Origin of the sequence: Rhodococcus qingshengii JCM 15477, assembly GCF_023221595.1 — a bacterium.
In the GTDB taxonomy this organism is placed as follows: Bacteria; Actinomycetota; Actinomycetes; order Mycobacteriales; family Mycobacteriaceae; genus Rhodococcus_F; species Rhodococcus_F qingshengii.
The window spans coordinates 6,212,866-6,270,536 of the sequence record NZ_CP096563.1 but is presented as its reverse complement, the minus strand read 5'-3'; the positions used below and the strand labels follow the sequence as shown (position 1 = coordinate 6,270,536).

General features: G+C 62.9%; 52 protein-coding genes (2 of these 52 only partly in view). 25 read left to right on the top strand and 27 right to left on the bottom strand.

Annotation, left to right across the window (positions count from 1 at the left end; translation table 11 throughout):
- Positions 1-71 carry the final stretch of a PucR family transcriptional regulator gene (locus M0639_RS28965; protein ID WP_007735212.1) on the top strand. Its footprint begins 1,573 nt before the window's first position, so the window shows 71 of its 1,644 coding nt (coding positions 1,574-1,644); its start codon lies off the left edge, out of view; it ends in the stop codon at positions 69-71.
- A gap of 148 nt (positions 72-219) precedes the next feature.
- Positions 220-1,653 (top strand): uracil-xanthine permease family protein, encoded by a 1,434-nt coding sequence (locus M0639_RS28960; protein WP_064075502.1) that lies wholly within the window; start codon positions 220-222, stop codon positions 1,651-1,653.
- A gap of 87 nt (positions 1,654-1,740) precedes the next feature.
- On the opposite strand, the gene M0639_RS28955 is transcribed toward M0639_RS28960, so the two are convergent.
- The 4 genes from M0639_RS28955 to upp all read right to left on the bottom strand — a co-directional run bounded on the left by M0639_RS28955 (position 1,741) and on the right by upp (position 7,178).
- Positions 1,741-3,252, bottom strand: a complete 1,512-nt coding sequence (locus M0639_RS28955; protein WP_064073489.1) for a carboxyl transferase domain-containing protein — start codon at positions 3,250-3,252, stop codon at positions 1,741-1,743.
- On the bottom strand, positions 3,249-4,475 hold the full coding sequence (locus M0639_RS28950; protein ID WP_007735210.1) for a CaiB/BaiF CoA transferase family protein: 1,227 nt from the start codon (positions 4,473-4,475) through the stop codon (positions 3,249-3,251). The genes M0639_RS28955 and M0639_RS28950 overlap by 4 nt, the downstream gene beginning before the upstream one ends.
- A 289-nt stretch (positions 4,476-4,764) precedes the next feature.
- On the bottom strand, positions 4,765-6,462 hold the full coding sequence (locus M0639_RS28945; protein WP_039973473.1) for a PucR family transcriptional regulator: 1,698 nt from the start codon (positions 6,460-6,462) through the stop codon (positions 4,765-4,767).
- Between the two features lie 92 nt (positions 6,463-6,554).
- A complete protein-coding gene (gene upp / locus M0639_RS28940) occupies positions 6,555-7,178 on the bottom strand; it encodes a uracil phosphoribosyltransferase (RefSeq protein WP_064073490.1) in 624 nt (207 codons plus the stop codon).
- Between the two features lie 223 nt (positions 7,179-7,401).
- Here upp and bar point away from each other — a divergent pair, with 223 nt between their 5' ends.
- On the top strand, positions 7,402-8,511 hold the full coding sequence (gene bar / locus M0639_RS28935; protein WP_007735206.1) for a barbiturase: 1,110 nt from the start codon (positions 7,402-7,404) through the stop codon (positions 8,509-8,511).
- Here the strand turns inward: bar and M0639_RS28930 are convergent.
- Entirely contained in the window at positions 8,505-8,645 is a 141-nt protein-coding gene (locus M0639_RS28930; RefSeq protein WP_155277953.1) for a hypothetical protein, read from the bottom strand. The two genes, bar and M0639_RS28930, sit on opposite strands and share 7 nt — an antisense overlap.
- Here M0639_RS28930 and M0639_RS28925 point away from each other — a divergent pair.
- The 10 genes from M0639_RS28925 to M0639_RS28880 all read left to right on the top strand — a co-directional run bounded on the left by M0639_RS28925 (position 8,637) and on the right by M0639_RS28880 (position 23,109).
- Positions 8,637-10,115: an amidase gene (locus tag M0639_RS28925; RefSeq protein WP_064073491.1), complete on the top strand. Its 1,479-nt coding sequence runs from the start codon at positions 8,637-8,639 to the stop codon at positions 10,113-10,115. The two genes, M0639_RS28930 and M0639_RS28925, sit on opposite strands and share 9 nt — an antisense overlap.
- 40 nt (positions 10,116-10,155) lie before the next feature.
- Positions 10,156-11,379: an aminotransferase family protein gene (locus M0639_RS28920; protein ID WP_064073492.1), complete on the top strand. Its 1,224-nt coding sequence runs from the start codon at positions 10,156-10,158 to the stop codon at positions 11,377-11,379.
- A gap of 292 nt (positions 11,380-11,671) precedes the next feature.
- Entirely contained in the window at positions 11,672-13,111 is a 1,440-nt protein-coding gene (locus M0639_RS28915) for a uracil-xanthine permease family protein (RefSeq protein WP_003945984.1), read from the top strand.
- Between the two features lie 89 nt (positions 13,112-13,200).
- Positions 13,201-14,103, top strand: coding sequence for an FAD binding domain-containing protein (locus M0639_RS28910; protein ID WP_047271858.1), 903 nt, complete (start codon positions 13,201-13,203; stop codon positions 14,101-14,103).
- 2 nt (positions 14,104-14,105) lie between these two features.
- Positions 14,106-14,750 (top strand): (2Fe-2S)-binding protein, encoded by a 645-nt coding sequence (locus M0639_RS28905; protein WP_003946048.1) that lies wholly within the window; start codon positions 14,106-14,108, stop codon positions 14,748-14,750.
- Complete coding sequence (cutA, locus tag M0639_RS28900; RefSeq protein ID WP_064073493.1) at positions 14,747-17,269, top strand: aerobic carbon-monoxide dehydrogenase large subunit; 2,523 nt, start codon at positions 14,747-14,749, stop codon at positions 17,267-17,269. Before M0639_RS28905 ends, cutA begins: the two co-directional genes overlap by 4 nt.
- A complete protein-coding gene (locus M0639_RS28895) occupies positions 17,266-17,937 on the top strand; it encodes an SRPBCC family protein (protein WP_007735490.1) in 672 nt (223 codons plus the stop codon). Before cutA ends, M0639_RS28895 begins: the two co-directional genes overlap by 4 nt.
- Positions 17,938-18,218: 281 nt before the next feature.
- Positions 18,219-20,318 (top strand): hydantoinase/oxoprolinase family protein, encoded by a 2,100-nt coding sequence (locus M0639_RS28890; RefSeq protein WP_064073494.1) that lies wholly within the window; start codon positions 18,219-18,221, stop codon positions 20,316-20,318.
- Positions 20,318-22,261, top strand: a complete 1,944-nt coding sequence (locus M0639_RS28885; RefSeq protein WP_064073495.1) for a hydantoinase B/oxoprolinase family protein — start codon at positions 20,318-20,320, stop codon at positions 22,259-22,261. Before M0639_RS28890 ends, M0639_RS28885 begins: the two co-directional genes overlap by 1 nt.
- Positions 22,262-22,275: 14 nt before the next feature.
- Entirely contained in the window at positions 22,276-23,109 is an 834-nt protein-coding gene (locus tag M0639_RS28880; RefSeq protein ID WP_003945973.1) for an NmrA family NAD(P)-binding protein, read from the top strand.
- A gap of 6 nt (positions 23,110-23,115) precedes the next feature.
- On the opposite strand, the gene M0639_RS28875 is transcribed toward M0639_RS28880, so the two are convergent.
- The 5 genes from M0639_RS28875 to M0639_RS28855 are packed head-to-tail and all read right to left on the bottom strand — an operon-like array spanning position 23,116 to position 27,540.
- Positions 23,116-24,126, bottom strand: a complete 1,011-nt coding sequence (locus M0639_RS28875; protein WP_047271863.1) for a YdcF family protein — start codon at positions 24,124-24,126, stop codon at positions 23,116-23,118.
- A 22-nt stretch (positions 24,127-24,148) separates the two neighbouring features.
- Complete coding sequence (locus tag M0639_RS28870) at positions 24,149-24,958, bottom strand: ABC transporter ATP-binding protein (protein ID WP_054831935.1); 810 nt, start codon at positions 24,956-24,958, stop codon at positions 24,149-24,151.
- On the bottom strand, positions 24,958-25,740 hold the full coding sequence (locus M0639_RS28865; protein ID WP_231914972.1) for an ABC transporter permease: 783 nt from the start codon (positions 25,738-25,740) through the stop codon (positions 24,958-24,960). The genes M0639_RS28870 and M0639_RS28865 overlap by 1 nt, the downstream gene beginning before the upstream one ends.
- A gap of 2 nt (positions 25,741-25,742) precedes the next feature.
- Complete coding sequence (locus M0639_RS28860) at positions 25,743-26,525, bottom strand: ABC transporter permease (protein WP_197486136.1); 783 nt, start codon at positions 26,523-26,525, stop codon at positions 25,743-25,745.
- Positions 26,526-26,535: 10 nt separating this feature from the next.
- Positions 26,536-27,540 (bottom strand): ABC transporter substrate-binding protein, encoded by a 1,005-nt coding sequence (locus tag M0639_RS28855; RefSeq protein WP_064073497.1) that lies wholly within the window; start codon positions 27,538-27,540, stop codon positions 26,536-26,538.
- 195 nt (positions 27,541-27,735) lie between these two features.
- On the opposite strand from M0639_RS28855, the gene M0639_RS28850 reads away from it, so the two are divergent.
- From M0639_RS28850 to M0639_RS28840, 3 genes are read left to right on the top strand one after another with little or no spacing between them, the layout of a single operon-like run.
- The gene (locus M0639_RS28850; protein ID WP_007735498.1) at positions 27,736-28,512 is read left to right on the top strand and encodes an IclR family transcriptional regulator; all 777 of its coding nucleotides are present in this window, start codon (positions 27,736-27,738) and stop codon (positions 28,510-28,512) included.
- A gap of 2 nt (positions 28,513-28,514) precedes the next feature.
- Positions 28,515-29,327, top strand: coding sequence for an alpha/beta fold hydrolase (locus tag M0639_RS28845; protein ID WP_050656903.1), 813 nt, complete (start codon positions 28,515-28,517; stop codon positions 29,325-29,327).
- Between the two features lie 42 nt (positions 29,328-29,369).
- Entirely contained in the window at positions 29,370-29,756 is a 387-nt protein-coding gene (locus M0639_RS28840) for a RidA family protein (RefSeq protein ID WP_003946047.1), read from the top strand.
- Positions 29,757-29,769: 13 nt separating this feature from the next.
- Here M0639_RS28840 and M0639_RS28835 read toward each other — a convergent pair whose 3' ends face one another.
- The 9 genes from M0639_RS28835 to M0639_RS28795 form a co-directional block, all read right to left on the bottom strand.
- Complete coding sequence (locus tag M0639_RS28835; protein ID WP_082654901.1) at positions 29,770-31,020, bottom strand: reverse transcriptase family protein; 1,251 nt, start codon at positions 31,018-31,020, stop codon at positions 29,770-29,772.
- 240 nt (positions 31,021-31,260) lie between these two features.
- The gene (locus M0639_RS28830; RefSeq protein WP_003946000.1) at positions 31,261-32,202 is read right to left on the bottom strand and encodes an ABC transporter substrate-binding protein; all 942 of its coding nucleotides are present in this window, start codon (positions 32,200-32,202) and stop codon (positions 31,261-31,263) included.
- A gap of 41 nt (positions 32,203-32,243) precedes the next feature.
- Positions 32,244-32,963: a class II aldolase/adducin family protein gene (locus M0639_RS28825; protein ID WP_064073498.1), complete on the bottom strand. Its 720-nt coding sequence runs from the start codon at positions 32,961-32,963 to the stop codon at positions 32,244-32,246.
- Complete coding sequence (locus tag M0639_RS28820; RefSeq protein ID WP_007735501.1) at positions 32,960-34,114, bottom strand: LLM class flavin-dependent oxidoreductase; 1,155 nt, start codon at positions 34,112-34,114, stop codon at positions 32,960-32,962. The genes M0639_RS28825 and M0639_RS28820 overlap by 4 nt, the downstream gene beginning before the upstream one ends.
- Entirely contained in the window at positions 34,111-35,220 is a 1,110-nt protein-coding gene (locus M0639_RS28815) for an LLM class flavin-dependent oxidoreductase (protein WP_064073499.1), read from the bottom strand. The genes M0639_RS28820 and M0639_RS28815 overlap by 4 nt, the downstream gene beginning before the upstream one ends.
- The gene (locus M0639_RS28810; RefSeq protein WP_007735503.1) at positions 35,217-36,257 is read right to left on the bottom strand and encodes an ABC transporter substrate-binding protein; all 1,041 of its coding nucleotides are present in this window, start codon (positions 36,255-36,257) and stop codon (positions 35,217-35,219) included. Before M0639_RS28810 ends, M0639_RS28815 begins: the two co-directional genes overlap by 4 nt.
- A complete protein-coding gene (locus tag M0639_RS28805; RefSeq protein ID WP_007735504.1) occupies positions 36,241-37,083 on the bottom strand; it encodes an ABC transporter ATP-binding protein in 843 nt (280 codons plus the stop codon). The genes M0639_RS28810 and M0639_RS28805 overlap by 17 nt, the downstream gene beginning before the upstream one ends.
- Entirely contained in the window at positions 37,080-37,937 is an 858-nt protein-coding gene (locus tag M0639_RS28800) for an ABC transporter permease (protein ID WP_003946011.1), read from the bottom strand. Before M0639_RS28800 ends, M0639_RS28805 begins: the two co-directional genes overlap by 4 nt.
- Positions 37,938-37,941: 4 nt before the next feature.
- On the bottom strand, positions 37,942-38,994 hold the full coding sequence (locus tag M0639_RS28795) for an NrtA/SsuA/CpmA family ABC transporter substrate-binding protein (RefSeq protein ID WP_054187223.1): 1,053 nt from the start codon (positions 38,992-38,994) through the stop codon (positions 37,942-37,944).
- A gap of 247 nt (positions 38,995-39,241) precedes the next feature.
- Between M0639_RS28795 and M0639_RS28790 the strand changes: the two genes are divergently transcribed.
- From M0639_RS28790 to M0639_RS28775, 4 genes are all read left to right on the top strand, one after another.
- Complete coding sequence (locus M0639_RS28790) at positions 39,242-39,991, top strand: IclR family transcriptional regulator (RefSeq protein WP_030537941.1); 750 nt, start codon at positions 39,242-39,244, stop codon at positions 39,989-39,991.
- A gap of 118 nt (positions 39,992-40,109) precedes the next feature.
- Entirely contained in the window at positions 40,110-40,580 is a 471-nt protein-coding gene (locus M0639_RS28785; RefSeq protein WP_007735511.1) for an NfeD family protein, read from the top strand.
- Positions 40,577-41,392: a slipin family protein gene (locus M0639_RS28780; RefSeq protein WP_050656912.1), complete on the top strand. Its 816-nt coding sequence runs from the start codon at positions 40,577-40,579 to the stop codon at positions 41,390-41,392. Before M0639_RS28785 ends, M0639_RS28780 begins: the two co-directional genes overlap by 4 nt.
- Before the next feature lie 58 nt (positions 41,393-41,450).
- Positions 41,451-42,689 carry an HNH endonuclease signature motif containing protein gene (locus M0639_RS28775; protein ID WP_064073500.1) on the top strand — a complete coding sequence of 413 codons (1,239 nt, stop codon included), beginning with the start codon at positions 41,451-41,453 and terminating at the stop codon, positions 42,687-42,689.
- Positions 42,690-42,754: 65 nt separating this feature from the next.
- Here the strand turns inward: M0639_RS28775 and M0639_RS28770 are convergent, their stop codons facing one another.
- The gene (locus tag M0639_RS28770; protein WP_019746065.1) at positions 42,755-43,462 is read right to left on the bottom strand and encodes a pyridoxamine 5'-phosphate oxidase family protein; all 708 of its coding nucleotides are present in this window, start codon (positions 43,460-43,462) and stop codon (positions 42,755-42,757) included.
- Positions 43,463-43,559: 97 nt separating this feature from the next.
- Between M0639_RS28770 and pdxR the strand changes: the two genes are divergently transcribed.
- Together pdxR and M0639_RS28760 are read left to right on the top strand one after the other, a co-directional pair.
- Positions 43,560-44,945, top strand: a complete 1,386-nt coding sequence (gene pdxR / locus M0639_RS28765; RefSeq protein ID WP_042448051.1) for a MocR-like pyridoxine biosynthesis transcription factor PdxR — start codon at positions 43,560-43,562, stop codon at positions 44,943-44,945.
- 59 nt (positions 44,946-45,004) lie between these two features.
- Positions 45,005-47,122: an oxidoreductase gene (locus tag M0639_RS28760; protein ID WP_064073501.1), complete on the top strand. Its 2,118-nt coding sequence runs from the start codon at positions 45,005-45,007 to the stop codon at positions 47,120-47,122.
- A 7-nt stretch (positions 47,123-47,129) separates the two neighbouring features.
- On the opposite strand, the gene M0639_RS28755 is transcribed toward M0639_RS28760, so the two are convergent.
- From M0639_RS28755 to M0639_RS28730, 6 genes are all read right to left on the bottom strand, one after another.
- The gene (locus M0639_RS28755; protein ID WP_019746062.1) at positions 47,130-48,188 is read right to left on the bottom strand and encodes an isopenicillin N synthase family dioxygenase; all 1,059 of its coding nucleotides are present in this window, start codon (positions 48,186-48,188) and stop codon (positions 47,130-47,132) included.
- A gap of 143 nt (positions 48,189-48,331) precedes the next feature.
- Positions 48,332-49,435 carry an inositol-3-phosphate synthase gene (locus M0639_RS28750; RefSeq protein WP_003945979.1) on the bottom strand — a complete coding sequence of 368 codons (1,104 nt, stop codon included), beginning with the start codon at positions 49,433-49,435 and terminating at the stop codon, positions 48,332-48,334.
- On the bottom strand, positions 49,428-49,991 hold the full coding sequence (locus M0639_RS28745) for a PadR family transcriptional regulator (RefSeq protein WP_003946014.1): 564 nt from the start codon (positions 49,989-49,991) through the stop codon (positions 49,428-49,430). The genes M0639_RS28750 and M0639_RS28745 overlap by 8 nt, the downstream gene beginning before the upstream one ends.
- Positions 49,992-50,107: 116 nt before the next feature.
- The gene (locus M0639_RS28740) at positions 50,108-50,878 is read right to left on the bottom strand and encodes a DUF1707 SHOCT-like domain-containing protein (protein ID WP_054827438.1); all 771 of its coding nucleotides are present in this window, start codon (positions 50,876-50,878) and stop codon (positions 50,108-50,110) included.
- A gap of 9 nt (positions 50,879-50,887) precedes the next feature.
- Positions 50,888-51,709, bottom strand: a complete 822-nt coding sequence (locus M0639_RS28735) for a DUF1707 SHOCT-like domain-containing protein (RefSeq protein ID WP_050656990.1) — start codon at positions 51,707-51,709, stop codon at positions 50,888-50,890.
- Between the two features lie 9 nt (positions 51,710-51,718).
- Positions 51,719-52,558: a DUF1707 SHOCT-like domain-containing protein gene (locus M0639_RS28730; protein ID WP_007735521.1), complete on the bottom strand. Its 840-nt coding sequence runs from the start codon at positions 52,556-52,558 to the stop codon at positions 51,719-51,721.
- Between the two features lie 128 nt (positions 52,559-52,686).
- Between M0639_RS28730 and M0639_RS28725 the strand changes: the two genes are divergently transcribed.
- The 3 genes from M0639_RS28725 (at position 52,687) to M0639_RS28715 (ending at position 57,451) form a co-directional block, all read left to right on the top strand.
- On the top strand, positions 52,687-53,106 hold the full coding sequence (locus tag M0639_RS28725; protein WP_042448217.1) for a DUF5318 family protein: 420 nt from the start codon (positions 52,687-52,689) through the stop codon (positions 53,104-53,106).
- Positions 53,107-53,683: 577 nt separating this feature from the next.
- A complete protein-coding gene (locus M0639_RS28720) occupies positions 53,684-55,834 on the top strand; it encodes a transglycosylase domain-containing protein (protein ID WP_064073502.1) in 2,151 nt (716 codons plus the stop codon).
- A gap of 39 nt (positions 55,835-55,873) precedes the next feature.
- A complete protein-coding gene (locus M0639_RS28715; protein ID WP_064073503.1) occupies positions 55,874-57,451 on the top strand; it encodes a glycosyltransferase family 87 protein in 1,578 nt (525 codons plus the stop codon).
- Between the two features lie 2 nt (positions 57,452-57,453).
- Here M0639_RS28715 and M0639_RS28710 read toward each other — a convergent pair whose 3' ends face one another.
- Positions 57,454-57,671, bottom strand: the 3' portion of a protein-coding gene (locus M0639_RS28710) for a helix-turn-helix transcriptional regulator (RefSeq protein ID WP_019746055.1). The gene runs 82 nt beyond the window's last position; the window shows 218 of its 300 coding nt (coding positions 83-300); the start codon falls outside the window, past its right edge; the stop codon is at positions 57,454-57,456.

Genomic DNA, 57,671 nt, shown 5'->3' with positions numbered 1-57,671 from the left:
CGCAACCCGAGCTCCGGCTGGATCTGTCTCTAGCACTGAAGATAACCGCGATGCGCGGCATCAATCACTAATATTGCCAATCCGAGTCCGTGGGTTCTGGCAGATTGTCATCACGTCGATACCCCTGCTCTGTAATAGCGTTTCACTCCAGTCACGGTGTTTTGTGAGCTGGAGCACACTCAGCGTTCGGACACCTTCCTCTGCACGAAAGGTCCCATCATGCCGATTTGGACGTTGCACGGAGATGGAAAGAACATCAGACCGGGTGAAGTGGTCGCTCCCGGCGAGCGGCTCAGCTGGGGAAGAACCATCGGGCTGGGCAGCCAGCACGTGGTGTCGATGTTCGGCGCGACGTTCGTCTTCCCGATCATCATGGGGCTCAATCCTCAACTTGCCGTGATGATGTCGGGCTTTTGTACGCTCTTCTTCCTGCTGGTGGTCAAGGGACGCATTCCTAGCTACCTCGGTACGTCGGCGGCCTTTGTCGGCGGTATCGCCGCCATTCGTGCCCAAGGCGGAACGTCCGCAGAGGTGACCGGCGCGATCCTGGTGTCCGGACTGGTCCTGGCAGCCATCGGTATCGCGATCCACTTCCTCGGTGGCCGGGTCGTATTCAAGGTTCTTCCCCCGGTGGTGACCGGCGCAGTGGTGATGCTGATCGGATTCAACCTGGCACCCGTCGTCGCGGGGCTGTACTGGCCACAGGACCAGTGGGTGGCTCTGATCGTCATGGTGGCCCTGATCGTCATGAGTATCGCGCTACGAGGCTTCATGGCGCGCATCGCCATCTTCCTGGCGCTGATCTTCGGTTACGTCCTCTCCTGGATCCTCGACCGGGTCTCGGGGACGATCACCTCCTACGACGCAGGCACCGGTCAGATCACCGAGCACTTCCGCGTCAACTGGGATTCGGTGCAGTCGGCGTCGTGGTTCGGCCTTCCCCCGTTCTCGGACGAGGCCAACGGAATCGTCGGCATCCACGCTCCGTCGTTCAGCCTCACGTTCATCATCCTGGTCCTTCCGGGTGTCATCGCGTTGATCGCGGAGAACGCGGGCCACGTCAAGGCCGTGGCCGAGATGACCGGGGACGACCTCGACCCGTACATGGGACGTGCGCTCGCCGGTGACGGTTTCGCCACCGCTATCGCCAGCAGCGTCGGCGGTTCGCCCACCACGACGTACGCCGAGAACATTGGTGTCATGGCAGCGACCCGTGTGTACTCCACCGCCGCCTACGCGGTTGCCGGCATCGTCGCCATGATGCTCGGCTTCTCCCCCAAGTTCGGTGCCGTCATCTCGGCGACGCCCGGCGGTGTTCTCGGCGGAATCACCGTGGTGCTCTACGGCATGATCGGTCTGCTCGGCGCGAAGATCTGGAAGGAGAACGGCGTCGACTTCGGCAATCCGCTCAACCTCATGCCGATCGCGGCCGGCCTCATCATCGGTATCGGCGACACGGCTCTGAAGTTCAGTGACACGTTCTCGCTCAGCGGGATCGCGCTCGGCACCATCGTCGTGATCGGGATGTACCACCTGTGCCAGTTCATCGGTTCGAAGAACCCGGAACTGAATGCGAAGAATCCGGAACCGAACAAGCCGGATTCGAAGACTCCCGGCGGCGATCGGGAGGAACCCGCCAAGCAACTCACGTGACGCTTGGCTGAGTGTGCTCGATCGACGAAGGCCGGACATCCTCCGCGGAGGATGTCCGGCCTTTCCGGTGTTCTGGGTACTGATCGATCAGACGGAGGTACTGGCTTCGACCAGGCCGATACGGTCGATGCGTTCGGTGCGGGTGTTGAGCCGTTCAGTCGCATCGGTAGCACTGAGCACGCTCAGCTCGTAGTGCAGTACCGCTCCGACGCGAGTGCAGAAGGCGGCGGATTCGTCCGCGGCATCGGGAAATTCGGGGATGACCCGATCGACGATGCCGCCCGCGAGCAGATCGAAGGACCTGATCCCTTGACTGGCTGCCATGTCCGGCGCGTGCGTGACGTCGTGGAACATGATCGCGCTCGCACCTTCGGGAGGTAAGGGCGAGAGCCAACCGTGGCGGGCCGCCAGCACTCGATCGGCCGGAATCAGTGCCAGGGCGCCGCCGCCCGTGCCCTGCCCGAGCAGGAGGGAAATGGTGGGGACCTCGAGTGAAATCATGTCGGCTATGCACCGAGCGATCTCGCCCGCCAGTCCGCCTTCTTCGGCCTCCTTCGACAGTGCCGCGCCCGCTGTGTCGATGATCGTCACCAGCGGCAGGTCGAGTTCTGCGGCCAGCCGCATACCTCGCCGAGCCTCCCGCAGAGCGCCGGGGCCGAGTGGGGAGTGAGCAGTCTGTCCGCGCCGGTCCTGTCCGAGAAGGACGCAGGGCATGTCGCCGAAGCGAACGAGCGCGAGCATGATGCCGGGATCGTTCTCGCCTTGGCCGGTTCCGTTGAGCGGGAGCATGTCCGAGGCGGAATTGAGCAACACTTCCCGTATCCCCGGTCGGTCTTCGCGCCGGGATGCGACGACGGATTCCCACGCCGACGTATCGGGTGGGCAATCGTACGAGCACGGGTCACTGGGCAATAAGTACCCACGATGCGCCCCGGTGATGATGCGCAATGCGCGTTCGACGATTTCGGCGAGCTGGTCTGGCGGCCTCACTGCATCGATGAGTCCGTGCTCGTGAAGGTTCTCCGCTGTCTGGACACCGGCGGGGAAAGGTGAGTTGTACAAGGTCTCGAACACTCGAGGGCCGAGGAATCCGACGAGGGCCCCCGGTTCCGCGATCGTCACGTGACCGAGTGATCCCCAGGACGCGAATACGCCTCCGGTGGTGGGGTTTCGGAGATAGACGATGTAGGGCAGGTGCGCTTCTTTGTGCTTGATGAGCGCCGCGGTGATCTTGACCATCTGCAAAAACGCCGTCGTCCCCTCCTGCATACGCGTTCCCCCGGACGTGGGAAGCGCAAGAAGGGGCAGCTGCTCTTGGGTGGCTCGACGGATGGAGACGACGAGGCGTTCTCCCGCCGCCACGCCGATCGAACCACCGAGAAAACCGAACTCGCAGACGATGATTGCCACACGGCGGCCTCGGACGGAGGCGCTTCCGGTCAGGACGGACTCGTCGAGTCCGGTCTTCTCCTGGGCCCGCAGAAGTGCTTCGGCGTAATCGGAGTCGGTCGCGACGGGAATCGGAGGGGTATCCCACGACTCCCAGGTGCCGGCATCGATCACCAGGTCGAGCAAGTCGCGAGCCGTCAGGCGGTTCATCGGGTGAATCCTTGTAGCCATGACATGATTTCGTCAGTGTCTTCACCGAGAACCGGAGGTGCAGTGTGGCGGGTCTCCGTCACTTCGGTTCCGTCCGGATCGAAAAATCGTAGCGGTGGACCGGGCAGTGTGATGTTTCCGAGCGTGCTGTGGTCGACGTCGACGAGCAATCCCTGTGATCGGGTCTGCTCCCATTCGTACACTTCGGAGATCGTCCGAACCCGTCCTGCCGGTACTCCGATGCGGTCGAGTTCGGTCAGAAGCTCGTCACGCGAGTACGGCTTGAAGGTACGTTCGATCAATTCGACGACCTGGAAATGATTTTCGACGCGTTCGGCGTTTGTTGCCATACCCGGGGCGTCAGGGTCGAGGTCGAATCCTTCGCAGAATCTTCTCCACAGGCTTTCGCTGCCGACCGAGATCTGCACTGCGCCATCGCCGGTACGAAAGAGCCCGTACGGTGCGATGGAGGGATGGTGGTTGCCCTGCGCTGTGCCTACCTCACCGGCGACGGTCCACTTCGTTCCTTGAAACGCGTGAACACCGACCACGCTGGCCAAGAGCGACGTTCGGACAACGCGGCCTTTCCCCGTCTGTTCGCGTTCCTTCAAAGCCGCGACGACACCGAACGCCCCGTACATTCCGGCGAGAAGATCGGCGATCGGAACTCCGACTCGTTGAACGTCGTCCGGACTCGAGCCGGTCAGCGACATGAGTCCGGCTTCCCCCTGGGCGATCTGGTCGTAGCCGGCGCGACCGCCTTCCGGGCCGTCGTGGCCGAAACCGCTGATGGACAGAACGATCAGTCGAGGATTGAGTTCGGCCAACCGCTCGGTCGAGAATCCGAGTCGATCGAGAACTCCGGTGCGGAAGTTCTCCATGAGAACATCGGCGCGGCAGACGAGATCTTCGAGGGTCGCGCGCCCACTGTCGGATTTCAGATCGAGCGTGATCGACTTCTTGTTCCGGTTCGTGGACAGAAAATACGTCGATTCCCGTTGTGTGTTCGGTGGTTCCAACGTGGGCTCCACAAAAGGCGGCCCCCACCCACGGGTGTCGTCGCCGCCGTGAGGTGATTCGACCTTGATCACGTCGGCACCCAGATCGCCGAGCATCATTGCCGCGTGAGGACCCGCGAGTGCGCGCGTGAGGTCGACGACTATCACGTCGTGTAACGGACCACTACGAGCACTTGTGTTGTGAGGCTTCGAAGTCGAGTTCATGTCGCACCGCCGTGTTCTGGTGTAATTGGCTGAGCCAGTTGGTGGTTGAGGCCTCCGTAGTTCGGTCGACTCCGGTCCGCTGGACCGAGAAACCGGCCAGGGCCACTGAAGGAGGTATGTGCGGCCCGTCTTTCGAACCGTAAGCGGGCACCGGTGAACGGCACATGGGTAACCTTGCCGACGACGGGTGTCAGTGGTGGGTAAGAAGTGACGAACGCTCACCGGGCGGCGCGATTGCGGTTGTATCGAACCGTTATCGGGACGTTCTGTCAGCTCATATCGTGCGAAGTCATGACATTTCGTGCATCTTCATGACCTGCAGGGCGAGTGAGACGTTCAATCGAAGGACGGGGTCGTCGGTGAACGATCCGACGACGCTCTCCAGCTTTCCGATTCTGTAACGCAAAGTGTTGTAGTGCATGTGTAGCGCCCGGGAGGCCTCGGCGACATTGCAATTGCAGTCGAGCAGGGTCTGGAGTGTCAGACGCAGGTCAGCGGCTTCGGCGTTGTCCGCCGACAAGGACTTCAGAACGTCATCGGTGAACGAACGCAGTTCGCTCTTGTCCGTCTGGAGCGAGAGGAGTCGGTGTACACCGAGTTCGTCGAAGTGTGCGATCTGCCCCGGCCCGTTGATACGTCGGCCGACGACCACGGCTGTACAGGCTTGGTCGTAGGCCGCGGGTAGATCGGCCAGGGAGTAGATCACCCGGCTCACTCCCGTGCTGAAGGATCGGCGGCCGCTGGTGCGATCGCCGGCAACCTTGCGCACCAACCCTTCGATGTCCCGAACCGCACGGTCGGTGCTGGTCGGGAAAAGCGTGACCACCTCGTGTCGAAACCCGACGGACGGCGCTGTCCGCTCGTGTGTTCGTACCACTTGTTGCCAGCCGTCGCTGAGTCGATCTTGGTCCGTGCGAGTGGAATTCGCGTGCTGGGATTCCGGGTGATCGACGTCGAGTTCTGCAACCACAACGGTAAGTGGACGAGTGACATCCCACCCCAACTGGGTGAAGTGCGCGCTCACTTCCGCTGGCGAGCCGGCTTCGCCTATCAGTGCGTCGCGGAGGAAGTCGCCGCGGAACTTGGATTCCACTGCCGCAACTGCCAGCTGTTTGGTGACGGCCAGCGCGGCAACGGTGGCCGCTCGCTCCAGCGCTTGAACGACAACTGCGCCGAGTTCGTGGGTGCCGGCGTACGCCACCATTCGGCCGTGGTCGGTGCCGCCGGCCACCACCCGGGTGAGCGCCAACTGACCAGGAAATCCTTTGGGCGCGTTCTGTAAACCGACAGCGACCCGTTCGGTCAGGAACCGACCGGTGCTTTCGAACAACGGAAGCGCGTTCAGCGCGGCTGAATCTCCGGCCTCCGTCAACACTCTTCCGTCCGGCGAGCAGATGAGAACGCTGACGTCGAAAAGCGCGGCGAATTCTGCGGCAATCTGAGGTAGATCGCCACCTTCCAAGACGATCGACGTCAACGAGCGGTGAAGTCGATCGGCAATGTCGAGTGCCGCGGACTGCTTCGCCACCAACTTGGTGAAGACCTCCGAGATCACCTCGTCGAATCCCGCGGTGACGGGAAGAACCAACAGCGGAAGCCCTCGCTGCTCTGCCATGTGCAGCATCGCCTCGGGCAGCTCGTCGAGATAACGGCCCGTTTTCACGGCAAGTGCCGCGACTCCTCGACGTGCAAGACCGTCGACGAGGTCACTGAGATCTGTGTCGTCGAGAAGCTCGCCGGTTCGCCCGTAGCGCAGCGGGAACCCGGTTGTCACCAACAACTCGTTCGGCTTCACCCAAGCGAGGATGTCCGGTACTTCCATCACGTTCACCGATTGAACGAGGTGGCGCAAGCCCCCGTGCCCGGCAAGGACTTCGGCTCCACGCAGACTGGGCAGCTCGAGGACATCCCGAACTGTGAGTCTGTAGTCGCCACCTTCTGGCAAATGTTGAAGCTCTTCGCTCGAATATTTGGCAGATCTATCCATGTCGCGAGACTACGCTCGATCTCACAGTGAACATTGTCAACAGTTGACGAAAATAGCCTCTCGGAATGAGCGGTTCTCCGTATGTCTGCCAACTACCGCGGCCCGAATTGGCGATCGCCCGCGTCTCCGAGTCCAGGTATCAGGAAAGCATTTTCGTTCAGGCCGTCGTCGATGCTCGCTGTGAGGAGCCGGACCGGATGTCCGGAGTTCTTCAGTGCTTCGATCCCTTCCGGAGCCACGACGACACATATTGCAGTCACATCGGTGGCTCCGCGTGCAATGAGCAGATCGATTGTGCGGACGATGGATCCACCGGTCGCCAACATCGGATCGAGGACGTAGACGGGGGTGCTCGACAGATCAGCAGGCAGGGACTCCAGATACGGAACCGGCTGGTGTGTCTTCTCGTCTCGTGCCATTCCCACGAAACCGACGCCTGCCTGCGGAATGAGGGCACTCGCCTGTTCGACCATGCCGAGGCCCGCTCGCAAGACCGGGACCAGGAGTGGTGGATTCGCCAGCCGCACCCCCAGCGTCGGAGCAACTGGCGTCTCGATGTCGAACTGTTCCAGTTTTGCGCCGCGCATGGCCTCGTAGACCAACATATGGGTCAGTCTGCGCAAGGCGGACCGGAACGTTGCGTTGTCGCTGCGAGCGTCGCGCATGGTCGTGAGCAGCGATGCCGCCAGCGGATGGTCGACAACAGTGGTGTCCATGGTCGAATCGTAAGTGAGAACCGATGGGGCGGCGCACAACCGGTGATTCGGAGTCGAAATAACCAATCGCGGTTTTCGTTTGGGCAAGTATTGACGATGCCGATGGGTTCGAGTCGTCATAGCGTGGTCGACACGGCAGTTCCGAACCGCTCGGCTGGACTGGGCGCCCGGAGCTGTCAAGGCCCAATTTTGCCTCCACGATTCCCTATACAAGGAGATGCCAATGCCCGAAGCAATCGAGGTCCGTAAGGTTCCGCTACACAGCGTCTCCGACGCCAGTGAGCTCGCCAAGCTGATCGACGACGGTGTCCTCGAGGCCGACCGCGTCATTGCAGTCATCGGCAAAACCGAGGGTAACGGCGGCGTCAACGACTACACGCGCATCATCGCGGACCGAGCGTTCCGAGAGGTTCTCTCCGCCAAGGGTAATCGCAGCCCCGAAGAAGTGGCGGAGGTGCCGATCGTCTGGTCCGGCGGCACGGACGGCGTGATCAGCCCGCACGCGACGATCTTCGCGACCGTGCCGGCAGACAAGGTCACCAAGACCGACGAGCCGCGCCTGACCGTGGGTGTCGCCATGAGTGAGCAACTGCTGCCCGAGGACATCGGCCGTACGGCCATGATCACCAAAGTTGCTGCGGCAGTGAAAGACGCGATGGCCAATGCCGGCATCACCGATCCCGCCGACGTGCACTACGTACAGACCAAGACTCCGTTGCTGACAATTCACACCATCCGTGACGCCAAGAGCCGCGGCAAGACTGTGTGGACCGAACAGACTCATGAGTCGATGGACCTGTCCAACGGCGGAACGGCTCTGGGGATCGCGGTTGCGCTCGGCGAAATCGACATGCCGACCGACGAGGATGTCATGCACAGCCGCGAACTCTTCTCCTCTGTCGCATCCTGCTCGTCCGGCGTCGAGTTGGACCGCGCGCAGATCGTCGTCGTCGGTAACGCACGTGGCGTCGGCGGACGCTACCGGATCGGCCACAGCGTGATGAAGGATCCGCTCGACCAGGACGGCATCTGGGCGGCGATCCGTGACGCCGGACTCGAACTTCCGGAGCGGCCGCACTCGAGCGACCTGGACGGTCAACTCGTCAACGTGTTCTTGAAGTGCGAGGCCAGTCAGGACGGAACGGTCCGTGGCCGTCGTAATGCGATGCTCGACGACTCCGACGTGCACTGGCACCGCCAGATCAAGTCGTGTGTCGGCGGAGTCACGGCAGCTGTCACCGGCGATCCGGCAGTGTTCGTCTCGGTATCGGCAGCGCACCAGGGTCCCGAGGGCGGCGGCCCAGTCGCTGCCATCGTCGATCTCGGTCAGTAGTAGGCAAGAACCTCGCTGGAAACCTCGACAGTCGCGCCGCCACCGGCAATTCGTCCTCGAATCAGTTGCCGGTGGCGGCGAGTCCGCCGCGGCGTACCCCACTTCACTGCTTGAAAGGATTCACGATGGTTCATGCTGCTGACCCTGTCGACGAGAGCGTTTCCGGTGCGCCCGAGAATCGCGAACTCGTCATGGCCGATGCGGTCACGCTCAGTGGTCTGATACGCAGGCGTGAAGTGTCGTGTGTCGAGGTGATGGACAGCTTCCTCGATCAGATCGAATTACATAACCCGGCGGTGAACGCGATCGTCGCATTGCGGGATCGGGAAGCGTTGACGGCGGAGGCGCGCGAGCGTGATTCGCAGTTGGCGAGTGGGGAGTATCTCGGTTGGATGCACGGGTTTCCGCATGCGGTGAAGGATCTTTCGGCAGCCAAGGGTCTGCCGTTCACGTCCGGGTCGCCGATGTTCGCGGACCGAATCGCCGAAGATGACGAACTGTTCGTCAAGCGGATCAGGTCTGCCGGTGCCATTGTGATCGGCAAGACGAACACACCGGAGTTCGGGCTCGGATCCCAGACGTACAACCCGGTGTGGGGTACGACGGTGTCGCCGTACGACAATTCGCGCACTGCCGGCGGTAGCAGCGGTGGCGCCGCAGCGTCGTTGGCGCTCCGCATGTTGCCGGTGGCTGATGGAAGCGATTACATGGGTTCGCTCCGAAACCCGTCGGCATTCAACAACGTTGTTGGGTTTCGACCATCCTGGGGTCGGATACCGGAGACGGGATTCATCGCTCAGGGCGCCGTTGTGGGCCCGATGGGCCGAACCGTCACCGACGTGGCTCACCTGCTTTCCACGATGGCGGGGCCGGATGCTTATGCACCGTTGGGGATTCGTGAGGATCCCGCGGTATTCACCGAAAGCCTCGCACGTGTTCTGAAGGGCTCTCGGATCGCATGGGTCGGTGACTGGAACGGTTACCTGGCAACCGAACCTGGAGTTCTCGAGTTGTGCGAATCCTCGTTCGAGGTCTTCGAACAGTTGGGGTGCCGCGTCGAGGCGGCGCTTCCCGACTTCAAACCCGAGGACATCTGGCAACTGTTCTTGCGGTGGCGTTGGTGGGCACAGCTCGGCTTGATCGATCAGTACAACGATCCGAGCTTGCGCGAGTTGATGAAGCCCGAACTGTTGTGGGAACTCGAGCACGCGGTCACACTGTCGGCTCTCGACGTGACCAAGGCCGCGGAGGCCCGCAACGGCTGGCTGTCGGCCATTACCAAGATGTTCGAAACCTACGACTACATTCTTGCGCCCAGTGCCCAGGTGTTTCCTTTCGACAAGAACACTCACTGGCCCGAGACCGTCGACGGCCGATCGATGGACACGTATCACCGGTGGATGGAGACGGTTGTTCCCTGGACGATGGCCGGGGTTCCGGTTGCGGGGATGCCGGTCGGCTTCGACGATCGTTCGCTTCCCATGGGTATCCAGATCATCGGTCGGCACGGAGCCGACTTGGACGTACTCCAACTCGCCTACGCATTCGAGCAGGCAACCCAGTGGGTCGAGCGGGTTCTTCCGCCCGCACTCCGCGTGAACTGACCGATCTATTTCGAACGTATCCAGTTGGGAGAGAAAGACGATGGCTTCGGCATTGTGGCACGGGTTCGCGGACATGGGCGCTGTGGAGAAGAACGGCGCGTTTGTCGTCTCACGCGGTGAGGGCGCGTACATCTGGGACCGCGAGGGCACTCGGTATCTGGATGCGACGGCGGGCCTGTGGTTCACCAATGTCGGGCACGGGCGCACGGAGATCGCGGATGCGGTAGCGGCTCAGTTGTCGAAGATCGCTCATTTCTCCAACTTCGGTGATTTCGTTCCCGAAACCACGCAGGTGTTGGCCGAGCGGTTGGCGGCCATCGCGCCGGTTGCCGGGAGCAAGATCTTCTTCACCTCGGGTGGTTCGGATTCGGTGGACACTGCGGCGAAGCTGGCTCGCCGGTACTGGCACGAGGTGGGGCAGCCGGAGAAGACGATCATCGTCGGACGCCAGAAGGCGTATCACGGAATGCACGTTGCCGGAACGGCTCTCGCTGGTATTCCGGTGAACCGTGAGGGGTACGGCGAGCTGATGGCGGATGCGGCGACCGTCGGCTGGGATGATGCGAAGAGTCTGCTCGAGTTGATCGAGAAGATCGGTGCGAACAAGATCGCTGCGTTCTTCGCGGAGCCGATCATCGGTGCGGGTGGGGTGTATCTGCCGCCGGAGGGGTATCTGGCGGAGGTGCGTGACATCTGCCGTGAGCACGACATTCTGTTTGTCGTCGACGAGGTCGTGACCGGTTTCGGCCGGATCGGTGGTGAGTGGTTCGCGTCCACTCGTTTCGATTTGCAGCCGGACATGATGACCACGGCAAAGGGTTTGACGTCGGGTTACGTTCCGATGGGTGCGGTGTTCATCGCGCCGCGGGTGGCGGAGCCGTTCTATGCGGGTTCGTGGTGGCGTCATGGTTACACGTACGGCGGGCATGCCGGTGCTGCTGCGGCGGCGATGGCGAACCTGGACATTCTCGAGCGTGAGAATCTGCTCGCGGAGTCGAAGCGTTTGGAGGCGTCGTTGCATACGCATCTGCAGCCGTTGGCGGAGCATCCGCGGGTGGCGGAGGTTCGTAGTGGGCTCGGTGCGGTCGCTGCGGTGCAGTTGGCTGATCCGGCGGAGGCGTTGCCGTTCGTGAAGACGCTTCGCGAGCAAGGTATTTCGGGTCGCGCCGCGGGTCAGGGTGCGATGCAGATTTCGCCGACGTTCGTCATGACAGATGATCAGGTCGCGGAGATGGCAGCAGGGATCCTCGCAGCCCTCGGCTAGGACTGTCGTTTTCCGTTGACAGACATCGTGTTACGGAATCATTAAGCCGAAGAAAATGTTTGGGCCCTTCGTGGCGTGGTCCTCATTTCGGTCGAAACTGCCTCCAACACTGACGATGACCCCTGCCCGCATCATCTGCCACCATTGTTGCCAATCTCGGTGAGTGGGTTCTGGCAGATTGTCATCACGTCCGAATCTCGGTCCTGCATTAGCGTTTCACTCCAGACACGGTGTTTGTGGGCTGGGGCACAAAGCATTTCGAACACCTTCCTCCTTTGCGAAAGGTCTCGTCATGCCGATCTGGACGTTGCACGGAGACGGAAAGAACATCGGAGCCGGTGAAGTGGTCGCTCCCGGCGAGCGACTCAGTTGGGCGAGAACCATCGGGTTGGGCGGCCAGCATGTCGTGTCGATGTTCGGCGCGACGTTCGTCTTCCCGATCATCATGGGCCTCAATCCTCAACTTGCCGTGATGATGTCAGGCTTTTGTACGCTCTTCTTCCTGCTGGTGGTCAAGGGGCACGTCCCTAGCTACCTCGGAACATCCGCAGCTTTTGTCGGTGGCGTTGCCGCCATTCGTGCCCAAGGTGGAACGACGGCCGAAGTGACCGGTGCGATTCTGGTGTCGGGGTTGGTTCTGGGATTCGTCGGCATCGCCATCCACTTTCTCGGCGGTGGCGTCATCAGTAAAGCGCTACCGCCGGTGGTCACCGGCGCTGTGGTGATGTTGATCGGCTTCAACCTGGCGCCCGTTGTCGCGGGGTTGTACTGGCCGCAGGATCAGTGGGTGGCACTGATCGTGATGGTTGCACTGATCGTGATGAGCGTTGCGCTACGCGGCTTCCTGGGACGTATCGCCATTCTCGTCGCGCTGGTTTTCGGCTACATCTTCTCGTGGGTCCTCGACCGGCTCTCCGGTCCGATCACGTCCGCCAGTGGTAGTGGCGCACCCACCGAGCACTTTCGTGTCAACTGGGATTCGGTGCACTCGGCGTCCTGGTTCGGGTTGCCGCCGTTCTCGGACGAAGCCAACGGGATCGTCGGTATCCACGCTCCCTCGTTCAGCCTCACGTTCATCGTTCTGGTGCTTCCCGGTGTCATCGCACTGGTCGCGGAAAACGCCGGACACGTCAAGGCCGTCGCCGAGATCACGGGCGACGATCTCGACCCGTACATCGGACGCGCCATTGCCGGTGACGGTTTTGCCACCGCCATCGCCAGCGCAGTAGGCGGCTCCCCTACGACGACGCATGCCGAGAACATCGGTGTCATGGCTGCCACGCGGGTGTACTCGACCGCCGCGTACGTGATTGCGGGTTTCATCGCGATCCTGCTCGGCTTCTCGCCCAAGTTCGGAGCAGTCATGGCGGCGACGCCCGGCGGCGTCCTGGGCGGAATTCTTGTGGTTCTGTTCGGCATGATCGGTCTGCTCGGCGCCAAGATCTGGAAAGAGAACGGCGTCGACTTCGGGAACCCGCTGAATCTGATGCCGATTGCCGCCGGTCTGATCATCGGTATCGGCGACACGGCGCTGAAGTTCAGTGACACGTTCTCGCTCGGAGGTATCGCGCTCGGCACCATCGTCTTGATCGTGATGTACCACCTCTGCCGGCTCGTGGGGTCCTGGAACCCTGAACTGAACAGGCCGAAGTCCGGCAGGCGGCCGGGCGCAACGCCGGGGGCGAATGCGTCAGATGACGAACGCGAAGAGCCCGTGGCGCAGCTCACGTGATGCCAAGTTGAATGTATGCCAGGTATGACCCGTGACCGTTGTCACATCTGCACAAAACGTGAAGTGACTCATAGAGGCAGGATTAAGTAATGAAACCGTCGCCGCTGACTTATCACCGACCGTCCTCGGTCGAGGACGCGTGCCGAATCCTCTCCGAGGTCTCTCACGAGGGGAAGGTGCTCGCCGGTGGGCAATCGCTTGTGCCGCTGCTGTCCATGCGCCTCGCCGCGCCCGCCCACATCGTCGACATCGGATCGATCCCGAACCTCGCTTCGGTGACCTCGTCCGAAGACGAAGGAGTGCGGTTCCAGGCCCTGGCCACGCACTCGGTGCTGGCGGCCGACGAAGGTGCTCGTCGAGTCCAGCCTCTGCTGAACCGTGCTCTGCAGTTGGTAGCGCACCCCACGATCCGTAACCGCGGGACGAGCGTCGGCTCCATCGTCCACGCCGATCCGTCGGCGGAGATGCCGGCAGTCCTGACGCTGCTCGGGGGCAGCGTGACCGTCCAGTCGGTGCGTGGCACCCGCGAGATCGCGTCGACGGATCTCTTCGCCGGCCCTCTCGAGTCGAGCCTGGAATCAGACGAGATCGCGGTGTCGGTGTCGGTGCCCGCCGCCGAACCCGGCGTGGGAACCGCCATCGACGAGATCGCGCGTCGTCACGGTGACTATGCACTGGTCGGCGTCGTCGCCCGGATTCGTGTGGTCGACGGTCTGGTGGCCGAAGCGCACATGACGTACGTGTCCGCCGGAGAGCTGGGGCAGGTCGTGGACTACACGAACGTGTTGGCGGGGGCGTCCGCGACGGATCAGCGAGACCCGCGGTGGCGCACCCTCGGGGAATGCGCCCGCGCGCAGATAGATACCGAGGCAGACATTCACGGGACGGCGGCGTACCGCTCGCAGTTGGTGTCCGCGCTCACGGCGCGGGTCGGCTTCGCGGCGGCAACGGATGCTCTCAGTGAGAACGCAGTACTGGCAGGAAAGTGGTGACAATGTCCAAAAACGATCGCTCCATCGATGATCAACTTGCCGAGCTGGCAGCAGACACCGGTGAGCACCATGTAGCTGTCACGTTCACGCTCAACGAGGTGACGAACACCGTCGTTCTTCCCTCCCGCACTCTGGCTTCGGATGCCATTCGTCACCACCTCCGTAAGACGGGCACGCACGTGGGTTGTGAACACGGCGTGTGTGGTGCGTGCACCGTGCTGCTCGACGGAAAGCCGGTTCGGTCCTGTCTCGTCCTCGCGGCCAGCCTCGAAGGTCGATCGATCACCACCGTCGAAGGCCTCGTCGAGCCGGACGGCACTTTGCATCCGGTTCAGCAGGCGTTCAAGGATTGTCACGGTCTGCAGTGCGGATTCTGCACTCCGGGATTCGTGACGACCATCGCGGCATTTCTCGAGGAGAACCCCAACCCCACGCGGGAGGAAGCTACCGACGCGATAGCGGGAAACCTCTGCCGTTGTACGGGGTACCAGAACATCAGGGCGTCGGTTCTGCGCGCGGCCGAGATCAAGCGTGAACGGGCCGGGCAGTTCCCGCTCGGAATCGACGACGCGTCCACTCGGGAGGCGTTGGATCGCAAGGTGCGGGGAACGACGAATCCCGTCGGAGGACGGGCGGGTAAGGCATGAGTACTCCGGTCAAACCAGCAAAGCGCAACGGGGCGAAGCATCCCGCTTCCGATCATTCGACGGCCGATCATTCGGTTGCCGACGACGGCAAGTTCTTCGGTAAACCGATTCCGCGCGAGGAAGATACGCGTCTGCTCAGCGGTCAGGGGCGATACCTCGACGATCTGGGCCACAACGCGCTGATCGCGGCATTCGTCAGGTCGCCGCACGCTCATGCGCGAATCATCGACATCGACATCGATCAGGCGCTGGAAGTGCCTGGCGTACATGCCATCTACACCTACGAAGATCTCCTCGCGGACACGCCGGAAATGGCGGAGAACCTGCCACTGCTCATTCCGCATCCGGGAATCATCGCTCCGCGCAACGGGTATCCCCTCGCGAAGGACGAGGTGAAGCATGTCGGCGAAGCCATCGCCATGGTGGTCGCCGACAACCGGTACATCGCCGAGGACGCTTGCGCGAAGATCGACGTCACCTACGAGGCGCTGAAGCCTGTAGTGGGGATCGACGTCGCTCGCACCGCCGCCAACGCCGTCCACGCCGACGTTCCGGACAACGTCGCCGCTCACCTGCAGCACGGGTTCGGAGATCTGGATGCCGAACTGGCCGCCGCGCCGCACCGACTGACGCTGGATCTCGAAATCGAGCGTTCGGCTTCCATGCCGATGGAGGGCAAGGGCGTCTACGCACGTTGGGACGGTGACGAGAACACCCTCACGTTCTGGACCTCCACCCAGACGTCCACGTCTGCCCGCGCCGCAATCGCAGCGCGATTGGGGATGGCGCTGAACAAGGTTCACTGCATCGCTCCTGACGTCGGCGGCGGATTCGGCGTCAAGATCGTTCACCCGTGGCCCGAAGAAGTCATGATCACGTGGGCCGCTCGACGACTCGGCCAGGCCGGCATCTCCTGTGAGGTGAAGTGGGTCGAGGATCGCCGTGAGCACTTCATCTCGAGCGCACACGAGCGCGGGCAGATCCAGAAGGTCGACATCGGATTCGACGACGAGGGTCGTCTGTTGGCGTTCGACTTCACGTTCTGGCACGACAACGGTGCCTACCTGCCGTACGGGATCATCGTCATGATCAACACCGCGACGCAGGTTCTCGGGCCGTACAAGCCGAAGTCGTTCCGGGTCAACGCCTATTCGCTGTACACCAACACCGTGATCGTGACCCCGTACCGCGGCGCCGGACGTCCGCAGGCCGTGTTCGCGATGGAGCGATCCATGGACGCCATCGCCAAGTACCTGAAAAAGGACAAGATCGCGGTGCGGGAGGCGAACTTCATTCGCCCCGAGGACATGCCGTACGACTTCGGCCTGATGTTCCAGGACGGACGCCCGTTGATCTACGACACGGGCGACTACCAGGCGGGCATCGACAAGCTCAAGAAGCTCATCGACTGGGACGGATTTCCCGAGTACCAGAGGAAGGCTCGCGCCGAAGGTCGGTCGGTCGGCATCGGTATCGGCGCGTACGTCGAGGGAACCGGACCCGGACCGTACGAGGGTGCGCACGTCGTCGTCGAGACGTCCGGAAAGGTCAAGGCCGCAACAGGCTTGACGACGCAGGGTCAGGGCCACCAGACCGCGTTCGCCCAGATCGTTGCGGACGACCTCGGAGTCAAGGTCTCCGACGTCGAGATCGTCACGGGTGATACCCGCCGGTTCGGTTATGCCGTCGGCACTTTCGCCTCGCGTGGGGCGGTCATGTCGGGTTCGGCCTTCCATGTCGCGGCGCAGATGGTCGCGGAGAAGGCGAAGAAGATCGCGTCCGGAATCTTGGATCTGCCGGAAACCGAACTGGAACTCCGGGAAGGCCACGTGTGCAAGATCGGCACCGAAGCCGGAGTGGAGGGTACGTCCGTACCGCTGAGTGTTGTTGCCGTGCTGTCGAACCCGCTACGATATGCGTTCGACCGTGAGTCGAAGCTGGCCACCGGTTTCGCCAAGACCGACACGGACATGTCGAAGCCGCCGATTCCCGAGGGTGAGCAGCCCGGTCTGGAAGCAACCGGCTACTACTCGCCGCCCAGTTCCACCTTCGCTTCGGGAGTGCACGCGGCGATCGTCGAAACCGATCCCGTGACAGCCGAGATCACGGTCCGTCGTTACGTTGTCATCCACGACTGCGGAAACGTGATCAACCCCCGCATCGTCGAAGGTCAGGTCATGGGCGCCGTCGCGCAAGGTATCGGCGGCGCACTCTACGAGCGGATCGTCTACGACGAGCACGGGCAGATGCTCAACGCGTCGTACATGGACTTCTTGATGCCGTTCGTCACCGAGATGCCGGATTCGCTCGAGATGGATCACACCGTCACGCCGTCGGGACTCAACCCACTCGGAATGAAGGGTGCCGGTGAGGCCGGTGTGATCCCCACCAGCGCCGTCATCGCGGCTGCCATCGAGGACGCCGAAGGAATCTCGATCACGTCCATGCCCATTTCACCGTCCGAACTGTTCGAACTTCGACTCGCACACGCGGGTTCGTCATCAGAGGAGAATGCATGAGAATCGCCGGCACCGCGCAGCTGACGGCACCTCGCGAAGAGGTCTACGACAAGCTCCAGGACGGTCGTGTACTGGCCGCGACCATTCCCGGTGTGCAGTCGCTCGAGCAGCTCACGGACAATCACTACAAGCTCTCCATCATGGCGGGAGTTGCGTCGATCAAGGGCGTCTACGACGGCGAGGTTGTTCTGTCGCAACAGAATCGGCCCAATTCGTTTGTCATGACGGCTTCGGGGGCGGGTGCTCCCGGCACGGTGAAGGCGGACGTCACGGTCACCTTGACGGAGAACGAGGGTGGCACGCTGCTTTCGTATGACGCCGACGCCGTGGTCGGCGGGATGGTCGGCGGCGTCGGGCAGCGCATGATCACCGGTGTAGCCAAGAAGATGGCCGGGGTGTTCTTCAAGAGCATCGACGGCGTCATTGCCAACGGCATTCCCGAGAAGGTCACTGCCGCCGTGGCGGCGGCGGTACCGGCAGTGGCGGTCGAAGGCGCGCCGGTAGTTTCCGGAGCTGTCGCGGCACCGGCGGTTCTTCCGGCCGCTGCACCGACAGCGGGCGGCACAGATGCTCGCACGGTGATGGTCAGCGCCGTCGTCGGCGCAGCCATTGCTTTGTCAGGTGTTGCTATAGGCGGATTCCTGGCGCGTTCTGGTTGTCGCGAGTAGTTCACTCAGGTGTCAACAGCTGATTTGCGATGAGGGAAACGCCCCGAACCGACCAGGTTCGGGGCGTTTTTCACGTCCGCGTAACCCATGGAGGCGCCGGCGAAGATCCGCTCGTGATCGTGCGCCGAACCTTGGTCCCCCGATTCGGCGAATTGTGACAAAGAATCCGCTCTTCCGAACCTGTGGAATAGCTCTACACGTCAGGTACGAGCCACTTACCGGCTAGGCCGCAACCGTCGATCGGTACCAGACGAGACGAGCCAAAGATCTCAGGAGGAAGCGTGGAACCCAGGAAGATTCGGGTCGGTATCGATACCGGCGGAACGTTCACCGACATCGTGGCAGTGGACGACGAAACCGGCGCCATCGTCACCACCAAGACCCCGTCCACCCCGGCGGACCCCGCCGAGGGCTTTCTCGCCGGTATCGAGAAGGTACTCGCCAAGCTCGGTGAGAGTGGCGACTCCATCGGTGCGGTCAGCCACGGCACGACCGTAGCGACGAACAAGCTGCTCGAAGGCAAGGTCGAGAACCTCGGCTTCATCACCACCGAGGGCTACGAGCACGTTCTCGAGATCGCTCGTCAGTCGGTGCCGGACGGTTACGGCAACTCGTACTTCTGGGTCAAGCCCGAACGCATCGTCCCCGCCGATCGTGTACGCACCGTCGGTGGACGCCTTTCCTTCGACGGCAGCGAGATTCGTCCGCTCGACGAAGAGAGCGTTCGCAGCGCAGCGCAGTTCTTCAAGGACCGCGGGATCCGGACCATCGGCGTCTGCCTCATGCACTCGTACGCCGATCCGACGCACGAGGAGCGCGTACGCGACATCCTCTTCGAAGTTTTCCCCGATGCGACGGTGAGCATCTCGAGCCAGGTGCTGCGTGAGTACCGCGAATACGAGCGGTCCATCACCACACTCGTGGACGCCGCGGTCAAGCCGAACATCCGCAACTACGTGAACAACATCGCGAATCGTCTGCGTGAGTTCTCGACCACCGACGGTGAACCCCGCGACATCCCGTTCTACGTCATGAAGTCCAACGGCGGTGTCCTGTCGGCCAAAGAGGTTGTTCACCAGCCTATTACGACAGTCCTGTCGGGACCGGCCGCCGGAGCCCTCGGTGCTGCGCTGATCGCCGACGCCGCCGGCGTCGAGCAGGTGTTGACCTGTGACGGCGGCGGAACGTCGACGGATGTCACCGTCGTGGTTCGCGGCGAGCCCGCGCTGACCACCGAAGGGCGAGTGGGCAACTACCCGTCGAAGATCCCGATGATCGACGTCGTGACCGTCGGCGCCGGTGGTGGGTCGATCGCGTGGATGACGCCGGAACACACCCTCCGAGTCGGCCCTCAGTCGGCCGGCGCCGATCCCGGACCGTTGTGCTACGGCAAGGGCGGCAGCGAACCGACCATCACCGACGCGCACGTCCTGCTCGGTCGCATCCCACCCCACCTGCTCGGTGGCGAGATTCCTCTCGACACGGAATTGGCACGCAAGGGCCTCGAAGAGCTTGCAACACAGCTCAGTCTGGGCTTCGAGGAGTGCGCGGTCGGCGTCCTCGAGGTCTCGGCGTGGAACCAGGCCAACGCCCTGCGTCAGATCACCGTCAAGCGTGGCCTCGACGTTCGCGACTTCACCCTCGTGACGTTCGGCGGCTCCGGCTCCCTGCTCGCCTGCCGTCTCGTCGACATCCTGGGTCTGAAAGACGTTCTCGTCCCGCTCAATCCGGGTAACGTCTCCGCGTTCGGTCTGCTGACGGTCGATGTCCGCAACGACTACGTCCAGACGCATGTCAGTCGTCACGACCGGTTGAAGGCTGAAGACCTGCAGAGCCAGTTCGACGCGCTGGCCGGCGAAGCCGAGATCGCGCTCGCCGAAGAGGGTTTCGACGAGACGCAGCGCAAGTACTCTCGTACTGCGGATCTGCGCTACCTCGGTCAGGCATTCGAGGTGCGCGTCCCGGTGGCGGAAGGTACCGTCACGGCGCAGATCATGGACGACGCGGCCGAGGCGTTCCACCAGGCACACCGTGAACTGTACGGCTACGACTTCCGGGGAGACCCGTCGCAGCACGTGGAATGGGTCAACCTGCGCGTGAGCGGCATCGGCCCGATCAAGCGTCCGACGCTCAAGGAAATCCCCGCCGGAAACGGTGCCGAGACCGCCCGAACCGGTTCGCGCCAATCCTATTTCGACAGCTGGGTCGAGACGGCCACCTACGATCGCACACTGCTCGGTGCGGGTGACGTCATCGAAGGACCGGCCGTGATCGAGGAGTTCAGCTCGACTGTCCCGATCCATCCCGGATTCTCGGCACGTATCGACACCTTCGGGAACATTCGTATCTCGAAGTCTTCCGACTCGAACGGAGTGAAGTGATGACCGCCATTCTCGATGCTGCTGCTGCCACCGCGGCCAAGCCGTACCGACTCACCGCTACCGACGGCGCGTCACCTGACCCGATTCTGGTCGAGATCGTCGCCGGTTACCTCGCCAGCGTGGAAATGGAGGTGGAGACCTCCATTTCGCGCACCTCGCGCTCACCGATGATCCGTGACGCTCACGACTTCCGCGCCGGTATTCACGACCGGAACCTCCGCAAGCTCACGGGCCGTTCGTATTCCGCCCTGGTTCATCCGATCGCCCGGGACTTCCCACTCGAGACGATGAAGCCGGGAGACGTGTACTTCCACAACGACGTCTACCTGTCCGAAGGTGGCATCGGCCATCTCCCCGACCTCTGCGTCACGGTGCCTGTCTTCGCCCGCGTCACCCCCGATGCCGAGCCGAAAGTTGTTGCGTTCGTTCAGGCATTCGGTCACCACGACGACATCGGCGGTTGCTGCCCCGGCTCCATGCCGTCCGGCGCCACCACGGTGTACGAAGAGGGACTGATGGTTCCGCCGATCAAACTGTGGGACCAGGGAGTTCCCAACGAGGCGGCGCTGCGCATCATGACGCGTAACTCCCGCATGCCGGATGCGTTGGCAGCTGACCTCGACGCCGAGTGCTCGGCGTGCCTGATGGGTGCGCGTCGACTCACCGAACTGTTCGAGCGCTACGGCGTCGACACCGTCGAGTCGTGCTTCGACGCGATGATGGACGCGACCACCGAGACGTACCGTCGCGAGATCCTCAGCAAGATCCCGGTCGGTGAGTACACGTGGGAGGACTACGCCGAGCACGACGGCGTCGACGAACCGATGCTCCACATCCAGCGCATCACGCTCACGAAGACGCGACCGGAGGACGAGGGCGGCGAGCGACTCATCCTGGACTTCAACGGAACCGGACCGCAGGCAAAGGGCCCGATCAACCACTGTGGTGACTACGCGGACGGAAACTTCCTCATCAAGTGGTTGGCCCCGATTCTGCGTAACCTCGCGGACACCCCGGAGCGCATGGCCGAACTGGATGTCAACGAGGGCGTCGTACCGCTGATCGAGATGAAGTTCCCCGAGAAGGGAACACTGATCACCCCGATCTTCCCCGCCCCCACCAACGCGCGCACGTTTGTCATCCTCCGTCTGCTCGGAGTGCTGGCCGGCGTCGTCGCCAAGGCTGTGGACGGCAACATGCCCGCCGATCAGGAGACCATCAGGTACACCGGCGTTTACGGTGAGGACTTCGAGGGTCACTCGTACCTCATGCGTGAGGTGCTCGGCGGCGGTTCGGGCGGACGCTACTACGCCGACGGTGAGGACACGATTCACGTCGTTCCCGATTCGCGGAACCTGCCGACCGAATTCACCGAGAGCCGTTTCCCCTTCATCGTCGAGAAGCTCGGTCTGGCCATGGATTCCGGCGGAGCCGGACGCTACCGCGGCGGTCTGGGATACGAGAAGCACATCCGGATGCTCAAGGATGCGCACTTCATGTCCATTGCGGATCGTTCGATCCTCGCCTGCTGGGGAGTCAAGGGCGGCAAGGCCGGTCGGCCGTTCTCCGTGGTCCTGGATCCGGGTGGACCGAACGAGCGTGAGTTCGACGCGCTGACCGATGCCGAGCCGATCAAGGCCGGCGAGGTCGTACGGATTCGCACCACCGGTGGTGGCGGTTGGGGAGATCCACTGGAGCGCCCGATCGAGGAGGTCTTGCGAGACATTCAGTGGCGCAAGGTTTCCGTAGAGGGTGCACGCGACGACTACGGTGTTGTCGTCGTGATCGAGGGTGACGAGCCGTCGGTCGACGAGGCTGCGACCACGGAGCTACGGGATCAGTTGCGCTCGGAGCGCGGTGAGAACGAACCCTTCTTCGATCGGGGTCCGGGCTACGCGCAGCTTTCCGGTGGCGCCACCTCAGCGGTCTACGACTACGTCTAGGACGGAAAACTCTCATGGAGAACGGAATTGCTCGCGGCGCCGACATCGCGGTGATCGGCGCCGCGGGTAAGACCGGTGAGGCCGTCGTCGCCGCACTGCCGCCGAGCGTGACAGTTCGGCGACTGGTGCGAAAGGCGCGTGTCGACGGGGACTTCGAGGTAGAACTGGAAACCGGAAGCGGACTGCGCAAGGCGCTCGCCGGGTGCCGAGGCGTGTACTTCATTGCCCCGAACGTCCATCCCGACGAGCCCGCACTGCTTCGCAATGCGCTGACGGCAGCGGCATCGGCGGGAGTGGAGCACTTTGTCTATCACTCCGTCGCGTGGCCGTTCAGCCCGTCCATGCCGCATCACCTGGACAAAGCCAGGTGTGAGGACGAGCTGCATCGTTCACCCTTGAAATGGACTGTGCTGCAACCGTGTGCGTACGCGCAGAATTTCGAGGCGGTACTCACGGGCCGATCTGACACCATCGTCCTGCCGTACAGCGCGGAAACGAAGTTCTCGTTCGTGAGTCTGGCGGACGTGGCGGCTGTTGCCGCGGTCGTACTGAGCGAGGGCTCGGGTGAACATCACGGAGCGACGTACGAGGTGGGCGGCCCGCAAGCTCTGAGCGTCATGGAGGTGGCACAGATGGTGGAAAAGCAGACGTCACGGACCGTCGCGATAGATCAGATCAGCGTGGATCAATGGCGCGAACAGATCGGCAGCAGCCTTGACGTCAACGCCAGCTCGCGTCTGGCGGCGATGTTCGAGTTCTACAACCACCACGATTTTCTTGCCGGCAGCGCGGCCGTCGAACTGCTTCTGGGTCGCCGACCGATGGCCGTCGAGAGCCTGATTCGCTGAATCCGGCTACGAAATGCCACCGACCGCCCAGACCACCAGTGGGGGCAGGGCGGCCAGGATCAGGCAGACCGTTCCGTTGAGCCACTTGTGCTCCACCGTGACGGCGGCGAACTCGCGCAGAATGGCGCTCGGCAGGTAGTACCGGGCGGTGTGGGAACCGATGACTTCCGCATCCAGATCGAGGCTTCGGGCAAACGTCGCAGTTCGGAGGATGTGGAAGTTGCTGGTGACCAGCACCATTCGAGGCTTCGTGGTGTTGGCACGGAGAAGGTCCCTGGTGTACTCGAGGTTCTCGAGCGTGGTGGTCGAGCGGTCCTCGAGAATCACGCTCTCGCGCGGTATCCCGTGATCGACGAGGTAGACGCACATTGCCTCCGCCTCGCTGACCACCTCGTCCGAACCCTTCCCGCCGCTCACGACCAACAGTGGTGAACGTCCTTCGCGGACCTCGGCGCGAAAGACGTCGGCCGCCTTGTCCAGACGGCTGGCAAGCAGGGGCGTCACGTCGGCGCCCGAAAGCCCGGCGCCGTGAACCACTATCGCGTCCATCCCGGGCTGGTACTTCTGGCGTCCGTAGACGTAGGAGTAGAGCAGAAAGCTCGTGAACAGAAACCCCAGGTACGACGCGACCAGGCTGAACGATCCGAGAACGACTGCGAGCCAATATCTCTGCGTCAGCAGCGCTGATGCGAGCAACACGTAGGGAACGAGCAGGCCGAGTCCGGCGACGAGTGAGAGCAGATTCGCGACGCTGAATCCCTCGCGCCGCAGCATCGTGACTCCGTTGACGATCAGGAATCCTGCAAGCATGAGCACCAGCAACGGCGAGAGCAGAGCGATCGTCGCGATGACGAACGACGGGACCTCGGTTCCCGGCGCACCCGACTGCAACATCCACAGACCGGTGAAGATCAGTCCGAGAAGTAGGTAGACGCCGTTGCTCAGCCTCCGTCGATCCTGCCTGAACCGGTAGCCGCAGAATCCGAGCAGCGCGAGGCCGATGAGGAGAAGGATCACGGAGCCAGCCTAGGCGAGGCGCTTACGACACGGGCGCCACCACCTTCGACTGCTGGATCGCGGACAGGACCCTGGTACGGCACTCGATGAACAGTGGGTCTGCCTTGGTGGTCAGTTGATCTCGAGCTCCGGTCAACGGGACGTCGACGATGTCCTGCGTCAATGCCGGAGTTCCGCCGAGTACGACCACTCGATCGGACAGGTACACCGATTCGTCGACGTCGTGGGTGACGAGGAGGACGGTGATGCCAAGATCACGCTGAAGCGTCAGCAGGAGGTCTTCGAGTTCCGCGCGGGTCTGCGCATCGACCGACGCGAAGGGTTCGTCCATGAGGAGTACCTGCGGCCGATAGGCGAGAGCGCGAGCTATCGCCACTCTCTGCTGCATTCCGCCGGACAACTGCCAGGGGTAGGAACGCGCAGCACCGCCTAGACCGACAACGGCAAGTGCATCGCTAACCCTCTCGTTCTGAACCTTCCGCGCCAGACCGTTGCCCCGTAGCGGCAGGCGAACGTTCTCGCCCACTCGAAGCCACGGCATCAGTGTGCGTCCGTAGTCCTGTGACACGAGAGCCAGCGTGGCCGGCGGTGCATCGATCGCGATCCCGGCGATGCGGACCTCACCAGTGGTCGGCTTCTGCAGACCGGCGATGCAACGAATCAGCGTGCTCTTGCCGATGCCGGAATGGCCGACGATGCAGACGATTTCTCCGGGTGCAACGGACAGATCGATGCCGCGGAGCACTTCGCGGCCGGTGGGACCGCCGTAGGTCACCCCGAGGCCGCTCAGTTCGACTGCGGGTATCGATGCCGCAGATTCTGTGGATGACATCAGTTTCCTTTCACTGCGAGAGCGTCGTGGGTCCGCGGCTGCCATCTGAGCAACCATCGTTCGATCACGCCGTATCCGAGGTTGAGCACGTATCCGATGATTCCCAGCAGGAGAATTCCGGACCACATGTCGGCGATCGCGAAGGTCTGTTGCGCGACGATCACGAAGTGACCGATTCCTGCAGTGGAGACGTACATTTCGCTTCCGACCATGATGACGACACCGATCGCGAGACTGGTGCGGATACCGACTGTTATCTGCGGCATCGCTCCGGGGAGGAGTACCTGCGTCACCAGGAGGGGTGTACGGATCCGGTAGCTGCGCGCCACCAATCGGATACTCGGGTCGATGGAGCGAATGCCGTCGAGGGTGTTGAGGAGTATCGGCCAGACCGCGCCGAAGGCGATGGCGGCAACGTTACCCGTCGAACCGGTTCCGAAAACGATGAAAAGTGCGGGTAATACGGCCAGCGCCGGAATAGCGCGGAAGAACTGGAGAAACGGATCGGCAATGTCGGCAGCCAGCGGGAACAGTGCCAGCAGGAGACCGGCACCGACGCCGACCACCAGTGCCACGGCGAGACCGAAGGCAAGGTTGGTCAAGCTCGGTACGACGTCGTGGACGAATCCCGGACCGAACCAGTTGTCCACAAACGCTTTCCAGATACGCGACAGCGGCGGGAAGTAAGGCGACTTGCTCGACTCCGAACCGAAGTACCATACGACGACGATCAAGATCGGCAGCCACAACTCCCACACGAGGAGTCGAAGTCCTGACATCATCTTCACGTCGTCATCCTCCTCGGGATGTAATGCCAAGCAAGTAAACGATTCTCGATCGCCATCACGGCGAAGGCGAGCAGCATTCCGAGTAGTCCGGCGACGATGATCAGTGCGAACATTCGATCGGGAACGGATTGGCTCAGCAGGATCTCCTTACCGAGTCCCGGCACGCCGGCGATCAATTCTGCACCGATGGTCAGCAGCAATCTCAGTGTTGCCGAGATGCGAATCCCGGTGAAGATGTAGGGCATCGACGCCGGTGCGACGACGAGAGCGAGCCTGCGCCACAGTGGAAGTCGGAAGGATCGTGCGGTGGCCAGCAGTTCCGGGTCGACGTTGCGCACACCGTGAATCGTCTGGAGCAGAATCGGCCACACACTTACTGCCACGATCAGTGCCACCGCCATCCGTTGCGTCGGGCCCATGATCAGCAGAAAGAGCGGAATGATTGCGAGCGGCGGAACGGTTCGGCAGAAGTCGATGACGAAGCGGGAGGAGACCGTCAGGAACGGGTGCGCGGCGAGCAGCAGCCCTGCCGGGATTCCGATCACCAGGCACAGCGCCAATCCGATCGCCGTGGTGGTCACCGTTTGTCCCAGTGATGTCCACAACGAGGACGTGCCGAGCTCGTTCACAAAGGCCACTGCCACGTCGCTGAACTTCGGAATACCTTTGACGTCCTCGTCGCCGAGCATTCCGAAGATCTGCCAGGCGGCTGCCAACGCGAAGAGCGTCAGCAGCCGACCGAGCAGAACCTGCCTGCGGCGAGTCTGCAGGGTTGTCAAGGCGGACAACTCAGTTGGCCGGGGTCAGCAGGGATTCGGCCTCGACCGAATCCGTCAGTTCCCCGTACTTGACCAGCAGTTCGATCTCCGTGCCGAGAGCACCCGGTTCCACTACTGCGACGAACTGAGGATTCTTGCTGTTGGCCAGCATTTCGAGCGGAATCTTGGCTTGTGTCGAGAGTGCAGCCTTGACCGCGCCCGGATTCTGATTGGCGTAGTCAACTGATTTGGCAAGCGCGGTACGGAATTTCGCGAGTGAGTCAGGGTTCGCATTGACAAACGATTCCGAAGCGACCAGCGAGGTCCCCGGTACACCGGGCGCGGCCAAGGGGAAGGGGTGGCCGAGGATCTTCAGCCCCGAGTCGGTTGCTTTACTCAGGAACGGATCGATGAGGAATGCCGCGTCGGCCCCGCCGGTGGAAACCAGGTCGCCGAGGTTGGGCATGGGCGCCTGAATGAACGAGACCTTGTTCGCTGCTCCGCCGGATTTCTCCACCGCGGCAGAGATGACTGCTTCGCTGACGGACTTCAAACCGCTGATCGCGACGGTCTTGCCTTCGAGGTCACGGAAGCCGCTGATGGAACTGTCCTTGGCGACCACGAGACCGGACTGGTCGACGCTGTCATTTGCGGCAAAATTCGTGAGCCCGCCGACAATGGTGACGGGCATGTTCTGGCTCCGTGCCTGAATTGCGGCAGCGGCAGTCGTGGCTGCCATATCTGCATTTCCGCTGAGCAGCAACGGAATTTGAGCCGAGGAACTAGCGCCGCCCTCCACGAGTTGGATGTCGAGTCCCTCATCGGTGAAGTACCCCTGCTCCATGCCGAGCCAAATCGGTGCGAAGTCCGCGATCGGCTGAGGTGCGATTCGAATCGTGGTGGTCTGGGTGCCCCCGCCGTCGGAGGCCGTGGCGTCGCTCGAACAGCCTGTCAGTGCCAATGCCGCGGTCGCGACCGCGGCTAGGGCAACAACTCTGAACCGTGGTGTCGACCGAAGGGTAAGTCCAACCGTCATGTCCGAAAACCTCTCGCTGGGAAAGATATGACTTCCTTGCCGGTAATCCGGTGGGAAGGTGAAGACGCTCAAAGAATTCCGTACGCCGGAACGATTGTTGTGACTATAGTAATTTCCTAGGCGAATGCCAAGGGTTTTCCAAGAACACGAGATTTCGGATCGCCGGGTACATCCACGGCACCGGGAGGGGATCGGATGACGAAGGGTTCTGCGTCCGCCGTCGACAAAGCGTTGGATCTACTCGAGGCCATCGCGCGCTCGACCACGCCGATGAAGCTCAGCGAACTGGCAGAAGAAGTCGGGATGCTCCGCCCGACTGCGCACCGAGTGCTCGGAGAACTCGCGAACCGTGGTTGGGTCTTCCGCTACGACGGTCGCTATCTCCCCGGCCCGGCTGCACTGCAGGTTTCCCACGAAGCGGCAGCGCATTCGTTGGCGGCCTTGTGCGATCCGACCATGCGGGTGCTGTCCGAGAGCACGGACATGATGGTGAATCTGCAGGTTCTCGAGAGCGGCGGGACGCGGATCATCGCGGCGCTGCGTCCCGAGCGACTCAAGATGATCACTCGTATGCTCGGGGATCTGCTTCCGCCGCACCGGTTCGCGGGTCCGCTCGCGTTGGTGGCGGCACTCGAGGACAACACCCGGGCGCCCTACCTGGCGATGGTGGAGAAGAGTGGCTATCCACTGGAAGGACCCACCGGCTTTCTCGCCGACATCGCCGAGACGCAGAAAACCGGATTCGCCGTTGTCCACAAACGATCTCAGGACATCATCGGTTCGGTCTCGCGTGCAGTGTCTTCCCGCAAGGGGTCTCCGCTCTGTGCGTTGACGGTGATCGGTTTCGATACCGACTTCGATGCGAAAACGACGCGAATGGTCGAAGAACACCTGCTGCGGGCCACCGATGAAGTGCAGCAACTCCTCACTGACCACACTTCGGGCAAGCGCCCGTCCGACACAGGAGAATAAGGATGATTTCACGGACCGAGGGCTTCATCACCGTCGCAGACGGCGAACGGGTCTGGTACGAGACTGCCGGCGAGGGCCCGGATCTGATTCTCACGCACGGTCTCGGCGGAAATGCGGCCGTCTGGTACCAGCAGGTGCCCTACTTCGCTCAGCACTATCGGGTGATCAGCTGGGATCAGCGAGGATTCGGCCGCTCTACCAACGAGAACGGCAACCACGGCCCGGTAGCGGCAGTCTCTGATCTGATCGAAATCATGGACCTGTTGGCGGTTGATCGAGCGCACGTGGTCGGCCAGTCGATGGGCGGTTGGGCCGCATTGGGGACCGCGATCGCTGTTCCGGACCGGGTGGAGTCGGTAGTCCTGGCCTGCACGACCGGCGGCATTCCCGTCGGATTCGGTCCGGACAGCGCACCTCCCCTCACCGCAGCACCCGTCACCGCGCGGCCCCTGGGGGAGCATCCCGCTGTGGGCGGACGGTTGCCGAGCTTGGACATGGCGAGGGCATACCTGTACCAAGCTCTCGGCACCTTCGGTCATCGCCCACCTGACACCGAGTTCTTCCGAATTCTCAAGGCCCACAACTACTCGCCGAGCGATCTTGCCGCGGTGACGGCGCCGGTTCTGCTGATCGCGGGCGAGCTGGACGATTTGATGACACCCGAGCGGATTCGCAGCGCCGCCGAGTTCCTGCCCCACGCCGAAGTGGTCGAACTTGCCGACCGCGGCCACTCCCCCTATTTCGAGGACCCACACGCGTGGAACGAGTTGGTGGCGCACTTCCTGGCCGATGTTCGTGCGCGCCCAGTGCGCTGAAACGCCAACTCGTCACGCATATTCCAACTCCGAGGAGATCTAATGGATTCATCTCAGACCGTCGAGTTCATCCCACCCGCTTTCGATACGCCGTTCTCCACCGGAGTGCGCGTCGGAGACGTTCTGTATCTGTCGGGTCAGATCGGCATGCTCCCGGACGGGACTTTGGCCGACGGCTTCGAAGCGCAGGCTCGTCAGACCATGGAGAACATCGTGGCTTCGTTGATCGCTTACGGTTCCGGCGTCGAAGCAATCTTCAAATGTACTGTCATGCTTGACGACATGTCTCGTTGGCAGGAGTTCAACAAGGTCTACCTCGAGTACTTCCCGGCGTCGAGACTGCCGGCCCGCAGTGCGTTCGGAACAGACGGACTGGCACTGGGTGCGCACATGGAGGTCGAATGCATGGCCTACACCCCGCGGGTCTGACTGCTCGCGGGCACTAACCGTCCCAATCCACACGTTCAGCCAGGCGCAACAATGTGCGTCGGCGTGTCGTGCTGGTTTCGCCGATGTGCGCGATCCGGCCGTAGATGTGGGCGCGGAAGTTCTCGATACCGTCCCGATTCTGTTCCTGCGCCGAGGTATTGGCGGCATTGTGCAGCAGGGCGCGCAAGCGATCGTAGTCGTCGCGCGGATACGAGGGTTGGTCGTTGATCACCAGCCCGGTGAGGTGTTGGCGTCGATGAGGGCGCATCACCTTGGTCTTTCGTGGATGGATGGCAAACCCTTCGTCTCTGGCGATCTGCTCGACCGTCCAGAGGAGGGTGCCGACGTCGGCTACTTCGATTCCGGAGAACGCGAGGTCGTCGGCGTATCGGGTGTAGGTGAGCCAGTTCGCTTGTGCGAGTCCACTCAAGCGGATGTCGAGTTTGCGTGCGACGAGATTCGCCAGTGCAGGAGAAGTGGGTGCGCCTTGCGGAAGATGCGCGGTGCGTAGCTGTGATGCCTGTGCATACGGTAGGCCGCGCAGGGTATCGGCAGGTGTTGCAACAGTGCACAATCCGGTGAGAACGCCTGCCACTGCGGGTGGATAGCCGAGGGCGGCGAAGACGGCATGAACGCGGCTGCCGCTGATCGAAGGGAAGAACTGCGCGAGGTCCGCGCCGATCACGATTTCCGACTGTGCGTGCGGCGCTGCAAAAGTCAGAGGGCTTCGACCACGGACAAATCCGTGTGCCGCGTCGTGCGGGGGCACCAGGTCTAGGATGCGGCGCAGGATCTTCCGCTGAATTTCGCGCAATCGGGGTTTCGGTACCTCGAGGAGGCGAGCGCCGGCCTTCTTGCTGATCTGCATCGGCCGGTAGTGGCGTAGCGGTCGGGGTTTCGTGCGGAGCCATTCCCCTCGGTCGGCGAACCACTCGAGTTCGGAGATCGTCAGATCCAGTGAACGAGCCAGGTCCACACTGGTGTTGTAGCGGGGAACGTCGAACCGCCACACCGAGGTTTCATTGGTGTCCAGTGAGAGAGGAACAGGCCGCAGGCGAGGTAGTTCGCGAAGCAATCGATACAGAGTCTGCGGTTCGAACGGTGGAGCGGGCATGAGGTCGAGAACGCGCACGGCCAGGAGCGTCGGGGAAACGCCGAAGACGGTTCCGAATGCCTCCTCGAGGCCGCTGAGGGTCCACGGAGCGTCAGCGGCCGCAACGGCCAGACGACGCGCCAACTCGGGATCGAGCTCGAAGTCACGCATGATTCGACTCCGGGATGCGACGGGGCGGGGTGACCAAATCCTTTGTCCGGTGCGGCGGCAAGCACGCGGAGCGTGCCGAACGCCGGTGGACGCAGTATCCAATTCTTCTGGCCGACCCAGGGGTTACCCCTGAGACTGGTCGCGTGGACCAACTCTCACCCACGCGCCGCCGCATTCCTTCACAATGGCAGACCGTTCGGTATCTGTCACGTGTGAAGCGGATCTGTCAGGAGTGGGTCCTCAGATCGACGAACGATCCGAACCGACGAACTCGCTGATCCACGGCACGACTGCTTCGCGGACGGTGACCGCTTTCGGCAGTAGTCCGTTGCTCAGCAGGAGATCGGCCGCGCGCTGCTGCTCGTCCAGGAACTCGTCGGTGACAGGGTTGACACCGAAAGGACGTCCGCGCAGTGCAGCTTCCCAGGCATCGAGGCTCGCGGACCCGCCACGCTTCTCGACGTCGTCGACGAAGACCTGGGCGGCTTCGCGGGGGTTGGCTTCGATCCAGGCGTCGGATTCCTGCAGGGCCTCGATGATCGCCTGGAGGGCCTCCGGGTTGGTATCCGCGAAATCGCGCCGGGTGAACCACAGTGAGGGGTGGCTGAAGAGTCCGTCGGTGGCGATCAGCGTGCGCAGTTCGTGGTTCGCTTCGATGTCCGTCAGCCCCGGGTACGCGCCAACCCAGGCATCGATGGTGCCGTCGACGAGGTCCGCTCCACCACCGCGTACGTCGGTGTCGACAGGGACGATGTCGGACCAGGTCAGCCCCGCCTGATCCAAGGCGAACAACAGAAGTGTGGTCTGCCACGATCCGTGCGCGATGCCGACGCGCTTGCCACGCAGGTCCTCAACCGTGTTGATCTCGGACTCTGCCTTGACTACCAGGCGCCCGTTCTCCACGCGGGGGCCGGAGATTCCGATGTAGACGAGATCGCGGCCCTGGGCCAATCCGGTGACGGGCGGCGTGAATCCGGTTCCGATCACGTCGTATCCGCCCTCCTCGAACAGCCAGTCCGAGTGCAGGGTCGGCAAGGCGTTTTCCGGGTTCACTGCAGGCTTGGCGGGAAGCTCACGCAGGTCCACCCACTCGACATCGGGGAGACGGCGTTCGAGGATTCCGGTGTGGCGCAGTACGAACAGCGAATTGTTGTGTGGGAAGTATCCGACGCGAACGGTCATGAGATCTACGGTTTCCTGTTCTGAATCAGTGATGGGGGTGTCTAGATGAGGCCGCGTCGACGCGCCTCGTCGGCGAGTCCGCTGCGGCCCCACTGCACGGCGAGGTTGGACGGATCGAATTCGACCGAACCGCCGAGGGATTCGGCGATCGCCTGGAACTGTGCGCCCTCCTCGAGGAGGACGACGAACTTCGCGAGGTCGAGCAACCCGCTGCGGCCGATGACGTTGACCCCGCCGTTGGCTTCGAAGATCGCCACCAGATCGGGATCGTGTTCGAGACGCTCGAGAATGAAATCGCCTGCAGAACGGGCCCGATCGATGTGCGGCGGAATCTCTCGGGAGAGCGTCAGCCTCTGCGAAGCCGCATAGCGGATGGGTAGCGTCCGATGTGTCTGTGCCCAACCGCCGAGCCACGGTGTGTGGATGTGGACAACGCTGGTGATTTCCGGATGCTGACGGAAGACCGATGCGTAGCCGGTGACAAATCCGGCCGATCCGTTGCCGGACAGCACCTCTCCATCGAAGGTGGCGACAACCGGTGACACCGACGGATCGTTCGCCCACGGTCCCGGATCGTTCAGGGCGACCGCGATTTCGGTGCCGGGTACTCGTTCGACGAAGTTGACGGTCCCGTTGGCTGCAACGGTTCCGGTCTTGCGGAAGACGTCGAATGCTTTGTCTGCTGCTTTGCGAGCTTCTTCGACGAATGCTGCGGTATCGGTATCGGTATCGGTGTCGAGTCGAGTTTCGGTGGTGGTCATCGAGTCTCCAGTCCAGAAGGTGTGATCGGGGTGCGCTGCAGGAGGGGAAGAACTTCTTCGCCGACGCGGTATGCCTCTTCGAGATGCGGGTTACCGGCGAGGATGAAGGCGTCGACGCCCAGTTCGCGCAGCTCGTCGAGTCTTTCGGCGACCTGCTCGTAACTGCCGACCAGCCCGAACGCCGGTCCGCCGCGGATGAGGCTGAAGCCGCACCACACGTTGGGTTGCACTTCCAGATCTCGGTAGCCGGTGATGTGTTCGGGTACCCAGCCTTTGATGCGGGCGGCGCCCACCGAGTCACCCTGGGCTGCACGGTCGGCGGCCCCCTTGTCGACGAAGGCCCAGCCTTTCTCGATCTCGGCCCACGCGGCTTCTTCGGTGTGCCGGGCTACGACGTCGATGCGTACGGCGAATTTCGGCGTGCGTCCCAGCTTGGCCGAGTTCTCCCGCACCCCGTCGATCTTGGCTCTCAGATCGGCGTACGGTTCCAGCCAGGAAAGGTAGTAATCGGAGTGCAGTCCGGCGGCGGCGACGGCTGCGGCCGAAGATCCGGAGAAGTACACCTCGGGAAACGGTTGGCCGGCCAGTCCGGTTGGCAGTGCGGCGCCGTGGGTCTGGAAGAAGCGACCGTCGAAGTCGAAAGGTTCACCGTCCCACACACCCTTGAGGACATCGAGGAATTCGGATGTCCTGGTGTAGCGATCGTCGTGGTCGACCTTGTCGCCCCACCACAGCTGAGGCGCTCCACCTCCGCCGCTGATGATGTTGTAGACCAGACGTCCACCGGTTGCGCGCTGCAGACTGGCCGACATTCGCGCTGCCTGTACCGGGTGAAGGAACCCCGGTTGGAACGCGACCATGAAACGGTAGGTGGTGGTCTCGGCGGCCAACGCTGCTGCGGTCGCCCACGGATCCTCGGTCATCGGGAAAGACGGCAGAAGTCCACCGAGGAACCCTGCGGACTCGGAAGCCTTTGCCACCGCTGCCATGTGGTCGATGTAGCTGTATCCGTCCAATTCGCCGCCGCGGATCGCGGGAGCAATGTTGCCCGGCCCGTATCCACCGGCATCGCCGCGGTTGTAGCGACGCGGAGTACGCAGCGACGCGTGGTCGCCTTCCATCCCGATCCGCCAATAGAAATCGATGCTCATGCGGTGGCCTTCTCTTCTGTGGTGGCCTTCTCTTCCTTGCGGATCCGACCCTCGGGATCGACCAGGTGCAGGAGATGCTCGCCCGCCCGGTGCAGCTCTTCGATGTGGGGTCGACCGGACAAGACGAAACCGTCGAAGCCGATATCGCGATACGACGACAATCGTTGGGCCACCTCCTCGTAGCTTCCGACGAGGCCGATACTGTGCTCGTAGCCGATGCGGTCGAATCCGGACCACAGGATGCCGCCCCGATCGATCTCGAGTGCAGCGGAATCGGCTTCTCTCAGTTGCCGTTCGACACGAGCCCAGGCTTCGTCCGCTGTTTCCCTCGCGATGATCGGGATGCGCAGGACCTTCTCGACGGTCCTGCCGAGTTCGGATGCTCGGTCGTCGAGGGTGGTGATCCGTGTCGACAACTCGTCGCCGGCAAGGGTGAACTGATGGACATCGGCATGGTGGGCCGAGAGTTCCAGAGCTTCCGGTGAGTCCCCGGTCAGATGTACTCGGGGAAAACGGAGTCCCGACAAGATGCCTCGGAATCCGCCGCCGAGTACGTCGTAGTATTCGCCGTCGAAGTCGTAACCCGTGCCGCCGAATCCGCCAGGGAGAATTTGCTCCTCGTTCCATACGCCACGGGCGACGGTCAGGAACTCCGCGGCGCGCGCGTAGCGGTCGGCTCCTCGAACCACGTCGCCGCGAGCAGCGGCGTCTTCGGGGTCCGTCTCTACCTTCACTCGCCATTCGAGACGACCTGCCGACAGGCGCTGAAGTGTCGCCGACATTTTGGCGGCGTAGACGGGGGTGCCGAAAGTGGGGTGAAACTCCACGACCACTCGCGAATGACGCGTCTGACGTAGGGCGGCGGCAGCAACGATCCAGGATTCTTCGCCATTCGGATCGTACGGTGCGACAACGCCGTCGACGCCCGATAGTTCGGCTGCGAGAACGATCTGTGCCACTTCGTCGAAGGGCCCGAAGTTTCCGGGACGAACATCGGTCGCAACGGTAGTCGGTCGCTGCGGCCCGAAGCCGCCGCGACTGTTCAGTGCGGCCACCGCCCGGCGTCCGTCACCGCGAGACGGTAGCTCCCAGTAGACGTCCGTCATTCTGCTGTGCCCTTCTGCGCAACAAGGTTGCGTGCCTGTTCCAGTGGTTCGTGCGCCACCCAGGACTGCAGGTCGAAGTCGGCGGCAAGGAAGCCGTGCGCATACAGGAATTGTTTCTGCACGCCGAGCAGGTCCACACGCTCGTCAGACAGGCTCAAATGCAGTCCGGTGTGGAAGTTCTCGCCGTACGCTGCCACCACACCTTCGGGCCCCGACTGTGTTTCGGTCTGCAGAACGGCTCGGACCTCGTCGATGTTGGCTGCGGCCCAGTCCGCCGCTCTCAGGCTCTCGGCGAGGAAACCCACGACGATGTCCGGGCGTTGTTCGAGTAGGTCGGCATGAACTGTGATCGGTCGTGGGGTGCCGTTGTTGACGCGATCACGTAGCGATGCAGTGGAATCGAGATCGACGGCAACGGCGAGGCCATGTTCGCGGGCAACTTCCTGGGCGCGGGCACCCTTGACGTAGATGGCGTCGACGTCGCCGCGTAGCAGGGATTCGACGCCCCACGTCGTGTTGCGGGTGGACGAGGCGGTGCGGACCTCGGGGGCTGCCGTCGTCGCAACCTCGACGAGAGTGACGTCGGCAAAACTCAACTCGCCGAGTCGAAGTGCGGAGGCGAAGCCGTGCAGGGCCATGGCACGGGGGAAGCTCCTGGCCTGATCTGCCGCCCAGGCCGGGATGCCGATCCGAGCGCCTGCCAGAAGACCGGCTTCTCGGATGTCGGAGTCTCCGCGCACCAGGATTGCCTGGGCCTCGTCGATCCAGGTGAGCCCGATGAGCCTCGTCGGAGAACCACTGGCACGCGCGGCCAGTGCGGGGACGTTGCCGCCTTCGCGAATGAGTCCGGAGAGGTGGTGATCGAAATGGCGCACTGCCAATTCCGGTCCGGCATCTTGCAGTACGCCGAAACGCACTCCGGATTCGTTTGCCGTCCGGTCGAGCCAACCGAGACTGTTGGCGAGGCCGCTGGCGGTGGGAACGGGGCAGCGGGTGTACCAGAGTGTGTCGATTGCGGAATCAGCGATCAATGTCATGACTGTCCTGTCCGTCGGGGAAGGTGCGACCGACGCCGAGTTCCTTCAGGAAACTCGCTCGGTAGCGCAGAGATTCGGGATCGTTCCGATCGCGGGGGCGTGGCAGGTCGATGTCGACGTCCACGGCAAACCCGCCCTTGTCGAGGATGAGCACACGGTCGGCAAGTCGTACGGCTTCGTCGACGTCGTGCGTGACGAGCAGTACTGCCGGACGGTGGCGGGCGACCAGATCGCCTACCAAGTCTTGCATTTGGAGCCTGGTCAAAGCGTCGAGGGCCGCGAACGGTTCGTCGAGCAGTAATAGTTCAGGTTCGCGAACGAGAGCGCGAGCCAATGCGACGCGTTGGGCCTCGCCGCCGGAGAGGGTGGCCGGCCAGGCGCGGTGCTTGTCCGCGAGGTTGACCTCGGCGAGTGCGTTGCGTGCATTGTCGGTCACCTGACGTGACCGTTTCTGTCCGACTGTGACATTGGCCAGAACTCGCTTCGACGGGATCAATCGCGGTTCCTGGTAGACGACCGTGCGGTCGCGCGGAACCAGCACCTCACCGCTGTCCGGTGCTTCCAAACCGGAAAGCACTCGCAGCAGGGTTGTCTTGCCGGTACCGCTGGGGCCGAGGAGAACGACGAACTCGCCGCGCGTGATCTCGAGGTCGATACCACCTAGAACAGTCTTGTCGCCGAACGACTTACGCACTCCGGTGAGCGAGACCGCTACCGGTGATCCGGCACGTCGCTCGGCCGCGGTGGTGCCGGTCCGCTCACGGGCTGCCAACGGCGGCAGAGGTGCTTCGGTGGATGGCAGCGAGCCGATGGTTGTATTCGTCATCGCGCCACCGACAATCTCCGCCACGGCATGGAGTACCGCTCGATCAGTCTGACGATTGCGTCGAAGATGAGTCCCAGTGCCGCGTACATGACGATGCACAGAACCATGTAGTCGGTGCGGTTGTATTCCTGCGCCAGGGTGACCAGATATCCGATGCCCTCACGTGTGCCGACCTGCTCGGCGGCGATCAATCCGGTGATGCTGAGCGACAGGCAGATTCGAAGCCCCATCAGAACACCGGGGAGGGCGGTCGGAAGAATCGCTCCGAACACCAGTCGCCAACCCGTCAGGCCGAAACCTTGTGCCGCTTCCACCATCTTGCGATCGACTCCGCGCACTCCCAGGTAGGTGTACGCGTACATGGGGGCGACGGTCGCGACGGCGATCAGGACTACCTTGAAGGTTTCGTCGATACCGAACCAGGCGATGAACAACGGAACGAGCGCGAGGAACGGAACCGCGCGGTTGATCTGCATGGTCGAGTCGATCAGTTCTTCGCCGAGCGAGGAGAGACCGGACAGAACCCCGAGCACCAATCCGACGATCACACCGACCGAAACACCGAGTGCAGCACGTTGAAGCGACGCGAGACCGAAGTCGACCAACTGACCCGACTGGTACAGCTCGGCGAATGCCGTCCACACCGCCGGAGGTCCGGCCAGGATCTCTTCGCGGATCAGTCCGGTAGCGGATCCGATCCACCATCCGGCAACCAGCAGCGCGGGTACGAGGAAGCGGAGTGGGATCGAGACCCACTTGGGCCTGCTGCGATTGCGGCGGTAGCGGGGCGTTTCGAGTTGCGGATGCTCCACTGACGGCGACGCAGTTCGTGCGGGCCGGGTCAGCGTCACCATCGGGTCACTTCCCCTCAGTGGTGGGTGCTGCCGCTGCCGAACCTGCCACAGCACCCTGGAGGTCGAAGATCACGTCACTGCCTTTGATCGGCTGCTGGATCACCTTGTTGTCGGCGAACAACGTGGAGATCGATTCGAGGTCGGTAGCGTCGGCTGCAGTCGGGTAGCGGAAGTTGGTGATCTGGCCGCCCAGGGTGATCGCGTCGTCGAGTCGCTGTCCGGAGAGTGCGCGCGGACCGGTCTGTTCGAAGACGTTCTCGAATGCTGCCGGGTCGGCCTGCTGCTTCGCGGTGAGTTCCTGGGTGACCTCGAGGAACTTCTGGACCACTTCGGGATGCTCTTCGAGTACTACGGTGCGGCCGGCGATGATGGTGCTGTCCACGGAGTCGATGCTCGCCTCGGTTGCGATCTCGACCGCGCCCTTGGCCTTGGCCTCCTGATACGGAATCAGGAACGATGCCCACGCGTCGACCTGCCCGGTGGAGAACGCCGACGCCGCGTCAGCCTGTTGCAGCGGAACACGTTCGACGGAATCGATCGGCACTCCGGCCTGCGTCAGGGCCTTGAGCGTGATGTACTCGCCCTTGCCTGCAGGGTTGACGGCAATGCGCTTGCCGGCCAGATCTGTGACGGTCTTGATGCCGGACTCCGGAGTGGCGATGATGCCGGCCTGGTCCTTGTTGTACGGGTCGGACGTGGCGAAGATGCGGACACCCACGTCCTTGGACAGTGCGCCGACGACGGGACTGTATGCGCCGGTTTGGATGTCAAGTTCACCGCTGTTGAAGAGTTTGAGGTTGGAGCTGAATCCCGGTGTGGTCTTGACCCATTCGATCTTTGCGCCCAGCGGTGCCAGAGCCTCGTCGTAGGTTCCGTCACGCTTGCCGACGGCGATGGCACCGGAGTTTCCGGGATCGAAGACCTTGAGCGTGAAGTCTGCGCTGGAATTGCCTGCGGCGCTGTCGGAATCGGAAGACCCACACGCCACCGCCAACCCGGCCAGCGGGATCATGGCGAGCGCAGCGGCAGCTCGTGGCAGTCGGCGGAAGCGGGACATGTATGTGGCTCCTTCAGGCGTTGAATCGTCAGAACTGACGACGATGACGCTATTGGGTGCCTGTCCGTTTTACCCCCGTTTGTTTTCTGGAGATTGGAAATCTTGACAACATCGGAAGTCTGTTCATCTGGCCTTTTGCAGGTCCACGTTCGGTTCCTTTCCATCTGATGGAAAGGATGGCCGGACTGCTGGGTCCGTGTTAGCGTCCGATTCTCAGGTCGATCAGGCCACAGCGAAAGGATCGTTCGTGACGGACGCACGCGGCGCGGGAGTTCAGACGGTAACCCGTGCCCTGACCATGCTCACATGTTTTCGCAGTGGCGAAGAACTGGGAGTCTCGGAAGTTGCGCGGCGACAAGAGCTTGCGGTCAGCACCACGCATCGATTGCTGCAGTCGCTCGTCGACGCGGGATTTCTCGAGAAGGACGACGCAACCAGTCGGTATCGCATCGGCGCGGCGCTGGCGGCTTACGGACAGGTCTCCTACCGGCAGCATCGGATCTATCTGTCCGAGCCCTATTTGGAGCAATTGGCCGCGACGACAGGAGCATCCGCCTCCCTGGCAGTGCGAAGCGGAAGTGAGGTGGTGTTGCTCGGATTCAGTCGGTGGCGCGAGGCCGACGGGCACGTGCTGCAGGGTGTCCGCCTTCCCTTGCATGCGAGCGCACTGGGGAAAGCCTTTCTGGCTTGGTCCGATGTCGACGATTCCGAGCTGGCTGCGTTGCCACGTGAAGCGACCACTCAGCGTGCGATCACCGATGTCGCCGGTATCCGCCGGGAACTGGAACTGACTCGTGAGCGAGGATACGGATTCAACGACGAGGAGTTGACCCCGGATTTTCGAACGATCGGAATTCCGATCATCGATGGATCCGGCACTGTGCGTTACGCTCTCGGGCTTCGTGGTCCGGTCGAGCTGATGATCGACGAACGGATTCCGTTCCTCGCGGATCTTGCCAAGGTGACTGCACGACAGATCGGTGAGGTTCTTCTCTGACGTGATGTGAAAGCGCTTGTGGCAGATCCGGCCGAACGTGATTACCGTTGAAGTCGAGGGCGCGATCGCACAATGGCTACGCGACGTGACCGCGTCCTCGCGAGCGTGGAGACGAGTGATGACGACGATCGGTGTCGTTGCCCTGTTGCTGGGCGTCCTGTTGATCGTGGTCGAGGCGCATGCCCCAACCGCGGGGGTGCTCGGTGCGCTTGGAGCACTCATGATCGGTGCCGGCGTGTGGATGCTCTTCACGTCCGACGGTATCGGGCAATTGATCGCGATCCCGGTGACGGCGGGGGTCGCGGTAGTCGGCCTGGGCGTGGTGGCGGTAGCGAGTCGAAAAGCGCTTACCGCGCGCCGCGCTCCCGTGCGTACGGGGACGGAATCTCTTGTCGGCTCGGACGCGACCGTTCGCAGTTGGACCGGTGCGCAGGGTCAGGTCGAGCTCGACGGCGGATTATGGCGTGCTCGAATGGAATTCGGGTACGACGATTCTGTGCCCGCCGTGGGCGAATCCGTCGTCGTAGAGCAGGTTCGAGGCCTGACTCTGAAAGTGCGCCGTCGTGAACCGTGGGAGCTGCCGCTATGACCACCGTGCTTGTCGTGTTGTCCGTGTTTGTCGTGCTGATTGCAGTCCTTGTGGGCATGTCGGTGAGAGTTCTGCGCGAGTACGAGCGCGCGGTGGTGTTCCGCCTCGGTCGACTGATCACCTTGAAGGGTCCTGGTCTGGTGATTCTGGTGCCGGCGATCGATCGTATGGAGCGGGTCAGTCTGCGAACCGTTACGCTGAAAATACCGGTCCAAGAAGTGATTACCCGCGACAACGTTCCTGTGAAGGTCACCGCCGTCACGTACTTTCGGGTCGTCGACGCTGACCGTTCGATAGTCGAGGTCGAGGATTTTCTGGCCGCCACCTCACAGATCGCCCAGACCACACTGCGCTCCATTCTCGGTAAAGCTGAGTTGGACTCGCTGCTCTCCGAACGTGAACGGCTCAACGAGGACTTGCAGAAGGTAATCGATCAGCAGACCGAGCCGTGGGGAGTCAAGGTCACGACCGTCGAGATCAAGGACGTCGAGATTCCGGCCAACATGCAGCGCGCCATCGCCAGGCAAGCAGAGGCCGAACGAGAGCGGCGAGCCAAGATCATCAACGCCGACGCCGAGTTTCAGGCTTCGGCCAAGCTCGCCGAGGCGGCCGAGGTGATCAGCCGCAATCCGACCACCCTGCAGTTGCGTTATCTACAGACGCTTCACGAGATCGGTAGTGAGAACAACTCCACCGTTGTCTTCCCCTTGCCGCTGGATCTTGTCCGGCCCTTTATCGGTGGCGGAGTTGCGGCAACTCCCGCGACCCAAGAACCTGCCCGTTTCGTCTGGAATGCGAAAGTTGTTGATTAGCATCTAGTTTCGGTTACCATCCCTTGTGTTCGAAACTGTGTTCGATTAAACTTTGGGCATGGACAGTCGGGATGCGTGGCAGCTGGATGGCGAGGACCTCAAGGGTGAGGTTCTGGATCTGGTGCGTGTCCGGCACGAGTTGCAGTCGCGGTTGGTGTTGCTGATCGTGGAGATGTTTTCCCGTGAGGTTCTCGGTGGGAAGGGTTTTCGGGCGATCGCTCAGTGGTTGCATGGTTCGACGAATTTGGAGATCGGTGAGTGCAGTCTGCTGGTCGGGTTGGCGCGGTTGTTGATGCTCGAACCTGTTGTCGCGGATGCGTTTCATCGCGGTGACGTGGATGCGTTGAAGGCGCGGCAGGTGGCGTCGTTTTGTCAGCATCCGCCGAAGAACATGACCCTGGCGGATGTGGACAAGGCTCGCGGGATCTTGCTCGGGTTGGCGTCGAAGAACATCGCTGATTGTGATGCGGTGCGGGCGGCGATCCGGCGGATCGAGAAGCAGTACGGAAACCGTGAGGACGGCGTTCCGGTGGGTGAGGATTCGGAGCGTAACGAGTTCTACGCCTCGAAAGGCTTGTACGGGCGGGTGTCGGTGAAGGGTGATCTGGATGCGGTGAACGGGGCCCGGTTGATCACGTTGTTGTCGAGTCTGTCTGCGCCGACGCCGGAGAAGGACGGCGTCAAGGACACGCGTACGCCGGCGCTGCGGCGGGCGGATGGGTTTTGCGAGTTGTTGCGGCGGTACGAGTGGGCGGGGTTGGGTCCGGTCGAGGGCGGGGTGAAACCGCACATCACGGTCATCGCCAGTGCAAAAGACATGACCGACCTCAAAGCATTGAAGGATCTACTGCCGTCGACGGAGGAACTCGGGTTTGCGTGGGCGGATTGGGTGGGTCCGATCAGTATCGATACTGCGCGGATGTTGGCGTGCGACTGCACGGTCACGCGGATTTTGTTGGATGAGAATGGTGTTCCGCTCGACTGCGGTAAGGAAGCGAGAACGGCGACGGTGCCGCAGCGGCGGGCGTTGGCGGTTCGTGATGGTGGGTGTGCGTTTCCGGGGTGCGGGACTCCGTCGGGGTGGTGCGATGCTCATCATATTGTTCACTGGGGTGATGGTGGCCCAACGGATCTCGATAATCTGGTCTTGTTGTGTGGTCATCATCATCGGACGCTGCATCACACGGAGTGGCGGGTGGAGATCGGACCGGATCGAAAAACGGTGTTCTATCCACCGATGTCGATCGATCCGTATCAACAGCCGATCGGCGGGAACAGCCCACCTACAGCAGCCTGAACGGGCGCAACTGAATACGTACACACCGGGGCTTAGCCATGCCCCGGTGTGTACGGCGTGTGCGGTCAGAGCATCGTCGAGATATGGTCCGGCAGCGCGACACCGGAGTCGAGATCCTCGGACGGGATCGGTTCACCGAAGTGCGTAGCTGCGGGAACTACTCCAGCCCAAACGGTTTCGACACCAATGTCGGCGGCATCGTCGCCGGGGCCGCCGGTGCGGGCCTTGACGGAAGCCTCGTACAACGGCAGTGCAAGAACGATGGTTGCCGCCATTTCCTTGCGCGTGTGATCCCGAAGGTGTTGGGAACGTCCGGGAACCACCTGGTCGACGATCAGATTCAAAGCCTTCACGCGCTCGTCGCCGTCGGTCACGACTCGAGGTGATCCGATGATGACGCCGCTGCGGTAGTTCATCGAGTGGTGGAAGCCCGACCGAGCCAACACGAGCCCGTCGAGGATCGTGATGGTGATGCAGATTTCGCTGTCGGGAGCCAAGCTCCGTGAAGCGACTGAACCGTGAACATAAATAGATCCGCCGCGGTCGGGGCCGTCGAGGTCGAACCCGTAGGCGGTGGGAAACACCATGGGAACTCCGCCGACGGTCACACCCATGTGGCACAGCTTCGCGGACTGCAAGACGTCGACGAGTGCCGCGCGTTCTGCGACGCCGTGGTGGCGGGCGCGCTTGTGCGTCGTACGTGCTGTCGGGGACAGCGGAATAGGTGCAGTGGGGGCAGGAGCAGGGGCAGCAAAGACAACGGAATCTGTCATGCAGACAATGCTGGTGGCAAAATGGCTTCAAGTCATGGTCCAATCAGTGGAGACTTCGATAGGCCACTTCGATTTGCCACTTCCGGGAGGGTTCTGAATGTTTCTGCCTTCGGCGGTAGCCGTCGTCCTCGACCGGACAGATCGGCGGGCGCTCCCGGTCCAGATTGCCGACCACCTCAGAGCTGATATCCGCAGTGGTAAGGCGGCAGTGGGTCTGAGGTTACCCAGTTCCCGGAAGCTGGCGGCGGAGCTCGAGGTGGCGCGGGGCGTCGTGGAACGGGCGTATGAGCAGTTGATCGCCGAGGGTTGGCTTGTCGCTGTGCACGGCTCAGGCACCTTCGTTGCCGAGGCGCCCTCCCCCATGGTCACTCCCACGACTACACCGAAGAAGGCCGCCGACAAGATGTCACCCAGGGTGCAGCTCCGGCCGGGCGTGCCGTGGACGCCACCGCGTGCATCGGCAGCGTGGCGGCGGGCGTGGCGTGACGTCGGGTCCAAACCGCCACCTTTCGAGGATCCCGATCCTGCGGGTGACTACGAATTGCGTTCGGCACTATCGGAATTACTGGCAAGAGCCCGCGGAATGTCGGTTGAACCCGAGAGAATCCTGATCACCTCAGGTGCCACGCATGGTCTCGGCCTCGCCCTGTCGGCTCTGCGTACCCGTGGTGCTGTTCTGGCGATGGAAGATCCCGGATACCGGTATGCGTCCTCGGCCGCTACAGCCTGTGGATGGTCGCTGCTCGACGTGCCCGTCGACGCTCATGGTCTCTGTGTCGACCAACTCGAAACTGCGTCGGAGAGCGTCCGTGGCGTGTATGTGACACCGTCCCATCAGTATCCGACGGGTGGGCTGCTTCCGGTAGGTCGGCGCAACCAGTTGATCGAGTTCGCCCGCGTCCGCGACGTCGTCCTGTTCGAGGACGACTACGACTCCGAATTCCGTTACGACGTAGCGCCTTTGCCTGCGCTTGCCCAGTTGGCTCCTGATCGGGTGGTGTATCTCGGAACAGTTGCCAAGACGCTCGGCGCCGGAATTCGATTGGGCTGGTTGGTGGCTCCCCTCGACCTGGTCGACCGCATAGCAGTACACCGCAAGCGAATCGGCGACTTCCCGTCGGTTCCGCTGCAGCAAGCACTCCTGTCCCTGCTCCGTGACGGCGAATGGGATCGAGCGGTGCGTACCGCCCGGCGCAGGTACCGGGAGCGTGATCGGGCGGTCGAGGAAGCGCTGTCATCGTTCGGTGAACTGCGGGGTCTCGGCGCCGGCATGCACACGACGCTCATGCTCGACGCGGATCTGGCAGCCGCCGTCGCTCGCGAGGCACTTGAACACGGCGTCGAAGTGCCCACCCTGGTCGAGTCCACCCGAACGCACGGAGACCCCGGCGGATTGGTCATCGGCTACGGACGGGTGGAATCCGCGGACCTCGAATATGCGCTCGAGGTGATAGCCGAGTGCCTCGCACGTCACAGCGCGTGAAGTCTCGTTGATCGGGAGTGCGGCAACGGATGGGCGTGGTCCAGTTCTAGCGTCTGCTCGTGACGATCCGAAGCCAGACCTTTCCGCACCTGCTCGCACCAGGCACCATCGGCCCGATGACCGTGCCTAATCGCGTGGTTCTCCCTGCGATGGACATGAACCTGTGTGAAGACGGGGAAATCGAAAAGGGCGACATCGACCACTTCGTGGCGCGTGCAGCTGGTGGAACGGGTCTGATCATCACCGGTTGCTGCGCTGTTGCGTATCCGCTGGGCTGCACCAGCCGCAAGGAACCGGGGCTTTCGGAAGACCGGTTCATCCCCGGTCTCAAGGCGTTGGCCGACGCAGTCCACGACGCAGGCAGCAAGCTCTGTGTGCAGATGACACACCACGGCAAGGTGGCGCGCATCGATACCCTCGACGGCCGACCGCAGTTGGTCCCGTCCACGCCGAAGCCGCCGGGTGACATGAGCGCGATGGCCGATTGCACGCCAGAAGAACTGGGCAAGATGGCTGCCATCAACGAGGGCAAGAGGGCTACGTACCACGAGGCAACCAAGGAAGATCTTGATTGGCTGGTTCGCATGTTCGCCGAGGCTGCCGGACGGGTGAAGGCGGCGGGCGGCGACGCCGTCGAGATTCACTGTGCCCACAACTACGTCCTCGGAGCGTTCCTGAGTCGGTACACGAATCAGCGCGGCGACGAGTACGGAGGTTCCATGGAGAACCGTGCTCGCCTCGCTTGTGAGGTCATTCGGGCGGTCAAGGAGGAGGTCGGTGGTGCGCTTGCCGTCATCGTGCGTCTGGCCGGTCAAGAGTACGGCGAAACCGACGGGCTGACGGTCGACGAGGCTGCTGCGGCCGCGAAGATGTTCGAAGAGGCCGGAGCTGACGCCATTCATGTCACCGGTACCGCGCTGAATGCTTTTGCCAACTTCACCGACGGACCACTGCCCGACAAGGTCGGCTACTACACCGACAATGCAACGCGAATCAAGCAGGCGATATCGATCCCCGTGATCACCGTCGGACGTATGCTCCCCGAGGTCGGCGAGAAGATGATCGCGGAAGGTCGCACGGACTTCGCCGCAATGGGCCGTCAGCTCCTGGCCGATCCACAGCTGGTGAACAAACTCAAAGACGGTGTACCCGAGCGGGTTCGGCCTTGCATCAATTGCTACGTCTGCGTGCAGGAGAACTTCTGGGACGAGACCCCGCTGTGCGCGGTGAACCCTGCCCTGGGCAACGAAGCGCTGCTCCCCTTCGTTCGGACCAGCACTCCGAAACACGTTGTTGTGGTCGGAGCGGGCCCCGGTGGTCTCGAAACGGCTCGCGTGGCCGCTGAACGTGGGCACCGAGTCACGGTGTTGGACAAATCCGATCGCCTCGGCGGCACCCTGTGGTTCTCGAGCCTCACTACCCCGGACAACGGGCGTCTGCTCAGCTGGTTGAAAGTGGAAATCGAGCGTCTCGGTGTCGATGTTCGACTGAAGACCGAAGCCTCGGTTGCCTCGATCCGGGCACTGAACCCCGACGCCGTAGTCGTGGCCACCGGTGCGGTTCGTGAGCGGCCTAGCGTTCCGGGCGGTGATCTCCCGCACGTGCACACCGGTGATTCGTTGCGCGCGTTGATGACCGGAGCGGGAGACGTCTCACAGGTACCGCCGTTCCTGCGGACGATGGCCAAGTTGGGCAAGCTGTCCGGTATCACCAAGAGCCCCGCGGCGATCCGAGCTGTGACCCGCAAGTTCCTGCCCATGGGTAAGGACGTTGTCGTGATCGGTGGTTCGCTTGTCGGACTCGAGCTTGCGGAGTTCCTGGCCGAGCGAGGTCGCACTGTGACGCTGATCGAAGAAGGCCAGCAGTTGGGCATTCCGATGGCGATGCCGCGCCGCTGGACGGCGGTGCGCCACGCCAAGCATGTCGGTGTGAACATTCACCGCAATTCAACGGTGCAGCGCATCACCAAGGAGCACGTCGAATTCCGTTCCGGTGACAAGACACTGACCGCTCCGGCCGACATGGTTGTCGTCGCCTCGGGAGTGTCGGCGCAGGCGCCACTGGCCGATTCTCTGATCGGCGTCGTCTCCGACGTGCACGTGGTCGGTGACGCGGTGAACGTCGACTACATCGAGGGCGCGATGCACACGGCGTGGAAAGTCGCGATGGATCTGTAGTTCAGCATCAGGTAGCGCTTTGTGCCGCAACGATGTCCGGCCACCAGCGGGCCGCGACATCGGGGTGCGCACGTAGTCGACTCTTGAGGGCATTCGCCCCGTAGGAATCGTGGATCGGGTTGTTCGCGTCCACGGTGACGCCGGTGGCGCGCGCCGCCAGCTCGGGAGGTAGGTCGAACTCCGGGATCTGCGCTGCGTAGTTCGGGTTGAAGAAGAACGGCACCGAGATACGTTCACCGTCGCCCTCGGGTGAAACTACCCGGTGCACAGTCGCTTTCAAGTAGCCGCCGGTAGCGACCTCGAGCAGTTCGCCGATGTTGACCACCAGCGCCCCGTCGATCGGCGGCGCGTCGATCCAGTCGCCGTCGTGCTCGACCTGCAGACCGCCTTTGCCCGGTTCGACATAGAGCAGAGTCAGCACACCCGCGTCCTTGTGTCCGCCGACGCCCTGGGAGCCGGCACCTTTCGGGCGGCCCGGGTAACGCACCACCTTGATGAGGATCGACGGATCGTGAGCGAACGCGTCGTCGAAGATGTTCGCATCCTGGCCCAGGGCTACCGCCCATTCGCGTAAGAGGCTCAATGCGATCGAGGTGAGCGTGTCGTTCCACTCGGTGATGACGTCGCGAAGTTCGGGAAGGGCGTCGGGCCACTGGTTGGGGCCCTGCAGGATCTCCCAGGCCGGTGAGGTGTCGGTGCGCTCGGCCGCGGGCTGTTCGGCCCCGATGTCGATCTGCTCGCGCCAGTCCTGCTTGCCTTCGGTCAGTTCGCCGCCGAGCCGGGTGTACCCACGGAAGTGCGGGCTGCGGACGTTCTCGATCGCGAGCTTCTCGGCAGTCGGCAGCGCGAAGAACTCGCGGGCGACGGCGAGGAGGCGGCGCTGCAGTTCGTCGGGAATTCCGTGGCCGACCAGGTAGAAGAATCCGACCTCGTGGGTGGCCTCGCGGAGCTGAGTGCGGAACTGCTCGGCGGTGTCGGGGTTCTGCGCAAGCGACAGATCGAGCACTGGCAGCGACGTAATCGACATGGGGTCCTCGATCCGTGTGATGGTTCTGATGTCCATCATTCCACGCTGAGCGGCACCCGGACCCGCACGGCAATTCGGCAGCCGCAGGCGTGATTACCCGCGCGGATGCGGAAACACCCTGCGGATAACAGAATCGGGGCCTTGCGCCATTGGCGCAAGACCCCGAATCAGTGTGAGTCGAATTAAGCTTCGTCAGCGCCGATGATGAACGCTTCGAGCTCGATGCGAGCCTTGTCGTCGGCCATCTGGACCGGCGGGGACTTCATCAGGTAAGCGGAAGCCGGGTAAACCGGTCCACCGATGCCGCGGTCCTTGGCGATCTTGGCTGCGCGGACGGCGTCGATGATGATGCCGGCAGAGTTGGGCGAATCCCAGACCTCGAGCTTGTACTCCAGGTTCAGGGGAGCGTCACCGAAGGCGCGGCCTTCGAGGCGGACGTATGCCCACTTGCGGTCGTCGAGCCACTCCACGTAGTCCGAGGGACCGATGTGGACGTTGCGGTCGTGAACCTTGCCGGCAAGTGCGCCGGTCAGGTTGGACGTCACGGCCTGGGTCTTGGAAACCTTCTTGGACTCCAGGCGATCACGCTCGAGCATGTTCTTGAAGTCCATGTTTCCACCGACGTTGAGCTGGTAGGTGCGGTCCAGCACGACGCCGCGGTCTTCGAACAGCTTCGCCATCACGCGGTGGGTGATGGTGGCGCCGACCTGGCTCTTGATGTCGTCACCGACGATCGGGACGCCGGCGTCCTTGAACTTGGCAGCCCACTCCGGGTCGGAAGCGATGAAGACGGGCAGAGCGTTGACGAATGCCACGCCTGCGTCGATCGCGCACTGTGCGTAGAACTTGTCAGCGTCGTCGGAACCGACGGGCAGGTAGGAGACGAGGACGTCGACCTGAGCGTCCTTGAGTGCCTTGACGACGTCGACGGGCTCGGCGTCGGACAGCTCGATGGTCTCGGCGTAGTACTTGCCGATGCCGTCGAGGGTCGGGCCACGCTGAACGGGAACGTCCAGGGGCGGGACGTCGGCGATCTTGATGGTGTTGTTCTCGCTCGCGAGGATCGCCTCGGAGAGGTCGAAGCCGACCTTCTTGGCGTCGACGTCGAACGCAGCGACGAACTGCACGTCGCGGACGTGGTACTTACCGAACTTGACGTGCATGAGGCCGGGGACCGTCTGGGTCTCGTCGGCATCCTTGTAGTAGTGGACGCCCTGAACCAGGGACGAGGCGCAGTTACCCACGCCCACAATGGCTACGCGCACCGCGGTGCTGTTCTCACCCATGGTCGGGTTCTCCTTCTTTCCGGGATGTTCCTGTTGTCGATTGCTCGGCTGCGATCAATTCGTTGAGCCAACGCACTTCGCGTTCACTCGATTCGAGTCCGAGCTGATGGAGCTGACGGGTATAGCGGTCCAGCGATCCGCTGGCCCGACCGACGGCCTCGCGGAGCCCCTCACGGCGCTCCTCGACCTGACGTCGCCTGCCTTCGAGGATCCGCATCCGCGCTTCTGCGGGGGTGCGGCTGAAGAAGGCGAGGTGAACGCCGAAACCGTCGTCGGTGTAGTTCTGCGGCCCGGTGTCGGCGACCAGTTCGGTGAACCGTTGCCGACCTTCCGGAGTGAGCTGGTAGACGCGACGCGCCCGACGCTTGAGCGTGCCGGTGGCAGTGTCGACGTCTTCCGAGATCAATCCGTCGGCTTGCATGCGCCGCAGTGCCGGGTACAGCGATCCGTACGAGAACGCGCGGAATGCGCCGAGCAGACCAGTGAGCCGCTTACGCAGCTCGTATCCGTGCATCGGTGACTCGAGGAGCAGCCCGAGGATTGCGAGTTCGAGCAACTGACAAACCTCCCGAGTCGTTGAACCTAACCGCTTGATGCGATAACCAACTATATCGCGCCGATATATAAAACCACACTGCGGCCCGATACGTGTACCAAGGTGTCACGGCTAGATCAGGGGGTGAACGGGTAAATCGACATGATTTCGCCATCGAGGGCAGCGGTCAGGTACCCGCTCTCGTCGAGGTCGTTGCCGACGTGAATCTGGATGGTCGGAACATTTTCGGTGCTATCGACAGAGACGTACCGAGTGGTCGGATTTTGCACCGACGTCGTTGTTCCGGCGCCGTCGAGCAGGGCGATCACGATGCGAGGATCGAGCTGTCTGACGTCGATCTGGGTCACGTCGGGTTCGCGTGATCCTCCTGAAGTCGTGTCCTCGAGGTCGCCTCGGTAGTAGCTGTCCAGGCTCTTGCGCGGCGCGGCAGGATCGGCGCGCGTTACGCGTGCATAAGTGGGATAGATGGTCATCTCGTCGACCAGTCCGCTGCCGTACTCCGTTTCGATGGCATGGAACATCGCCCCCAGGCCGTCGACGGTGTGTAACTGTGGCTCGGGGCTCGAGAAGATCGTGACGTCGGACGCGGCGTATTTGATTCCGAAACCGACAGCCGAGACCAGTGACAGCGCGATGATCACAACGGCGATCCAACGCGTGTCGAGCGAAGGTTCTTTCCGAAGAATGGGTAGGGACGCCTCGGTCTGCAGATCGGACGTCAAATCTTCGAGATCGCCGAGAGTGACTGCCACCGCGGCGAGTTCGGTCAATTCGTCGTGCTCGGTCGCCGTGAGTTGTCCGTCGGCGAAGGCGGAGTCCAGCACTGCGCAGGTAGCCTCGCGATCGGCATTGCGAGCGCGGGTGGTCCTGGTCAGATCGTTCGGCATGTCCGGGGCCTATCGAGGAGTGAAGGGAGACAAGCGGATCGGGCGGCCATCCGGGGTCAAATCCATTGAGCCGCTCGCGCCGAGGTTGTTGCTGGCGTAGATGGAGACGCGTGGATCGTCGCTCGACGAACTCATGCTGATGTGTGTGATCTCGGCGTCGGGGACGTTGAGATTTGCGGACACTCCTGCCAGATATCCGGCGAGTTTGTCGATGTCGACGGCAGCGAGGTCGAAGGTGACGGTGCTGGCTGCTCGAGTCGACGTGCTGTCGCGTGGTGTGAAACCGCCTCGAAAGTCGATGTCTTCCTCCAGGTTCGGCGAGACAGCGGCGGCGCGAGTGACGCTTGCATAGCCGTCGTAGAAGTTGGCGGAATCGATTATCGTCGTGCCATACTTGGCGCTGTATCTGGTGATGAATTCCCCGATCCCGCTTGCGGTGACCGTGTTCAACGTCGAACTCACAATGGGGGCAAGCGGTTCGACGTTTTCGGCTGCCGCCGGTGGAGGCGGTGGGGGTGAAGGGTCGGCGGACAAGGTGAGGTACCCGATCAGGCCGGCGAAGATAGTCGATGCGGCTGCGAGGTACCAGATCTTGTCGATACGGCGAACTTTGGCGACGGCGTTGCGCAGCGTTGCTTTCTGCAGATCGCGGACCAGCAGATCGAGCTGTCCGAGCGTGGTCGCGGTCATGGCCGCAGCCGTCCGGTTCGCGTGCTCGTCGACCGTGATCTGGCCGTCGGACAGAGCCGTATCGAGAACGGCGCAGGTATCGGAACGGTCGACGTCGCGCGCACGGGTGCGCGTAGAGGTAGTAGTCGGGGACCCACTCACCGGCTCACCCTAGCTCCCGTACGGGTAGGAACGAGAGATCTCGCCCCACGGCGTGACCTCGATGCGTCCTTGGTGGCCGAGTCCGTTCTCTGCATAGATCGCGATCTCCGGGACGCCGTAGTTCGCGTCCACGATCAAGTGGGTGATCGCGGCGTCCGAAACATTGACATAGTCGCCGATGTTCACCATGTACGGCGCGAGCTTGTCGATCTGGATGGAACCGAGGTCGAAGGTCGGCTGGCCCGTTCGCCGCGGAATGGACGTCACTTCCCTCTCGAAGCCGTCGCGAAAACTGATGGACTCGGTGAGAGCGGGAGCATCGGGGACCGCCCGGCTCACTGATGAGTAGTCGCCGTGGAAGCTGGCGTCGTCTACGAACATGTCACCGAACTCTTCTCGATACCTCTCGATGAATGCGCCGATTCCTTCCGGCGTCAACGTGTCGATGTGTGCGATCAGGATCGGTTCGACGGTCGGCTCCGGCACCGGGGTGGTGGTCGGCAACGGCGGAGCGAGGGAAGTAGTGCTGGCATAACTGGCTGTGATGTCTTCCGAGGGCGTCAACGGTGACCGACTCCACGCCACTGCTGCGATCGCGCCGACGACGATCAGAGCAGCAGCACCGACGAACACGGCCTTTCGTGCCGTCGACGTCCGAGGCACCGTTTTGGTCTCGATCTTCGGCACCTGCAGATCGTTGACCAGGCGTGCGAGTGCGAGCAGGGTCTTCGCGGACTTCGCCTTCTCGGTCCGGTCGAAGTAGTCCTCCGCGCTCAACTGCCCTTCGGCGTACGCGGCGTCCAACACATTGCACGTTTCGACGCGATCAAGATCACGAGCGCGCGTCATCGGAGAACGAGAAGACTTCACAGGAAGTGATCGTAATGGCTGGTCGCCATGCCCCCAGCCCCCGAAATGTGTTCATCGTGACCCTCCCGAACCGTCCGTCGCGGCACGGACGCACGTACGCTGGTCAGGTGCGGATACAGCGGCAAGTTGTGGACTACGCGCTCGCGCGTCGGTCTGTGCTGGCCGAAGTGTCTGCGGGTCGGACCGACGTCAAGCAGGTGTGTGACGCCGATCCGTACCTACTCAGAGCCGCGAAGTTCCACGGCCGGGGCAGCGACGTCGTCTGCCCCATTTGCCGCAAGGAACAGTTGACGCTCGTGTCCTGGGTGTTCGGCGACAAGCTCGGTCAGGTTTCGGGATCGGCCCGAACCTCGGACGAGCTCGCTCGGCTTGCGGAAACAGCAGAGGAGTTCACGGTGCACGTTGTAGAGGTGTGCCGTACCTGCAGTTGGAACCACTTGGTGCAGTCCTATGTGCTCGGCGCAGTACCTGCGCCGCCGCGACCGCGGCGAGCACGCCCACCAAGCCGGCGCACCGCCAGCGAGTAACGCCACACCCGAAGAAGGGCCCGATCGAAGTCTGCACGTGATCGGTCCGTGACCACTGGAGATTTGATTCGTGAGTTCCCCCAGCAACAACAACCCGGGAGGCAACAACCCGGGTGGCCGTCCCGTCGGTCCCAACCGTCCCGCCGGACCTCCTCAGGGTCGTCCGCCGCAGGGACGTCCGATGGGTCCACCGCCGCAGGGTTCACCTCCGCAGGGACGCCCTCCGATGGGTCCGCCCCCTCAGGGTCGTCCGCCGCAAGGTCGTCCGATGGGACCCCCGCCTCAGGGTCGTCCGCCGCAAGCCCGACCTTCGGGCCCGCCTCCTCAGGGCCGCCCCGCCGGTCCCCCGCCTCAGGGCCGTCCGCCGCAAGGCCGGCCTTCGGGCCCGCCGCCTCAGGGTCGCGCCTCCGGCGCTCAGGCGAACGAACCGACCCAGCGCGTCGCGGCAGCAGCAGCGACCACCCGTAGCAACGCGGGCGCCCGCCCGCCGGTCGGACCTCCACCGACGAAGCCACCGACAGGTGGCTCCGGTGGCGGTGGCAACGACGGACAACCCCCGAAGGGAAAGAAGAGCGCCGTGAAGAAGAAGTCCAAGTGGCGCACAGTTCGCCGCTCGGCCTACGTCTTGGTGGCGCTCGGTCTTGTTCTGCCCGTCCTTGCCTTCATGGCCGCGTACATCGTGCAGGACGTCCCCAAGCCCGGTGACCAAAAGACCAATCAGGTGGCGACGGTCTTCGCCGCCGACGGAAGCACCGTGATCGCTACCGTCGTCCCGCCGGACGAAGGTAACCGCGTCGAGGTCTCGCTCGATCAGGTACCGATGCACGTTCGTAACGCCGTTCTGGCCGCAGAGGACCGCGATTTCTACTCGAACCCGGGCTTCTCGATCTCCGGTTTCGCGCGCGCAGCCCGTGACAACGTCCTCGGTCGCGACAGTGCCGGTGGTGGATCGACCATCACTCAGCAGTACGTGAAGACCGCGCTCGTCGGCTCGGAGCGTTCGCTGACGCGAAAGATGAAGGAACTCGTTCTCTCCTCGAAGATGGCCAACGAGTGGTCCAAGGACGACATTCTTGCCGCATACCTGAACACCATCTACTTCGGTCGTGGTGCGTACGGTATCGAAGCCGCGTCCAAGGCTTACTTCGGTAAGCCCGTCGACCAGCTGTCCATCGAAGAAGGCGCCGTCCTGGCGTCGTCGATCCAGCTTCCGTCGCTCCTCGATCCCGAGACCAACCCGACCGGCGCGAAGTCCCGTTGGGATTACGTGCTCGACGGCATGGTGTCCGCCGGCACGCTGGATCAGGCCGCGCGCACGCAGATGCAGTACCCCGCCTACATCCCGCTCGCCCAGGTCGACAACAGCAGCCAGGGCTCGACCGGACCCGAAGGCCTGATCAAGCGTCAGGTGCTCAAGGAGATCGGCGACGCTGGAATCAGCGAGCAGTTGCTCAACACCGAGGGCTTGCAGATCACCACGACCATCGACCCGCAGGCTCAGGCCGCAGCGGTCGAGGCAGCCCGTTCCAACATGGAGGGTGAGCCGGAAAATCTGCGTACCGCAGTTGTCTCGGTCGATCCGAAGACCGGAGCCGTCAAGGCGTACTACGGCGGTGAGGACGGCGCGGGATACGACTTCGCGAATGCCGGACTTCAGACTGGTTCCTCGTTCAAGGTGTTCGGCCTCGCAGCCGCCCTGGATCAGGGAATCCCGCTCTCGCAGATGTACGACAGCTCACCGCTGACCGTCAACGGCATCTCCATCGGCAACGTCGAAGGTGAAAGCTGCGGCACCTGCACCATCGCAGAGGCGCTCAAGCGTTCGCTGAACACCAGCTTCTACCGTCAGATGCTCAGCCTCGACGGCAACGGCCCGCAGGAAATCGCGGACATCGCTCACAAGGCAGGCATCCCGAAGGACATCCCGGGTGTCGGCCCGTCGCTCACCGAGGCCGACGGTTCCGGCCCCAACAACGGCATCGTGCTCGGCCAGTACCAGGCCCGCGTGCTCGACATGGCGTCGTCGTACGCGACACTCGCCGCGTCCGGTACGTATCACGCACCGCACTTCGTGCAGAAGGTCGTCGCGGCCGACGGCACCGTGCTGCTGGACCGCGGCGCGCCCGCCGGTGAAGACCGCATCGACGCTGCCGTGGCGGACAACGTGACGGCTGCGATGCAGCCGATCGCGGCGTACTCGCGCGGTCACAACCTGGCCGGCGGACGTCTGTCGGCGTCGAAGACAGGTACCGCGCAGCTCGGTGACACCGGAGCCAACAAGGACGCGTGGATGGTCGGCTACACGCCGTCGCTTTCGACCGCGGTCTGGGTCGGAACTCCCGACGGTGAAGCGATCACCAATTCCGGTGGCGCGATGATCTACGGCTCAGGTCTGCCTTCGGACATCTGGAAGGACACGATGGACGGCGCCCTCGAGGGCACCGACAACGAGAAGTTCCCGACGCCGGGCAAGATCAACGGTCAAGCCGGTGGTGTTCCGGAGTACACGGCTCCCGCACCGCCCAAGACGTCGGCGCCGCCGACCACCGCACCGACGACGACGGAAACCACTCCGCCGCCCGTGGTGACAACGACGCAGGTCGAGGTTCTGCCGGGCATCACGATCCCGATTCCGGGCATCTCCCGGCCGACGACAACCACGCCACAGGTACCAGGGGCAGGCGAGACCACCGAGGAAGAACCGGCAGGTGTGAGCCCCGGCCAGTAGTTGGAGGGTGGTCGGTTCGAAAGACGGTAACCTCGCGGAGTGGCCGCGAATGCTGATGATGCCGAACCGACCTCCCCCGCTCCGCTGGCCGAAGATCTTCGTTCGGCGGATTGGCGGGACGTTCCCAGTCGCAACGACGCGATGGTGTCTGCGCTGTCGGGAACCGTCGGCGGTCCGGTAGGTCGTCACGCACTGATCGGGCGCACTCGCTTCTTCACACCGATGCGAGTGATCCTTCTGCTCGCCGTGGTGTTCTTGGCTTTCGGCTGGTTCGCCAAGGCGGGCTGTATTCAGCAGGCGCCGGTCGGCGAGAGCGGGCAGGTCGGCCTCGATTGGAGTGGCAGCCGCCAGTACGTGGCGATGTGTTACTCCGATACCGTTCCGCTGTACGGAGCCGAACGCCTCGATCAGGGAGCATTCCCGTACAAGACGTCGTGGGAAGAAGTACGCGGCGACGGTTCGATCCAGATGCGGTACATGGAGTATCCGGTCATCTCGGGGCTCTACCAGTACGGCGCAATGAAAGTCGCGAAGGCGTGGGATTCGATCACCTGGCTGCCAGGCGCGATTCAGGTGGCGCTCTATTTCAACGTCGTGGCGTTCGGGTTGGCGTTGGCGTGGCTGGTCACCGTGTGGGCGAGCACCCTGCTGGCCGGACGACGAGTGTGGGACGGCGCTCTCATCGCGTGTTCCCCGTTGGTGATCGTGCACGTGTTCACGAACTTCGATCCTCTGGCGACGGCGTTCGCGGCGGGTGGGTTGTTGGCGTGGGCACGCAAGCGGCCCGTGCTCGCGGGAATCCTGCTCGGCCTGGGCGGCGCCGCAAAGCTCTACCCGCTGCTCCTACTGGGACCGCTCTTGGTCCTGTGTCTGCGCGCGGGCAAGACGAGGGACTGGCTGGTGACCGCTCTCAGCGCGGTCGCGGCATGGCTTGCGGTGAACCTGCCCATTGCCGCGCTGTACCCCCATGGTTGGTACGAGTTCTTCCGGCTCAACTCCGAACGCGGGGCCGATCCGGATTCGCTCTACAACGTGATCGCGTCGTTCACGTCGTGGAAGGGCCTCGACGGTCCTCTCGCACAGGGTGAGTCGCCGTCGAATCTCAACGCCGTCTCTCTGCTTTTGTTCGTGGCCGTCTGCATCGGTGTCGGATACGTCGCCCTGACGGCGCAGCGTCGTCCGCGAGTTGCGCAGCTGTGCTTCCTGTTGGTGGCGGGCTTCCTGCTCACGAACAAGGTGTGGAGCCCGCAGTATTCTCTGTGGCTGGTGCCGCTGGCCGTGTTGGCCTTGCCGCACCGCAGACTCCTGCTCGCGTGGATGACCATCGACGCCCTGGTCTGGGTTCCACGAATGATGTATTACCTCGGGGTGTCCAACAAGGGGCTGCCCGAGCAGTGGTTCACCGGAACGGTCGTGATCCGGGACATCGCGGTACTCGTTCTGTGCGCGCTGGTGCTCCGGCAGATCTACCGGCCGTCGGAGGATCTCGTGCGGTACGGGTTCATCGACGATCCGGCGGGCGGTGTTCTCGATCAAGCACCGGACAAACAACCTGCCTGGCTACCCGGTTGGTTGAAGCCGTCCAAGGCGAAGGAACCGGAACCCGTCGCGGTCTGAGGTCACCACTCGTCGAGGGTGGTGTACCCGTCCTGGACCGCGCGGGCGAACAACGCTGCCTTCGTGGGAGCCGGCCGCCCGACGTCGCTGTACTTCGTGCGTACCCGAGTGATGTGTGTGTTGACGGTGCAGACGCGTAGGCCGAGTGTCTCGGCGACCTCGGACTTGGAATCCGAACGTAGCCAGGCAAGAAGTACTTCGATCTCGCGGACGCTCAGCT

What these genes read in the sequence shown, in the direction of transcription:
- M0639_RS28960 (WP_064075502.1), top strand. Translation starts at nt 220, where the DNA reads ATGCCGATTTGGACGTTGCACGGAGATGGAAAGAACATCAGACCGGGT.
- M0639_RS28955 (WP_064073489.1), bottom strand. Translation starts at nt 3,252, where the DNA reads ATGAACCGCCTGACGGCTCGCGACTTGCTCGACCTGGTGATCGATGCC.
- M0639_RS28950 (WP_007735210.1), bottom strand. Translation starts at nt 4,475, where the DNA reads ATGAACTCGACTTCGAAGCCTCACAACACAAGTGCTCGTAGTGGTCCG.
- M0639_RS28945 (WP_039973473.1), bottom strand. Translation starts at nt 6,462, where the DNA reads ATGGATAGATCTGCCAAATATTCGAGCGAAGAGCTTCAACATTTGCCA.
- upp (WP_064073490.1), bottom strand. Translation starts at nt 7,178, where the DNA reads ATGGACACCACTGTTGTCGACCATCCGCTGGCGGCATCGCTGCTCACG.
- bar (WP_007735206.1), top strand. Translation starts at nt 7,402, where the DNA reads ATGCCCGAAGCAATCGAGGTCCGTAAGGTTCCGCTACACAGCGTCTCC.
- M0639_RS28925 (WP_064073491.1), top strand. Translation starts at nt 8,637, where the DNA reads ATGGTTCATGCTGCTGACCCTGTCGACGAGAGCGTTTCCGGTGCGCCC.
- M0639_RS28930 (WP_155277953.1), bottom strand. Translation starts at nt 8,645, where the DNA reads ATGAACCATCGTGAATCCTTTCAAGCAGTGAAGTGGGGTACGCCGCGG.
- M0639_RS28920 (WP_064073492.1), top strand. Translation starts at nt 10,156, where the DNA reads ATGGCTTCGGCATTGTGGCACGGGTTCGCGGACATGGGCGCTGTGGAG.
- M0639_RS28915 (WP_003945984.1), top strand. Translation starts at nt 11,672, where the DNA reads ATGCCGATCTGGACGTTGCACGGAGACGGAAAGAACATCGGAGCCGGT.
- M0639_RS28910 (WP_047271858.1), top strand. Translation starts at nt 13,201, where the DNA reads ATGAAACCGTCGCCGCTGACTTATCACCGACCGTCCTCGGTCGAGGAC.
- M0639_RS28905 (WP_003946048.1), top strand. Translation starts at nt 14,106, where the DNA reads ATGTCCAAAAACGATCGCTCCATCGATGATCAACTTGCCGAGCTGGCA.
- cutA (WP_064073493.1), top strand. Translation starts at nt 14,747, where the DNA reads ATGAGTACTCCGGTCAAACCAGCAAAGCGCAACGGGGCGAAGCATCCC.
- M0639_RS28895 (WP_007735490.1), top strand. Translation starts at nt 17,266, where the DNA reads ATGAGAATCGCCGGCACCGCGCAGCTGACGGCACCTCGCGAAGAGGTC.
- M0639_RS28885 (WP_064073495.1), top strand. Translation starts at nt 20,318, where the DNA reads ATGACCGCCATTCTCGATGCTGCTGCTGCCACCGCGGCCAAGCCGTAC.
- M0639_RS28880 (WP_003945973.1), top strand. Translation starts at nt 22,276, where the DNA reads ATGGAGAACGGAATTGCTCGCGGCGCCGACATCGCGGTGATCGGCGCC.
- M0639_RS28870 (WP_054831935.1), bottom strand. Translation starts at nt 24,958, where the DNA reads ATGTCATCCACAGAATCTGCGGCATCGATACCCGCAGTCGAACTGAGC.
- M0639_RS28865 (WP_231914972.1), bottom strand. Translation starts at nt 25,740, where the DNA reads ATGATGTCAGGACTTCGACTCCTCGTGTGGGAGTTGTGGCTGCCGATC.
- M0639_RS28855 (WP_064073497.1), bottom strand. Translation starts at nt 27,540, where the DNA reads ATGACGGTTGGACTTACCCTTCGGTCGACACCACGGTTCAGAGTTGTT.
- M0639_RS28850 (WP_007735498.1), top strand. Translation starts at nt 27,736, where the DNA reads ATGACGAAGGGTTCTGCGTCCGCCGTCGACAAAGCGTTGGATCTACTC.
- M0639_RS28845 (WP_050656903.1), top strand. Translation starts at nt 28,515, where the DNA reads ATGATTTCACGGACCGAGGGCTTCATCACCGTCGCAGACGGCGAACGG.
- M0639_RS28840 (WP_003946047.1), top strand. Translation starts at nt 29,370, where the DNA reads ATGGATTCATCTCAGACCGTCGAGTTCATCCCACCCGCTTTCGATACG.
- M0639_RS28835 (WP_082654901.1), bottom strand. Translation starts at nt 31,020, where the DNA reads ATGCGTGACTTCGAGCTCGATCCCGAGTTGGCGCGTCGTCTGGCCGTT.
- M0639_RS28830 (WP_003946000.1), bottom strand. Translation starts at nt 32,202, where the DNA reads ATGACCGTTCGCGTCGGATACTTCCCACACAACAATTCGCTGTTCGTA.
- M0639_RS28825 (WP_064073498.1), bottom strand. Translation starts at nt 32,963, where the DNA reads ATGACCACCACCGAAACTCGACTCGACACCGATACCGATACCGATACC.
- M0639_RS28820 (WP_007735501.1), bottom strand. Translation starts at nt 34,114, where the DNA reads ATGAGCATCGATTTCTATTGGCGGATCGGGATGGAAGGCGACCACGCG.
- M0639_RS28815 (WP_064073499.1), bottom strand. Translation starts at nt 35,220, where the DNA reads ATGACGGACGTCTACTGGGAGCTACCGTCTCGCGGTGACGGACGCCGG.
- M0639_RS28810 (WP_007735503.1), bottom strand. Translation starts at nt 36,257, where the DNA reads ATGACATTGATCGCTGATTCCGCAATCGACACACTCTGGTACACCCGC.
- M0639_RS28805 (WP_007735504.1), bottom strand. Translation starts at nt 37,083, where the DNA reads ATGACGAATACAACCATCGGCTCGCTGCCATCCACCGAAGCACCTCTG.
- M0639_RS28800 (WP_003946011.1), bottom strand. Translation starts at nt 37,937, where the DNA reads ATGGTGACGCTGACCCGGCCCGCACGAACTGCGTCGCCGTCAGTGGAG.
- M0639_RS28795 (WP_054187223.1), bottom strand. Translation starts at nt 38,994, where the DNA reads ATGTCCCGCTTCCGCCGACTGCCACGAGCTGCCGCTGCGCTCGCCATG.
- M0639_RS28785 (WP_007735511.1), top strand. Translation starts at nt 40,110, where the DNA reads ATGACGACGATCGGTGTCGTTGCCCTGTTGCTGGGCGTCCTGTTGATC.
- M0639_RS28780 (WP_050656912.1), top strand. Translation starts at nt 40,577, where the DNA reads ATGACCACCGTGCTTGTCGTGTTGTCCGTGTTTGTCGTGCTGATTGCA.
- M0639_RS28775 (WP_064073500.1), top strand. Translation starts at nt 41,451, where the DNA reads ATGGACAGTCGGGATGCGTGGCAGCTGGATGGCGAGGACCTCAAGGGT.
- M0639_RS28770 (WP_019746065.1), bottom strand. Translation starts at nt 43,462, where the DNA reads ATGACAGATTCCGTTGTCTTTGCTGCCCCTGCTCCTGCCCCCACTGCA.
- pdxR (WP_042448051.1), top strand. Translation starts at nt 43,560, where the DNA reads ATGTTTCTGCCTTCGGCGGTAGCCGTCGTCCTCGACCGGACAGATCGG.
- M0639_RS28755 (WP_019746062.1), bottom strand. Translation starts at nt 48,188, where the DNA reads ATGATGGACATCAGAACCATCACACGGATCGAGGACCCCATGTCGATT.
- M0639_RS28750 (WP_003945979.1), bottom strand. Translation starts at nt 49,435, where the DNA reads ATGGGTGAGAACAGCACCGCGGTGCGCGTAGCCATTGTGGGCGTGGGT.
- M0639_RS28740 (WP_054827438.1), bottom strand. Translation starts at nt 50,878, where the DNA reads ATGCCGAACGATCTGACCAGGACCACCCGCGCTCGCAATGCCGATCGC.
- M0639_RS28730 (WP_007735521.1), bottom strand. Translation starts at nt 52,558, where the DNA reads ATGACGCGCGCTCGTGATCTTGATCGCGTCGAAACGTGCAATGTGTTG.